Raw genomic sequence first — 57,671 nt, 5'->3', positions numbered from 1 at the left:
CGCTTTTCTTCCGGGTTTCGCCCTGCTCCGCCAACAGCCCGTTCCATTCGGCCAGCATGGCGCGAAGCAGCTCCAGCGAACGTTCCAGCGTATGCTCCAGCCGTTCGGCGAAGGCGAGGAGAAAATCGCTCCCCAGCACGATTTCGCGCAGCTCATGATCGCGCAGCAGCGCCGAATACAGCGCGACGATAAATTCGAAGAAGCGTCTTCGCGCCTCCAGACCGTCCGGATACCGGTGAAGCAGACGAGAATACCATGCCGCCGTATGGGCTTCAATCGACGCCGCATGGCCCCATTTTACCAGATCGATCCATTCTTGAACGGCGTCTTCGCTCCCCGGCTCGTCCGCCTGCTCTCTCTCGATATCTTCATACCATATCCATGTCTCCCGGCCGAGAAAGACGGTCTGATACAACGCGCGCATCGCTTGCTGATAAGCCGCCGGAAGCGACTCGATGCCGGCGGTGAACAGAGCGCTGACCCCTATTACATAGCTTCGCGTTAAAACCGGCAGCCGCCTAAGCAGCGCTGCCGCAGACTCCATCAGCGCCTCGCGGCCGGTACGGCGATTCGCAATAAGCGCATAGCGGTTCTCGCTCATGCGGACGACCGGGAGCGCTGAAAGCTCCTGAGCCTGCTCCCTCACCTGCTCCAGCTGTCTCTCGCGCTCCGCGGACTCGCGGCATAGACCGTCCAGTTGTATCAACAGCAGCCGGTAAGGAGGAAATCCGTCTCCTTCCGCCCCCGCTTCCGACCATTCCCCATACTCGAGAAACAGCTCCTTCAGCGTCGGTCCGGCATAATCTTGCATCAACTCGTACAGCATCTTCTCCATAATTAGCGGATGCTCCAACTTGGCCCGGTGCTCCAGCCGTTCTTGAAACGAACGCCGGCTGCGCTCCGTATCCAGCTGAGACGTGATCCTCCCGATCACTTGAATGAGCTCGTCCGCATTGGTCGGCTTGAGCACGAAGTCCGCCGCCCCCAGCTTTACCGCCTTCTGCGCGTAGGCGAAATCGTCAAAGCCGGTAAGGAACACGATCTTGATCCCGGGCAGCCCCGCCGCGGCCTGCTCCGCTAACTGAATCCCATCCATCGCGGGCATGCGGATATCCGTAAGCACAATATCCGGCTTGGCCGTCAAAATCAGCTCGGCTCCCGTCCGGCCGTCAGATGCTTCGCCGATAATTTCACAGTTCAGCTCCTCCCAGGGAATCGTCAGCTTCAGCCCTTGCAGAACGAGCCATTCATCCTCCACAAGAAACACCTTATACATGTTGATCCTCTCCTGCTGTCCGCATGACGGGAATTTCGACCGTAACGGTCGTTCCTTGTCCTTCTTCGCTCCGAATGTCCAGGCGGTACCTGCCGCCGAAATACAGCTCCAGCCGCTTGCGCAAGTTTTCCAGCCCGATGCCGGTGCTGCGCCCGTCCGGCGCTTCATATTTGCCGCTTAATATCCGCTCCGCCCGCTCCCGGGGCATACCTGCTCCGTCATCGCTCACTTCAAAGCGCACTTTGTCGCCGACGCGCCGACCGCGGATCGACAAATGTCCTTTGCCCGGTTTGACCTCAAGACCGTGCGTCACCGCATTCTCCACGAGCGGCTGAATCAGCAGCTTCAGCGTATACAGCGGCTCAATCTCCTCATCGATCTCCAGCTCGGCTTCGAGCTTATCGCCGTACCGCATTTTTTGAATGACGAGAAAGTTGCGGATCTGCTGCATATCTTCCTTCACTTGAATGAACGGCTGGCCTTTGCGAATGCTGAAGCGCAGCAGCTCGCCCAGCGAAACGACCGTCTGGCTGATGTCGGGCAGCTTGTGGATGCGAGCCATCCAGTTGATGGAGTCGAGCGCATTGTACAGAAAATGCGGGTTGAACTGCGCCTGAATCGCCTTGATCTCCGCCTCCTGCACCATCAGCTGCTTCTTGTACACTTCGTCGATCAACTGCTTGATGCGAAGCAGCATCTTGTTGAAGCTAAGGCCTAGCTGTCCTACCTCATCCCTGTATTTGGACGGAAAAGCGACATCCATATTGCCGTTCTCGACCAAGTACATCAGCGACTTAAGCTTGCGCAGCGGCTTCGTAATCGTCACCGACAGCACGTAGGCGAGCCAGAACGTAACGATCCCGAAGCAGATGATGACGTACAGTGTCAGATTTCTGATGCTGCTGCTTTCCTTGGTCAGCATCTCTATCGGCACTACGCTGACCAGCTTGAAGCCCGTCATCTCCGACGTATCGTAGACGACCATCGCCGGCGGCGCACCGCTAACGCCCTGCAGCTCGAAGAAGCCTTTGCTGCCTGCCAGCACCTGATCGAGATAAGGCTCGTTCAGCTTCGTACCGACGATATGCTTGGACGGGGTGCTGGAGATGACGTAGCCGCCCCGGTCGAGAAGCAGCATTTGCCCTCCCGGCTGCAAATGCGCCTTATTGTATTTATCCGCCAGAGCGTTCTCCATAATATCGACGATCATATAGCCGAGCGGCTGGCTGGTCTCGATCTTCTTCAGCAGCCTGCCGCTGCTTAGAACGATGCCGAAGTCCTCCGTCTTCTTCATGCTGTAGTGGGTATCCCAGACAACATTGCCGCCGGCCAGGCTCATTTTGCGGAACAGCCCCCAGTTGACGTTGTAATCGTCATACTGGCTGGGCAGCAAATTTCCCGTAAAATAGCGATCGCCGTTCTCTCCCAGCAAATAAATCGCAATATTCCAGCTTTTGAAGCCGAGGAACGTTTCAAGCAAATCCTGAATCCGTTTCTCATCCTGATGCTTCTCCGCCAGCGGGCGGTCCGAGCTCTTCGATAGCACGTCCTGAATCTCGCGGTTGCTGTAAATATACATCGTTAATTGTTCGATATCTTTAACAAAATAGTTCAGGCTGTAGTTAACCTGGGACAGGCTTTCCAGAATCGTTTGGCAAACCTGCGTCTGTACGACCTGCGAGGATTTGTAATAGGAAAAGGTTCCTAATATCGACAAGGGAATGATGGCGAGCGGAAGAAAAAATATGATGAGCTTGTTTTGCAGGCTCGTCCCGAGCAGAAAGTGATGAAAGCGTGCCAGCAGCCGGCTTGCCATAACCCGATACCCTCCCGCCGATTAATCGAAGACCGCTTCGCCGGGCTCGCGCACTTGCCGGAACAGCAGCTCGATCTGCGATTCGGTAATTCGGTCGGTCGACAGCTGCGGCAAATCGTCAGGGGCAAAGAACCCGACGTCGCTCGTTTCGATGCTCGCCCGCGCCTGGCCGCCTGTCAATTCGCATTGGATGAAAATTTTGTAGATGTCGTAGGCATGAGGCGGGTGAGGATGCTTATTGCGGTCCAGCACCGCCAGCAGCCTTACCGGAGCGACGTCGTAGCCGGACTCTTCCTTAACCTCCTTCACGACGATTTCCCGCGGCGACAGCCCGATATCCGCCCAGCCTCCCGGCAAAGACCACCCTCCGTCGTTCTTCTCCTGTACCAGTAAAATTTTCCCGTCGCGAATGACGACTCCGCGAATATCCACTTTCGGCGTAGCGTAACCGCTTTCACCGGCAAAAAGATGATTTACCTGCCGAATATCCAGTCCCGAATAAGCAGCCATCATTTCGACGCTGATGGAGCGCAATTCCTCAAACCTCTCCAGATCGAAAGCGTCCCTGGAATAGGCTAACCCGGCCTGGGCAATCGCCTGAATCCGCTTGGCCCAGTCGATGCCTCTTGTATCCTCCGCCATGCTCCATTCCTCCTTCATACTTTGGGTATTATTGTAGAGGCAGATGCGCCAAGCGTCAATCGGGAGGTTCAGGAATCCGCTTGTTGATCCATCCATTTCCTGTTATTCTGGAAAAAATCGCATTCATACGGGAGAGTTATGCATGAAAGATTCGGTAACATTCTGGGGAACGGGAGATTCGATGGGCGTTCCGCGGGTATATTGCTCCTGCGATATATGCGACGAAGCGAGAGGGGCCGGTAGTAACCGGCGGTACCGTTCCTCTATTATGCTGCATGCGGGAGACAGCGAGCTGCTCGTCGACTGCGGGCCGGATTGGCGCGGTCAGATGGAACGCGCGGGCAAGCGTTTCGTAGAGCGGGTGCTGATCACTCACGCGCATTTCGATCATATCGGCGGGCTGCCGGAATGGGCCGACGCCTGCCGCTGGCTGAAGCGCAAAGGCCGGCTCTACGCTCCGCTGGAGGTGCTGCAGACGATCCAGAAGCAGTTTCCCTGGCTGCAAAACCAGCTTCAATTTCACGACTGCGCGGGCGGCCTGCAATGGGAGCATTGGCGCATCCGTCCTTGGCGGGTATGCCATGGCAAGAACGGATACTCTTACGCCTATCGGTTCGAACGGACCGCCGGTCCCTCCTATGCGTTCGTATACTGTCCCGACTCGATACGTCTGAGCGACGAAGAGAAAGCCCCGCTGTTCGGACTGCAGCTGCTCATTTTGGGCACCAATTTTTACAAGGAAGAAGCCGCTCCCGCGACCCGCTCCGTCTACGATATGGTCGAGGCGCTGGAGCTTATAAGCGAAATTTCTCCTGGGCGGGTCATTTTCACTCATATGTCCCACGGGGTGGACCTTGCCCGAAGCTATCCCCTACCATCGTTCGTTTCGCTTGCGCAAACGGGTCTTACGATCGAGCTGGAGCCGTCATAAGGAGCGAGATGGCTTCCGCGGCCGTATAAATTTACGAATATGATGCAACTTTCTTTGCCGGCGCGCCGTCATTCATGCAAGAAGACGAGGCAAAGGGGAAGTCTATGAGGAATCTCGCTGCATTATGTTTGATCATAAGCCTGCTGCTGGCCTGCGCCGCAGCCTGCAGCCGCGACAGCGACCCTGGCTCCCAAACCGCCAAGCGGTATGTTCAATCGCAAGGATATGAAGTAACGAAAGTCCGCGGCCTTGTAGAGAAATATACGCTGGATCGCGCCAAGCTGTACGGAGAAACTTCAACGCTGCCTTATCGGCAGTCATGGGGAGTGCAAACGGCCCGGCCCGAGGATTATTTCGGTCAAGACATATTGATTTATGCCTTCACCGTAAAGGGACATCCGCTGGAAAATATCTACCGTGTAAACACGAACGTTTATATTATGCTGTCCGGCGGCAAGGTAATAGGAGGATATTCGTTTCCCGATGCGACGGGGCTAGCCGGGGCCGTATATTCATTGGACGGCAAAACGCTGGAAGAAGTCACCGGCCTAAGCTTCCGGGAATGGCAAGACCAATGGAAGCGCAAATACGGCGATGGATCATAACGGAGGAGGAGTCCCGGTGCAGGATCAAACCAAGTATATCAAACAATATTCCGACGATTCGTTCTGGCTGAAGATGAAGAAATTCGCCAAAAAAGCGGGCGGCAAAGCCGTATACGCCGCGCTGCTCCTGTTCTATGCGCTGCAAAGCCCGAAGGTGCCGATGAAAGCGAAGGCCGTCATTATGGGGGCGCTCGGCTATTTCATCAGCCCGCTCGATGCGATACCGGACATTACGCCGGGTATCGGCTTCGGAGACGACCTCGGCGTTCTGGTCGGCGCTCTGCTGACCATTGCCATGTATATCGACGCCGACATAAAAGCCAAAGCGCGCAGCAAAGTTACCGCTTGGTTCGGCCCAGATGCCGAAGGCGATCTGACGGCGATCGACGCCAGGCTAGGGAAAGCGGAGGACAAGCCAAGTTAACGGGAGCGTCTCTTCGGCAGAGTTCTGTTCCCTCGATCGTTCAACAATGCAAAACAAGCCTCCCTACCCGCTGAATCAGCGTGCATGGAGACTTGATCGCTTCAGGTGCGGGGACCGGCTCACTCGTCGCCTTTTAGAAAATGAGCGCTTTCGCTATACTTCATCCCATAATCTGCGCACATTATCCAACCCCATCTTCGAACCGGCTATGCAGTCTTCCATTCCCTCGAACTCGACGGATATGTAGCCGTCGTAGCCGGAGCGCTTCACGATGCCGAGCACCTGGCGCATATCGATATCGCCGTGCCCGACGATCGCGCCGCGCAGATGGTTGCCTCCCGCCGTCTGGAACCAGCCCGGACCCGGATTCAGATGAGCCGGACGCCAATAGAAATCTTTCACATGAACCATCGAGGCGTACGGCATATTCTTTTGCACCGCAACGACCGAATTTTCGTCGGCGCACATGAAGTTGCCGATGTCCAGCGTCGTCCGGAAATTCGGGCGGTCGACCGCATGAATCAGCGCCTGAACCCTGTCGCTGGCTTGAATATAGTAGCCGTGGTTTTCCACGCTGGTGACAATGCCGTACTGCGCCGCATAATCGGCAATCTGTCTGCACGCCGAAGCCAGCGGCTCCAGATCCTCCTGGAAGCGGATGATGGAATTATCCTTGCGGGAAGCAACGTCATGGCGCATCCGCTTCACCCCAAGCCCGTGAGCGATATCCACTTCGCGCTTCACGCGCTCGATCTCGCTCTCGTATTGCTCGCGCGTCTCGGTAATAAAATTGGCCCCGATCGCATAATTCGACACCTCGATGCCCGCCGCGGCGGCCTTCTCCCGTATCGCATCGATCAGCTCAGGATTGTCCGTCAGGCTGAAGCCGATAGGCACGATTTCGACATGCTCCCCGCCGTTCTCCGCAATCCAATCGATCCCCCCGAGAATATCCATTTGCTGCGACCGAATCGCGCGTACCAAGCTATATGAGCTTAAACCTAGCTTCATGGCGCATGTTCCTCCCTTACCCCTATCCCGGGCTATTAGTTATCGTATCGGACTTCGCGGCCCGTCTCGGCCGATTCGTAAATGCCGCATAATATTTTCATCAATTCCACGCCGTCTTCCACAGGGCTGATCGGCTCCTTGCCGGCAGCGCAGCTGTCGATAAAGAAGCGGATTTCGTTCTGGAACGCCGCCGTTACGTTAAGCCCCTTCTGGTCGGTTTGCGGCGTAATATTCAGTATCGTGTCGTGCTTCTCGGATACGAGATGCATCGCCGGTTCGAGCTCAAGACCGCCTTTATCGCCGAACAGCTTCACCACGGTTTCGTCCTGCTTGGCATGCAGCGTAAAGCTGACGTCGACCATCAGCGAAGCTCCGTTATCAAAGCGGATAAGCGCATTGGCCATATCCTCGACGGTATTTTGGCTGGCGTCATAATCGGCGGCCTTGTAGAAGGACAAGTTCCGGACGTTCGCCCGGTTGCCCAGCTTCCGGTAGGTGTTGCCGCTGACGGAGACAACCTTCGGCCGGCCCATCAAATACCAGCATATGTCGATGACATGCACCCCGATATCGATAAGCGGACCGCCGCCGGAGCGTTCCTTGTCCGCAAACCATCCGCCCGGGTTGCCTAAGCGGCGAATGCATGAAGCCTTGGCATAATAAATGTCGCCGAGCTCCCCGTTATCGACAAAGCTCTTCATCAGCTGCGCGTTGGCGTCGTAGCGGCGCACGAAACCGACTTGGAGCACCTTGCCGGATTCCCGAACCGCCTGCTGAACGTTCAGCGCTTCTTCTACCGTACGGCATAACGGCTTTTCCACCAATACATGCTTCCCTGCCTGCAGAGCCGCGATGCTGATCTCGGCATGCGTGTTGTTCCAGGTGCAGACGCTAACCGCGTCGACCTTGGGGTCGGCGAGCAGCTTGCGATAATCGTCATACACCTCGGAAGCCCCGTACTTCTCCGCCTTTTCCTGCGCTCTCGCCTGATTCAAATCGCAAATCGCATAAATTTGCACCGCATCGCCGAGCTTTTGATACGCTTGCAAATGCAATTCCGAGATCGAGCCTGCTCCGATAACTCCTACATTTAGCTTGGTCAATTTGAATCCGTCCTCCCTTATGATCGGCTGCTCGCTTGAGCAAATGAATAATGAACTATATAATCAAACTATCATGATTGATTCAAAGAAGGAATGCATGCCATGATCAGTTACATGGATTATAAGATCAGTCGACAACCGATTCGCATCGTCGATCTCAAAGTAGATCAAAGCATCCTGAAAGTAAAATCGCTTCACTTGATTAACGTCGGGCATATTCCCGCCAGAATCCATTACCGGAGTCAAGCGACCTTCACTTACTGGGCTATCGTCTATATTTCCGGGGGCTCGGGAACGTACCGGGTGAACCGCGGCGAGAATCAGACGGTGCGGCAGGGGAGCTTCTTTCTGCTTTATCCGGGGGCTGTGTTCGATTACGGTCCCGGTGAAAACGAGCATTGGGACGAGCATTACTTCACTATCGAAGGAAAGCGCATTCAGGAGTGGCTGAACACATGGCTCACCGAGCCGGATCGGGTTCGCAACACCGAAGAAGAGCAGCTCACGAAGATTAACCGGATTTTCATGCTGATGGAAACCGGCATTCCGAACAATATCGACAGGGCGGCGCTGCTGGTCGAAGCGATGCTGCTGGACTTGATCATGAGCTCTGAAACTCCCCCCAAAATAACGAAAGCCGAAAATGCGCTCGGCCTGATCGAAGCGATTTCGGATTATGTATATCGTCCCTTCGATGCCGGGGAGCTGTGCGAAAGGCAGCATATTTCATTTCCGACTCTGAGGCGGATCGTCAGCAAGTATACCGGTTACCCGCTTAACGAATATGTGCATCGTCTGAAGATGGCCGAGGCGAAGAACATTTTGCTCAATACGGATCAGTCGCTCAAGGAAATCGCCGCGTCCCTCGGTTATCACGACGTGTTTTATTTTTCCCGCCTGTTCAAAAAGTTCGTCGGCGTATCGCCGAAGCTGTTCCGCGGCACCGTATGAGGCGGTACAAAGCGCTGTTCGGTAAAAATCGCGCTAACCGCCCGGACAGCTTCCTTCCGCGAAACGGTTGAAATCGGATTCTTTGGAATTATTTTTTCGCTTTTATGTGGAGAGAATCCGCTTTCAAAGGCGAACGCTTACGCTTTTCCAGATTCAAATGGCCCCTCCGCTCTTTTTTCACCAGGCTTTTAGTTCCCCCCATTATCCTGCCGGTATCCTCTCATGATATTTCCCAAAATGGCACATTCTAATATACGACTCTGTACGCGTAGACGTCTGTTTGCAAGCCCTCATCAATCTCGCTGTAAAGGCAGGTGGCATCAACCAGCTTGCTGCCGCAAAGCGTAACTATTCTTATTATCGACATAAAGGGCGTTTGCCATTGACAAATTCCTCCTTCCTGGAATACTATATGAACATATACTCATATATTCATACGCTCATTTATGGAGGTACATCTATGGAAACATTCGATCGGCCGCAAGGGCCGGATTCAAATGTCCGTTCGCTGGACGAAGAAACCTTATTCATGGTGTCCCAGACGTTCAAAGCGCTGTCGGATACGACGCGCATTCGCATTTTATATTTATTGTCGCAAAAAGAATGCTCGGTTAACGAAATCGCCGAAGAGCTGTCTCTTCTGCAATCGACCGTGTCGCATCAACTGCGCTTTCTGAAAAATCTGCGCCTGGTGAAATTTCGCAGAGCCGGAACTACATTATATTATTCGCATGATGACGAGCACGTGATGGATTTGCTGAGCGAAGCGATTCATCACGCCAGCCACGATTAGCCGGCCGGCTACAGCCGGTTGCCGGATACCAAGCGTGAAATGAGGGGAATACGATGCTGGAATATAGAGTAAAGGGTTTGAGCTGCGCGAACTGCACCCGGGAGATGGAAGAGCAGATTCAGCGGCTGGAGCACGGAGGAAGCGCGACGCTTAACTATAACAGCGGAAAATTGAAGATCGACCCGAAGGTAGCCTTGCCCGAGGTTCAAAAAATATTGCGGTCGGACGGCGCCTCCATCGATTCGGTAGCGCCGCGGTCGATTCGCGCCGGGGCCAAAGGGGTAACCATGCAGCGCGGGCGTGGGGCAAGCGGAACGGCCGAGGCCGCTCTAGGGCAGAGCAAGGAGCAGGTAAGCGCGGCGCTGGAGACCGGCTGCATAGGCTGCGGCGCGGACCACGACCATTCCCGCGGCGAACATCATGGAGCGCATGCCCATGCGGACGGGGAGCGATTATCCGACGATGCCGCTCATGATCATGCTGTGACGCACAGCCATTCGGCCGGACAGACCGCCGCATCGCATCATGCTCGCAAGCATGATCACGAGCATGGCGCGGCGCATGAACACATGCATGATCACGAGCATGGCGACGACGACCACGGGCATGACCATTCCCACGCTCATGGAGGGGCGTCGATTGTAAGGCAGCTCGTCGTTTCCGCGGCGCTGTACGGGGCGGCTTTGCTGCTCGAAGGACGCATTCCCGGCTTCGTCAGCATCCTGCTGTACGTCGCAGCCATCGCGCTTAGCGGATACGGCACGTTCATCAAAGGCTTGAAGCGGCTGGCGCGGCTGCGTTTCAATATGGACACGCTGATGACGATCGCGCTGATCGGCGCCGTCAGCATCGGCGAGTGGAAGGAAGCGACGATGGTCGCGATTTTATTCGGAATCAACGAATTTCTCGAAGGCATCGGCATGGAAAAGGCGCGCCGCTCGATGGAGACGCTGCTGCAGGTCGCTCCGAAGCAGGCGATGCTCGTCGAGAACGGCATAGAACGGCTCGTGCCGATCGAATCGCTGCAAGCGGGAGATACGGTGCTGGTAAGAGCCGGCGAGAAAATTCCGTCGGACGGTTACGTGCTCGAAGGCATCAGCTCCGTCAATGAAGCGGCGATTACAGGTGAATCGCTGCCGCTGGACAAATCGGCAGGAGACCGCGTATTCGGAGGCAGCATCAACCACGACGGGGCGCTGCGCATTCACATTGACAAAGCTTATGAAGATTCGTCCTTGGCGCAAATATTGCACTTGGTGCAGGAAGCTCAGGAAACAAAGACGCCTACCGAGCTGTTTATTAACCGGTTTGCCAAGTATTATACGCCGGCGATTATGATCATCGCCCTGCTCGTCGCTCTCTTCCCTCCACTCTTTTTGAACGGGGACTGGAGGCAGTGGCTCTACCAAGGGCTCGCCGTTCTCATCGTAGGCTGCCCTTGCGCCTTGATTTTGGCATCGCCAATCGCGATTGTCGCCGGTATTACGCGCAATGCGCGGCACGGCATTCTGGTCAAAGGCGGCGTGTTCCTGGAGCAGCTCGGCCGTATCGATACGCTCGCCTTCGATAAGACGGGGACGCTTACCCGCGGCGAGCCGCATGTCGAGCAGACCGTCGTCTATGACCGCGACGAAGAGCGGTTTTACCGGGTGGCGGCGGCGATCGAGCAAGCGTCGTCGCATCCGCTGGCCAAGGCGATTGTGCGCGAGACCGGCAAGCGCGGCGTGCAAGCGTCGGCCCCGGAAGAGGTTACCGCCGCTTCCGGCCTGGGCATTCAAGCTACGCTGGGCGGCGAGCGGTATTGGCTGGGCAACGAAGCCAACATCAGTCACGTCGCTATGCCGGATGAGGTGAAGCGCGACATCGAGCGCTTCAAAGCGAGCGGCCTGACGCTCGTGATCGTCGCCGACAGCCGCTCGGTGCTCGGGCTGTTCGGCATCGCCGACGAGATCCGCCCGGAAAGCGCAAGCGTCGTCGCAGCGCTGCACCGCCGCGGCATCCGCCGCACGGTGATGCTGACGGGCGATCACCCGCAAACGGCGGAGAAGGTTGCCCGCGCCGTCGGCGTCACTTCCTTCGTCGGCGGGCTTCTGCCCGAAGACAAGGTTGCGAAGATCCGCGAGCTGGGCCGCGGCGGTCGCGTGGCCATGGTCGGCGACGGCATTAACGACGCCCCGGCGCTGGCTACAGCCGAGCTCGGCATCGCGATGGGCAAAGGCACCGACAGCGCCATCGAGACCGCCGATATCGTCCTGATGCAGGATCATCTCGGCAAGCTGCCGGAGGCGATCTCGATCGCCCGCCGCACCAACCGTATCATCCGCATTAACATTACGATAGCGATGGGACTTAAGCTGGCGGCGCTGCTGCTGACCATTCCCGGGATGCTGACGCTCTGGTTTGCCATCCTGTCGGATATGGGCGCTACGATTATTATTAGTTTGCTTAGCTTAACCATGCTAATCGAACGAAAAGAAAAGAAATGAAATGAAGCTGCGGCAGGGCCGCCGCCGTTGGCGGCTCCCGATCGGCACAAATACTATAGGGGCGCTTCCGCTCAGCCGTTTTACAGCCGGCGGGAGGCGCCCCTTCTTCTCGTTTCATTGCATTTGCGATTTTGTGTTTTTTCCGCCGGGATGCCGGCCACGGCTATGTTCACTCCATCCATAATATGGTACGATGGGGAAAATCCACTTCAGTAAGGAGCGGATCCTTATGCACCCATCTCTTTTGGCGATCAAACAATCTATGGTTTTTACCGGACAACTGGAGAGAGACATCATCGATCTGCTTACGTTATACAATTGCCCCAGAACGGCGGAACATAGCCTGCGGGTCGGCGACGAAGCCGCAAGATTGGCCGCCCGGTTTAACGGCGATACGGAACACGCCCGCACCGCCGGATTATTGCACGACATCAGCGCCATCATCCCGAACAGCGACCGCATCCGGTTCGCCCGGGAGCTGCATATCGACATTCTTCCCGAAGAATCCGCCTTCCCCATGATCATTCACCAGAAGCTCTCCCGCATTATCGCCCGCGATCTGTTCCAAATTCGCGACCCGTCGATTTTAAACGCTATCGGCTGCCATACGACTCTGCAAGCCGATCCGTCGCCACTGGATTTGATTGTTTTCGTAGCGGACAAAATCGAATGGGATCAGCCCGGAACGCCTCCCTACCTCGATGCGCTGCTCAAGCGGCTCGATGTTTCGCTGGAGAGCGGCGCCTTCGTCTACATCGATTATTTGTGGCGGCAAAAGGAACGCTTGAAAGTCATCCATCCCTGGCTCTCCGACGCCTACCGTCAGCTAAAGGCTAATTTAGCGGATGCGGACTGACGCGAAGGAGCTTTTGTCCTCATGCCCGAAGCAAGAATATGACGAAGAATGGAGATTAAGGCAGGACCAGAGAATGGACGGAACGTTTCCCGTTTCCCGACTTTCCCGCCGTTCTTCGCGACATTCAAATTCTTTATCAATCCCGGCTGGAGGCAAAAAAAGTCCCGTTTCAACTGAATATAAGGTAAGCGATTCAAACGCTGCTTGCGATCAAAGATTATAAAAGGAGATAGTCTATTATGGCCATTATCGTACAGCATAAGGAGTCAAGGAAATCGTACGTGTTAATCGGCACGGGGTACGGCGCTTACAAATCCATGATGCCCGGCGTGCTGGGAGGAAGCATGTTCCCCCGCGAAGAATCGGCTGAAATTCCGACCGCCGCCGTCAGCGACAAATATGGAACGATACATTGGATACTCACCGACCAGCTCCAAGTGGTGGAGATTGACGGACGCCCGGTAGCCGACTATTTTCTGCCGGTTGCCAGCCGCGGCGAAGAATCCGGCAGCCTGTCTGCCGCAGACGAAGAAGATGACAGCTGCCCCGCCTGTGGATTCCGGATCGCGTGCAGCGCCAGAGAGTGCCCTTCCTGCGGGCTTGTTTTCATTCCAGATGAGCAGGAAAGCTAAAGTCTATTAAAGCTATGCGCTTTCCATTACAGCAAAAATAGGCCAACTTTCGTTGGCCTTACGGGCGATGGTTGCATCGCCCGCTTGCTCCTGCCCGAACACCTCGCCGTCAGCTGTGCGTTGCATGGTTTCGCACAACGATCTGCATGCTTAAGCGGACGTATTAGGGACGATGATGACCGGAATTTCAAGAAGGACACTCTGCCCTAACCAATCCGTCGCCCGAATCCGAATGGCCAGCGTAACTTCCTCCGTATTCGAGATCGGAAATTCATTCTCGATAAATAACGGCCCGTCAAAGCTTGCCCTGATCCCGTACTTCTCTCTTAGTTCCTGCCCGTTTTCTATTGTGATTGAAGCTCTGCGGTCGCTTAGATAATCCCATACCAGATAAGGATAAGATTGATTGATCCCATCCTGAAACCGGACTTCATCCGGCGTTCGGATCACTTCCAGAGCAGGCGCCGGGTTGACTTCAACCGGGAAAGACAATACCGTGCTTTTGCCGTGCTCGTTCGTAGCTTTAACGTGCAGAACCGTCGACGTCCGCACATTGTCGGGGAAATATGCCCCCATAATTTGCAATTGATTTCCGTTCACGATATTCGCGTTCACATCGCCTGCGATATTCGGGTCCGGCAGCAGCTCATAGGACAAGGACTGTCCGTTAAAATAGCTGTTTGTCAAATAGATAGTATAAGGCTCTTCCGCCATGCCGTTAGTCACTTCAATCGTTTCCGGCTGCTTGTCGGGCACAGGGGCGTCATAACCGGTAACGAACTTGATGACGAATTCTTTGCTGATGCCATTTGCCGTGTTGGTGCCTCTGATTTTCAATGAAACGTCACGCGCCGATTCATTCAGCACAAGCTGAGCCTGCGCCGTATTCGGCTCTTCAATGACAGGACTGACGGCGGCTCCTTCCAACTGCCCCGCATATTCATACGAATCGGCCTCTATATCGCCAAAAAACACGGCCAGCTCCAAACGGATCGGCGGCTCCTCGGATTGCGGCCATTCGATGGTCATCGAATCGATCGTCCGGACGCTGATATTCAGTGTCGCGCTTTTGCCGTAGCTGTTCACCGCCCGGATCTGGATTACGGCAGGCTCATCCGCCCCTTCCCCGATCCCGGATATCACCAATTTTCCCGACTTGTCGTTAATGGATGCCTCAATGTAATCAGGCATAGCCGCTATGCTATAGGATAGCTCGGATTCGTCATAGAAGTAGTCCGACACATATAATGTCTGGACTTGGGTAATATCTCTCACCCATTCGACGGGCGTCGGAGGATCATACACTTCCGGCGCGGGATAAGAATCCGGGTCCTCAATTACTTGCAGAGGTATCGAAAGCAGGACGAAATTGCCGTACTGGTTGGCCGCTCTAATCTGTACATAGGCAGCCGTTCCCACATAGTCATGCAGAGAGCCTTCCGGCGTTACCGTCAACCTACCGTCCTCCTCGCCAATGACGGCATGCACGTAAGAAGGCGCATCGACGACGCTGTAGCTCAACCGTTCGATCGTCATTGTCTTAAAGTAAGCTGCCATTTCAACGGTCTGCGGCTGCTCCTCCCCGTCTTTCAGCGTCACAGGATCAAGCGGAACCTCCCGGACGATAGGAACGGGATAGTCGATCCCGATAGGGATACTCACCTCGGCGGTTTGCTCGAATCGATCCAGCGCCATCACCCGAATCGCCGGTGCCGCGGGCTGCCGCTCTTCCGGGCTAACCTTTGTAATCGTAAGCTCTCCGCTGCGCCCGTCGATGCTTGCATCGATGAAGCCGGGCATCCCGGAAATCGCATAAGTCAATGACTCCCCATCCTGCTTGAAATAGCCGGCAACAGAGACGGTCTGCCGCTCGGTAACGCCCATCTGCCAAGCGACGGCGTCAGGCGTACCGATTACAACCGGCGGATTTACCGCTTGCACGCGAAGCTCCAGCCGGATCGCTGAGCTATAGCCGTTTGCGTTCATCGCCAGTATCCACAAATATTCCGTTCGCTCCGCATTATCCGGGTAGTTCGCTCCGTACAGCGTCAATACGCCGCTTACAGGATCGATCGCCACATCCATATACTGGGGAATTCCCGTCAAGCTGTAAGTTAACGGCGTGGGGTCGCTGAAGTACGTTGACATCGTTACCGTCTGCGCCGCTCCTTCTTGTCTGTTCACCACTGTCAACGGGCCCGGGGTACCTGTCACTTGCGGCGGCTGCGGAATCGGAGGCTGCTCCGACGCCTGCACGCGAAGCTCCAGCCGGATCGCTGCCCCGAGACCGTTCGCGTTCGTCGCCTGTACCCATATATACTCCGTACGGTCCGCATTGTCCGGGAAATTCGCTCCGTACAGCGTCAATACGCCGCTTACAGGATCGATCGCCACATCCATATACTGGGGAATTCCCGTCAAGCTGTAGGTTAACGGCGTAGGATCGCTGAAATACGTTGACATCGTCAACGTCTGCGGATCGCCCGCTTGTCCGTTCACCAGCGTCAGCGGACCCGGCGCGCCTATTACTAGCGGCGGCTGCGGAATCGGAGGCTGCTCCGACGCCAGGACCTTCACGATCACGTCCGCCGATGCGCTTTGCCCGTAAGGATTCGCTGCCGTAACCTGGAAGCTCGCCGTCATCGTATCGCTAAGGGGCTGCTCCGCCCTGACGGTTAACAGTCCCGTAGCGGAGTCGATGGAAGCCTTCAAATACTCGGGGACGTTATGCAGACTGTAGCTCAACGGCACGCCGGACGGATTGCTGAAATAGGCCGACATCGCTGCCGTCTGCGGCGCATTTTGCCCGCTTTGCAAGATGAATGCTCCCGGGCTGCCTACAGCAACCGGCGGTTCAACCGGATAACGGGCCGCATTGAAAGGCTCGATTCCTTGCAGCAGCGTCGTTACATCCCCCGCTCCCGTCACATTCCCGGAATAATTCGCCATGTACCCCGCTACGTCCGCGATATCGATACGATTATCGCTTCCCGCATCCAGTACGTGAACCTTAAATCGGTTAACGACTTGATCACCGCTTGTGATCGTAATCGTGGAAGCTCCCGCTTCCTTGCCGTTCAAATGAATGTAATTGGGTACAGCCGGCGAATACGTCGCTTCCACGACGCTGCTGGCGGAACTATTGACCTTGAAAGCTTCCATACCGCTTAAATCTATGATTTTCTCCGAGTTTTTGGCTATCACCGTATCTTGAATAGGATAAAGAACCGCAGCCGCAGTAGACGGCGGCGGAGAAGCCAAAACAACGGAAGGTACGGCAAGAGCGGATAACGCCGCCGCAACCGCCATCTGGACCGAACGCTTGGATGCCATGAAATTTCCACCTCAATTAAGTTCCAATTTAATGTAATTATCGTTTATTTTATCATACGAACTATTAAAAAACAGTAGATTCGATTCTTTCATTTTGAAGCCTCTTTTTTTCCTCAACAAAACCTTTAAATCCGCTTAACCTGTACTTTACATCCGCCCGTTATACTGAGTGAGGCAATTGAACATGAGCGCCGCCGTCCGGCTCGCCGCAACGGTTCGAGTGCGATCAAGGTTAGGAGTGAATGATGTATGAGCCTCATGCCCAAAGATCTCGAAGCGCCGTCCGCCGTATGGCCCAAACGCGGCCGTATCGCGAGCGTCCGCAGCCTGCGCCGCGCGCGCCGGAAGGAGAAGGACCATCTGCTCGCCTATTTATTCTTAGCTCCTTCTCTACTGCTGTTCGGCGTATTTCTATTTTACCCGCTGATCCAATCCGTATATTTAAGCTTGCATTTGACGGACCCGAGAGGACGGATCGCCGCCTTCGCGGGGCTGGATAATTTTCGTGAACTGCTGCTGTCGGAAAAATTTTATCAAAGCCTGCAGGTGACTTTGTCCTTCACCCTGCTGACCGTGCCGACGGGGATTATCGTCGCCCTGCTGCTCGCGGCGCTGTCTCACAATAAGCTGCGCGGAATGCGCGTCTTCCAATTCGCGTTCTCGCTGCCCATCGCCATTTCGGTCGGCACCGGCTCCGTCATCTGGATGATGCTGTACCACCCAAGCGTGGGTATCCTGAACTATCTGCTTAGCCTGATCGGCCAAGCTCCGAAGGGTTGGCTGACCGACCCGGCTCTGGCGCTGCTCTCAGTCTCCGCGATGACCGTGTGGATGAATCTCGGCTTCAACTACATCGTACTGCTGAGCGGGCTGCAGGGCGTCCCCGAGGATATTTACGACAGCGCCAAAATCGACGGGGCGGGACCGCTGCGAACCTTCGTCCGGCTCACGCTGCCGCTCATTTCGCCGACGATCTTTTTCGTAACGATCGTATCGATCATCGGCGCTTTCCAAACGTTCGGACAAATGCATATTTTGACTCGGGGCGGACCTATGAATTCGACCGATGTCGTCGTCTATAACATCTATCAGGATGCCTTCGTCAACTTTCGGTTCGGCATCGGGAGCGCACAGGCGTTGGTCCTGTTCGCCATCATTTTGATTCTAACGTTCGTCCAGTTCAAATTTTTCGAAAAGAAGGTGCATTATCAATGACATCGAAGCAGCTTAACGGGATCGTCTACATCCTGCTCATCATCGCTGCGGCGCTGGTACTGTACCCGGTTTTCTTTACCGTCTCCTCCGCTTTCATGACGCCTGCCGAATCGTCGGCCTACCCGCCGAAGTTCGTGCCGGGCAGCCTTTATTGGGATAACTTGATCAAAGTGACGCAGACCGTCCCGATTTTCAAGTTCATCACGAATAGCCTGCTCGTCTCCGCCGCCATTATGCTCGGTCAGATCGTCACCGCGAGTTTGGCCGCCTATGCTTTCGCATATTTGAAATTCGCCGGCAAAAGCGTTCTGTTCGCCGTGTTTCTGTCGACCATGATGATTCCTTGGGAAGTGACGATGATCCCGAACTATTTGACTGTGAAAAGCTGGGGCTGGCTCGACACCTACGAAGGTCTCATCGTTCCGTTTCTTGCCAGCGCCTTCGGGACGTTCCTGCTGCGGCAGTTCTTCATGCAGCTGCCCTCCGAGCTGTTCGAAGCGGCCCGTATCGACGGCTGCGGCCATCTGCGCAGCTTCCTTCGCATCGTGCTGCCGCTGTCCCGCCCTGCCCTCGCGACGCTCGGAGTGTACTCCTTTCTCACCCACTGGAACATGTATTTGTGGCCTCTGCTGATTACGAACGACGAGAAGATGCGCACCGTGCAGATCGGCATCAGCATGCTGCAGTTCGAGGAGATGACATCGTGGAATCTCGTGCTGGCGGGCGTCACCATCGTTATGCTGCCGTCCTTGCTGCTGCTGGTTCTCGGCATCAAACAGCTTGTACGCGGCTTGACCGCAGGAGCATTGAAAGGATAGCGCCATGAATGAATAACATAACCCGAAGCTTGGTGAAAAAGCGCAAGCCGCCAAGCGAAAACCGTCTGTAGAGACGTCGGCGGCCGTCCTTGTCATCCAAGGGAAGACGACGATTGGAACCTTCTGCCGGCCGCAGGACACCTATATATCACCGCACTTCAAAAAAAGGGAGAGAAGAACCAATGAAAAGCTTCACTAAAAAAAGCCTGATTCCGCTTTGTATGGCCGCCGTAATGACCTTATCCGCATGCGGCACGAACGCCGGTCAGCCGGCCGCCGAAGGAAGCGGCAAGGATGCTGCGCAGCCGGCAGCGGGAAGCAAAGCCCAAGAGCCGGTCAAAGTCGTCTGGTGGCACTCGATGAGCGGCGAGCTCGGCAAAGCGGTGGACAAGCTGGTAGCCGACTTCAACGCCTCGCAAAGCAATGTGACCGTCGAGGCCGTATTTCAAGGCACCTACGACGAAAGCTTAAACAAAATGAAAGCGTCCATGGACTCCAAAAGCGGCCCTACGCTGATTCAGGTCTATGAGGTCGGCAGCCGTTTCATGATCGATTCCAAAGCGATCACGCCGATACAGAAATTTATCGATCAAGATAAATACGACTTGTCCCAGCTGGAAGAAAATATATTGAACTACTACAAAATCGACGGCAAGCTGAATGCCATGCCGTTCAATACGTCCAACCCGATTTTGTACTATAACAAAGACATGTTCAAAGCGGCCGGACTTGATCCGGAGAAGCCGCCGGTTACCTTCGACGATGTAGCCCAAGCCGCCAAAGCGTTGACCAAAGACGGCAAAACCGGCGCTTCCTTCGCCATTTACGGCTGGCTGATGGAGCAATTTTTCGCCAATCAAGGCGCAGATCTGCTCAACAATAGCAACGGGCGCAAAGGCATCGCTACCGAATCTCTCGTGAACGGCGAAGCCGGCGTGAAGACGCTGACCTGGTGGAAGCAGCTGGTCGACGATAAAGTCGCGCTGAACCTCGGACGTAAAACCGACGATACGAAAAAAGCGTTCCTCGCCGGACAAATCGGCATGACGCTCGACTCCACAGGCTCGCTGCGCGGAATCGTCGACGGCGCGCAAGGCAAGTTCGAGGTCGGCACCGCCTTCCTGCCTAAACCGGCCGACGCCAAGGACGGCGGAGTGATCGTCGGCGGAGCCAGCCTGTACGTTTTGAACAACCGCAGCGAAGCCGAGCAGCAAGGCGCCTGGCAGTTCATCAAGTTTCTGGCCGAGCCTAAACAGCAGGCGTACTGGCATGTCAACACCGGCTACTTCCCTATAACCAAAAAAGCGTACGACGAGCCGACCGTTAAGGAAAACCTCACCAAGTATCCGCAATTGAAAACGGCCGTCGAACAGCTCCACGCCACGAAGGCGAATACGGCGACCCAAGGCGCGGTCATGGGCGTCTTCCCCGAAGCGCGCCAGTTGACCGAAACGGCGATTGAAGAAGTGCTGAACGGAAAGAAACAGCCGAAGGAAGCGCTGGACGCCGCAGCCAAGGAGATTACGTCCAAGCTTGCCGCTTATAACAAAACGGTGGCTCCGTAAGCGCCGAATCTCCCGCGCTGCTGCAAGGAAACAAAGATGCCCGCCCCACTGCCGAAGGAGCAGCAAGGGGCGGGCTTTTTGGGGCGCCATAGCATTGGTGCATTTTCGGGGTTCCCCGCGAAGTACCTTACACAGCTTCAAAGCCTAAGCCCCGCTTTCCGGGGCTATTTGGCTTAAGCTGCGTTCCCGAGGAGGCTCCGCTTCATCCGCAGCGGACCTGTTAAGCCGTTTTGAATTGGGACAGCAGCTGCTGCAGCTCGTCTGCCATTTCCGAGAGCGATTGCGCCGATGCTTGGACTTCTCCTGTCGTCTCCAGTTGGCCCTCAGCCGATGACGATACGTTCTGCGAGTAAGACGCGTTCTCTTTGGCAATATACGCCACCTGCTGCACAGCCGCCGTTATTTGCTCGGCTCCGGCAGAAATCTCCTCGGACGTTGCCGCCATCTCCTGGATCTGAGAAGCGATATGGGAAGTCGACTGCAGAATTTGACCGAAGTTCTGCTCCGTCTCCTTAACCAGTTCGATACCTGACTGCACTTCCTCCTTCACCTTGCCCATCGCTTCGCCCGATTCGCGAATGCCGGACTGAATTTCGCTCAGCAGCTTGCCGATCTCATCGGACGATTGGCCGGATTGCTCCGCCAGCTTGCGCACTTCCGCCGCAACGACGGCGAAGCCTCTGCCCTGCTCGCCGGCGCGCGCCGCTTCAATCGCGGCGTTCAGCGCCAGTAAGTTCGTCTGATGCGCCACTTCTTGAATCGCCTGCAAAATGCTGCCGATTTGATTCGATTTCGCCTCCAGAAGGCGAACCACCTGATCCGTCTGATGAACCGAATTATGAATCGAGCTCATCTGCTCGACCGTATTCTGTACGAAGGTTTCCCCGCTCTCCGCCTGCTGCTTCGTCCATTCCACGGACTCGGCGATCGACGAAGCGCTCTCCGCCATACGGCTGATGCCGTCTCCCACTTCCTCCATCGACCGGGACGTCTCTTCCATCGTGACCGTCTGCTGATCGGCGCCGTTAACGACATCCTTCACGGTCGTGGCGATCTGCGCTGAAGCTTGCTGCATCTCCTCGTAGCTAGTTTTCAGTTGTGCGGCGGATACGGTCACCAATTGGGAATGCTCATTAATTTTAAGAATCATTTGTCTCATGTGGCCGGTCATCTGTTCGAAGGCTCTGCTCAATTCGCCAATCTCGTCCTGCCGGGACATCGACAAGTTCGTTACGGTCAGATCCCCGTCCGAAATCCGTTTGGCCGCTTCGCTCATCGATTTCAGCGGTTTAGACACATGCCTTGCGATGAGGAAGGACACCGCAAGTCCCAGCACGACGGCGATAATGCTGAGCGAGATTACCCACGTCATGCCGGACTGGTTCGCTTCTTCAAGCTCTGTCGCCCATTCGTCCGCATGATTCTGCAAATTATTGGTGAACACTTCGATGACCATGCTGCACGCCATCAGATGCTTGTCGGCTTCCTGGATCAGCGTCAAGCCTTCGGAACCGTGCTGCTGGGCCGCTCTCAAGATATCGGGGAACAGCTTGGCGTACTGATTCCAGTCGTTAAGAAACATTTTAGCCAGGTTGGCGTCCTTTTCGGTGACAGCCAGATCATCCACCTTTTTGGTCTGTTCATTGATTTGGTCGAAGAGCCCTTTGGCTTTATCCGGCTGCGACAGCACTTCATCCGTTATGCCCATGGAAGCCATATCGTTCGCGGCTTTATCCTGCATATTCAGCTGAATCCGCAGCATCAGGTCGTCAAGCTCCTTCAGGTCATGGTTCAAATTGCCCAATGCGATGACGCTCGGGAGCCCTTTTTCCGTCATTTGCTGCGATTTTTGTCCCATCGTCGTCATCTTCGTCATAGAAGTGCCTCCGATAGCGGATAACAGCAGCAAAATAACGATAAAGCTGGCGAACAGCTTCTTGTACAGCGTAAGCCGCACGTTCAGCCTCCAATTCAACTTCAAACTTTTCTTTACATTCATTCTCCACAGCCTCCGATGTTCGCTAGTTTCTATTTTTATGAAAGCGCCATTTCCTTTCATTGGGTATTTTGGCCCTCTTACTATTTCGACAAATAGTTCGAAATACTTTAGACCTTTGTCGAATTTTTACAATTTTTTTCTGAAAATTGCTCCTGAAACGATCTCGAAACGTATCTTTGTTCCTTTTTTGTTTAAAAATCCCATTAGATGCAAACTATAAATCGACAAAGTCTATTTTCGCAAAATTAGGTGACGTACGATGAGCCCTTCCAATCAGGATCATGAACCGCTAAAGCTCGGCACGCTGCTTGAAGATAACGTACAATTCGTCTTGCAGGCGCTCGGCAACAGCTCCGATATTAAAATTCGCCATATCCGAATCGATCTGGGAGGCACTCCCCTTAACGGAGCTATTCTGCATGTAGACGGCTTATCCAACCTGCATCAAATGCTGCAGTCGCTGTTGACCGATAACACGGCGCCGGATAAGGCTATCCGTTCTTCCGAGCAATTGCTCGAATATTACAAAGTCAGCGTCATTTCCGAAGGCTCGGTAGCCGATGTTACGACGATGCAGGAGCTGCTGGACTCCCTGCTGTCCGGCAACAGCATTCTGCTTGTCGATCATTGCAGCTACGGACTTTCCGTCGGAACGAAGGATCTGAAGGCGCGTTCCGTCGAGGAGCCGAATGTGCAGTCCGTTGTCCGCGGTCCGCGGGAAGGCTTCACGGAGGTGCTGACCTGGAACACGGCCATGATCCGCCGCAAAATCGCGAGCCATCATCTGTGGATCGAGAGCATGAAGATCGGAGAGGTGACCAAAACGGAAACGGCGATCATCTACTTGGATCATCTGGTGAACGAAGATGTGCTCTCCGAGGTGCGCCGCCGGATGTCGGAGATCGATATCGACGGAATTCTGGAAAGCAATTACATCGAAGAATATATTCAGGATAAGCATTTCAGCCCTTTCCCGACCGTCTTCAACACGGAGAGGCCGGATGTCGTCGCTGCCGGGCTGATGGAGGGACGCGTCGCCATTCTGGTGGACGGCACGCCGTTCGCGCTGCTCGTTCCCGCCGTGTTCATCCAATTTTTCCAATCGAGCGAAGATTACTACCAGCGGTCCGACTTCGCCACTTTGATCCGGCTGCTCCGATTTGTGGCATTCGTGCTGGCGATGCTGACGCCGTCCTTCTACATCGCCATATCGACATTTCATCAAGAAATGCTGCCTACCACTCTGCTGTATAATCTCGCCAGCCAGCGCGAAGGCGTGCCGTTTCCCGCTTTCGTCGAGGCGCTCCTCATGGAGCTTACGTTCGAAATATTGCGCGAAGCGAGCGTGCGAATGCCGCGTACCGTCGGGCAGTCCATCTCCATCGTCGGCACGCTGGTTATCGGCCAGGCTGCGGTCGAGGCCGGTCTGGTCAGCGCGGCGATGGTCATCGTCGTCTCGATCACCGCGATATCCAATTTCGTGCTTCCCGCCTTCAATCTGGGCATCGCCGCGAGAATCGTGCGATTCGCGCTGATGCTGCTGGCCGCATCCTTCGGATTGTTCGGCATTTTTGTAGGGCTCATTATGGTCGTGCTGCATCTGTGCAGCCTTTCGTCCTTCGGCATCTCCTATATGGGTCCGCTCGCTCCGTTTCGCCGGTCGGATCAGAAGGACTCCCTGATGCGAGTGACCTTTCCGCGAATGTTTACGCGTCCCAAAATTTTGCATCCGAGAAATTTGATCCGTCAAAAACGGCGGTAAAGAGGGGATAAGCATGAAACGCTTCTTGTCCGTAGGCCTCATCCTGCTGCTGATGACGCTGCCGTTGTCCGGCTGCTGGAGCCGCAAGGAGCTGAACGAGCTGAGCATTATCGTCGGCCTTGGACTCGATAAAACGGATTCGGGGTATAAAGTGATCGCACAGATCGTCAATCCGGGGCAGGTCGTCGTTAAGAAAGGCAGCGGCATCAATTTCAGCCCGGTCATCACTTATGAAGAAGCGGGCAGCACGGTTCCCGAAGCGCTGGCCCGCATGACGGTCAAGGCCCCGCGGCGGCTGTACTTCGCTCACCTGCGGATGCTCGTCATCGGCGAGAAGCTGGCCCGAGCCGGAATCAGCAAGCCGCTCGATTTCATTTCGCGCAACCGGGATATGCGGACCGACTTTTATCTCGTTGTCGCCAAAAATACAAGCGCCTCCGAGCTGCTGCGGATGTACAGCTCCATGGACCCTATACCCGCCAACAATCTGTACACCAAGCTGGAAGCTTCGGACCGGGTATGGGCCGCCACCGGCAAAATTACGCTGGACCGGCTGATCAAGGATCTGTCCAAACAAGGCAAAGATCCGGCCATCACCGGCATCGAGCTTGTCGGCAATCTGAAGGAGGGGGATAAAATCGGCAGCGTCCAGCGAATCGATCCCCCCGTCATTATGCAGTACACCGGCATGGCCGCCTTCAAAGCCGACAAAATGGTCGGCTGGATGGACGAGGGCGATACGAAAGTATGGAACTATCTTCAAAATGCGACGAAACAAACGACCGCCTACACCGCTTGTCCCGGAGGAGACGGGAAGCTTACCATGCAGATCGTGAATTCGCATGCTTCGATTCACCCGAAGCTGCAAGGCGGCAATCCGAGCTTCGATGTGCATATCCGACTCGAATACGATATTTCCGATGTAGAGTGCAGAACGGATTTGCTGGCCCCGTCTTTTCTCGTAGAGGTGAAGAAGCTGCTCGACAAGAAAGTAAAGGACCTTCTGGAGCAATCGATTCGGAAGGCGCAGCGGCAATTCCGCGCCGATATTTACGGCTTTGGCGATAAATTTCACAGCGCTTATCCGAAAGAATGGCATCGGATCAAAAATTGGGACGACCGGTTCGCCGATGCCGAAATTCACGTGTACCCCGAAACTATCGTCAGGAGAATCGGCACCATTCTGCAATCGGTGCAGCATGAAACGGAGGATTGACCGCTTATGTGGCTGCTGGTCGGTATAGTCGGCACGTTGCTCTGGATGGGCTTCATCGAGCTGCCCCATTTGTGGAAAGACCGGAGACGGAAAGATATGTGGGTCACGCTCGTGCTGATGCTGCTTATCTGCGCGGTCGGCATGGCCAAAGCGCTCCATCTCCTCCTTCCGAATCCGCTGGACTGGATTGCCGCCGTCATCGGTCCGTTCGCCAAGGCGGTATATGCATGCTTTGAATGAAAGGTGGGAAGACAAGTGAGCCGATCGGGAGCTATCAGCATCCGCGCCTTCACCGTACTGGTTATTTTTTTCATGGTTGGAACCTCCATTCTTATCGCGCCGGCCGGGCTTGCCGCCGATGCCAAGCAGGACGCCTGGCTCGCCTGTATTGCGGGGGTTCTGTTTAACGCTTTCGTCGTGCTGCTGTACGGATATCTCGGCCGAAAACTGGGGTCCCTGACCTTGGTGGAATATTGCCGTAAGACGCTGGGAACCTGGGCAGGAGGAGCGGTCGCCTTAGGATTCGTAGGTTTTTTTTACTTGCTGGCCGCCCTGATGGTCGGGGATATGGGCTATTTTCTGACGACGCAGACGATTCCGGAAACGCCGATCGAAATTGTCCAAATTTTATTCGCGCTGGCCCTCATCGGTGCCGTTCGCGCCGGGCTCGGCGTATTCACGCGGGCAGCCGAAATTTTTTTCCCGTGGATGATCATTTTATTTCTGATTCTGATTATCCCGGTCATCCCGAAGTTCGAGCTGAGCGGCTTTACCCCGATGCTGGAGTACGGCGTCAAACCGGTAATGAAAGGCGCGTTCAAATTTTACGGACTACAGGAAATGGTCGTCCTGCTGATGATCTATCCTTATGTCGTTCATGAACGCGGGCGGGGAAGGGCGTTCTTTTTCGGGGTGCTTATCGGCGGCTGCTTTCTCATCGTCACGACCGTCGGGAGCATCGCCGTGCTCGGGCCTTCCTTGACGGCCAATCAGTTGTTTCCGGCGTACACGCTGGCCAAAAACATCAATATCGGGCAGTTTCTGCAGCGGGTGGAAGGGATGATGATTTTCATTTGGGTATTGTCGATTTTTCTGAAAATCTCAATCACTCTGCACGCCTCCGTCTTGGGCTTCGGCCAGCTTCTCGGGTTCAAAGATTATCGTCCGCTGACCGTCCCGCTGGCCTTCGGCCTGATCGTTCTGTCGCTCATGTGCTATCCGAATACGCTGTTCATCCAGGAATTTCTGGCCAAAAACTGGTCTCCCTTCAATCTCATCTTCACCTTGTTTCTTCCGCTTCTACTGCTCGCGGTCTCTTGGGTGCGGCGCAAAAGCGCCGACCATCCTCTGTCCCAAAAATAAGGCGATACTTGCCTGAGCGCAGCATAAAGGTCTTAATATGACAACACAGCCCCCGCTGCGGTACGCAGTCGGCGGCTGTGTTTGTTGCGGGCTTTAAAAGGGTGGTGAAAAACACCGACTGCGTATGCGAAAGCATCTTCCGATTGCTGTTGTTCCCGAATTTCTTGAATGATCCGCCCTTGATTGGGTTGAAATTCAGGAACAAAGGCGAACGCTCCGCTTCTACAGATTGCTCTCGCTTACTCCGTCTGTTTTTTCAACGGACACTTTAAAGGCCCCGTTTATGAAAAGGCTCTCCCATATTGACATATTCGACATTGCGAACTTGAACGGACGAGCTGCCTATCGGCGTCGATACCGCACGGTTCTCGTCTCTGGCCGCAAGAAGCAGCTGGAACGCGTAAGGCGCCAGAAAAGAGATCTGGTTCCTGTCCGGATCGGCCTGATGCGGAAACACGATCGTAAACGACTCCTCGTCGGTATCCTCCAAGGTGGCAATACGACTGCCTATAAGTGCTACGGAATGCAAAGTTTCCTCTTCGAAATGAGCGATAATATGCTCAAGTGTCCGGGTATAGTCTTCGACAAACTGCTCGCCTCGCTTCTTCTCCTTCTCGTCGGCAAAATATTGATCGAGAAATTGAAACCGTTCTTCATCGAAGTATACGAGCTGGTTGATCAGCTGCGCCCGGGCCGATGACAACAGACTATGGTTCATAGTATGGATCACCTCCGCTGCGTATGACTTCGCCTTCCGTAAAATAACCGTTAAACGCTTTCATCCAGAATTCCTCCTTTAGCAAATAGGACCTCTCCGAAATGGCAGAAGTCCCTTTAACTATATTAACAGAATGATCCAATATTCCCAAGTCACCCGAATAAAGCGCGCCGAAAACGACGGATCGCAAGGCGGCTTCCCGCATCGCAGGAAAACGCAAGAGCCGTGTCGAAGTGAACTATGCAAAATAAAAAGGCTGAGGGGGAAAAGGCACCAATGATAAAATCCGTTACCGTGCAAGATTTGGTGAACCGCTTTTCGCTGGATGTGCTCGCCGGCGAGAAGGAGCTGCACCGCCAAATTACGAAATCGAAAACGCATCGGCCCGGACTTGAGTTTGTCGGGTACTTCGAATTTTTCTCGCAAGCGCGCGTACAGGTGCTCGGCAGCAAAGAAATCAATTACTTGCACACGCTCAGCGAAGAAGAGCGCAATTTGCGAATCGGCAATATCGTCAAATATCATCCGCCCTGCTTTGTCGTCACCCGCAATTTGGACGGCTTAAAATATTTAATGAAATACTGCGAGGAAGAGGGCATCCCGCTGCTTCGCACGCCGCATCCGACGAATAAATTTCTGGAGCTGATGGATATATTCCTTACCAAATCGCTCGCTCCGGAAATCGCGATTCACGGCGTCTGCGTCAACGTCTCCGGCATCGGCATTTTGCTGCGCGGCAAATCCGGCGTCGGCAAAAGCGAAACTGCGCATACGCTGATCCGCCGCGGGCATCGGCTCGTCGCCGACGATATCGTCGTGCTCAGGAAAACTAGCCCGGAGACGCTCATCGGCACCCATAACGGCAAGAGCAAGGAATTTCTCGCCCTCCGCAGCATCGGGCTGATCAACGTGTCCCGCCTGTACGGCCGCAAAGCGTTCCAGGAAGAAACGCGCATCGTGCTCGATATCGAATTGACGCAATGGGAAAACAATGCGCTCAATAACGAGCTGGAGCTGGAGCCGACATTCACCGATTACATGGATGTCCGCATTCCTCACCTCGAAATTCAGCTGCAGCCGGGACGGGACGTCGCCGGACTCGTCGAGGCGGCGGCGAACAACTGGTACTTGAAGCAGCAAGGCTACAGCGCCGTAGAGGACTTTATGAAGCGGCTTGAGAGCGATCATTGACGCGCTGCCGCGAGAGCAAGATGGCAAAAACGGAAGCCCCCGCCTATCGCATATTGGTAGACGGGGGCTTCCATGTGTTCCGGGAGCGGCGCGCGGCGCTGCGATCATGCCGAGGCGGCGTTCTGCACTCGCCTCGCGGACGGCACTATCGCAGAGGCGCCGGCTAGCGAGCGTCCGGGAGCTCCCGCCCTTCCTCCGGCAGCCCCGGCATCATCACGTCGGGGACTTCGAGAGGGTTCTCGTCCCTCCCATCCTGCACCCGCTCCTCTTCAAGAGGCTGAAGCGCGGGCTCTGCAAGCCACAGCCGGATCAGCTCGTTCAGCTCCCGGGCATTCCTCGTCGGAATCTCGTGCTTTGCCCCCGCAATCAGGTGGAACGCGCAATCGGGCACTCTGGTCTGTATCATTCGGGCATAATGGTGAAAGCTGATATCTTTCTCTCCGTAGACGAGCAGAACCGGGACGCGGATGGAGGTCAGTCTGCCCGTAACGTTAGAGGCGTAGCTGCAATCAAAATATTGTCTCATGCTGCGTATATCGCCGCGCATCGCTCCCTCGTACAGACGGCGGAACGTGCTGCGGCAATCGGCGTTGCCCATGGCGATGGCCGCGGAGAGCAGACGCTTCGCCGACATCTTGCACATCTGGCAAGCCGTCCAAAGGCGGAACTTGTTATACCAGTCGTTGATCTCCGGCATCGCGCTGATCAGAATGGCTCCGGCGAACCGCTCCGGGTACGCGAGCATCGCTTCCAATGCGGCGGAGCCGCCGGTCGAGTAGCCGCATACGTAAGCCTTGGGAATGTTCAGCGCATCCAACAGTCCGACCACATCCGCTGCGATCGCGGCATAGGTGATAGCTCCTTCAGGCTTGGTCAAGCCGTGCCCTCGTACATCGAATGTAATAATCCGAAACCGGTCCCGAAGCTCCCGCTGAAAAACGAATACTTCCCCTGTCAAAAGCGGCGGGTGAATAAAAACGATCGGAACCCCCGTCCCGACCGAATCATAATGCAGCACCGCACCGTTCACTGTTGCCATCGGCATCGTTATGCACCTCATGTTCAGGTTTCTTTATTAACGATAGCCTGCCCATTTTTGCTGCCAGCATACATAATTTGTAAAATCGGACCGGTATTGATTGGCCCGTCCCCAGCAATCCAGCTTAAGTCGCCGCGGAAGCATTGTTGCGCTTCTGAATCGCATGAACTCCCATCACGACAAGAATCAGGCGTTTCGGTTGATGATTCTTCTAATTTCTTTTACGATAACGAAAAGAGATATGTTTCAGCGGCGGCGCACTTTCCGCTTCTCTCACACCGCCCGCGGCTCGGGCAAGCGCCGCTGCCGCTAGTATAAAACAGAGCAATGATTCATTTTATCGCGAGGAGGAGGCCGATCATGTCTGACCGTCATACCGAGGCTTCTATCGAATCGCTTCTGGGCGCACAGTTCGTTCATTCCGCCAACGCAGGCAAAGCGCGCTGCGAGCCGGGCTGGCATTGGCAGCCCATGCGGCCTCTGCCGGATTACGACTTATGGTATGCGATGTCCGGCAAAGGGCAAATGACCGTGAACGGGACGAGCTATCCTATCGGGCAGGGCAGCTGTTTTCTGCTGAGGCCCGATGATCAGGTAGAAGCGACGCAGGACCCGGTCGATCGTCTTAACGTTATTTTTATTCATTTTTCGATTATCGACCCCTTCCGCCAACTGCCGTTCATCCCCGCTATGCTGCCGGAACGCCATACGGTTGTGGCCGATACGCTGCTGTTCGAGATGCTGCTGAACCGCCTGCTGCAATTGGTCCATTCGGACACTCCGTGGCGCGTCGCCGAGTACGACTTGATCATGAAGCAGCTTATGATGCAGCTCCTCCGCTTTCAGCAAACGGACAACGCCTCCATGACAGGCAAGCATCGGCAGCTCGTTGCGAGGGTGATCAGCTACATCCGCGAGGACCCGGGTCGGCGCGTAAGCCACAGGGAAATCGCCGGGCAGGTCGGGCTCTCCCCCGAATACTTGAGCGTCTTGTTCAAAAAATATACCGGAACCTCCATCAAGGAATACATTACGGACGCTCGTCTGGAGCGGTCAATGCATTTGCTGATGGAGACTCCGATGAATGTCTCGCAGGTGGCCGAAGCGCTCGGCTACTCCAACGTCTATTTATTCAGCAAGCAGTTCAAGGAGCATTACGGCTCACCGCCTTCGCAGTTCAAATGGAAGTCCGAGCCTTCGAAGGCGCATGCGCAGCAGGAAGACCAAAAATAGCCGATATCGGCTTAAGTATAAAAAATAGCGCATTCCCCCCATTTTGCATCCGCTCTCGCTAAGCTAATATAAAAGCAAGCAAACGAAGGGAGGAATGGAAGTGAGTTCCAAATCAACGCCGCGCACATTACACTCTTACGAAAATCAAGATGAAGAACAATTGGCGCGTCACATTGCCGATACGCTCTACCGCTACGACTCCGTTGCGTCAGACCGTATTTCGACGCTCGATCAGTTGACCGAGCAGCATGTAAGGCAGTTCTGGGAACGCGGATATCTCGTCGTCGAGCAGGTGTTAAACAACCAGGAAATCGACTCTTCGCTGGAAGCGATCATGGATGTCCTGTTCGGAAGGTCGACAGGCACCAAAATTCAGTTCGTGAAACCCCGCTCCGAGCTTCATACGGAGGAAGAGATCGAGCTTGCCGCCCGCAAGCTGCACGATTACGTAGATCATGAGCCTCGGCTGAGAGCTGTGGCCCATCATCCCGATATTTTGGCGGCAATGGGGAAACTGTTCGGAGAAGCTCCGAAAGTGGCGCAGGATCAGGCGATATTGAAACCGCCTTCCGGCGGCGCCGAGAAGCCTTGGCATCAAGATATGGCTTACGGCAACCTGGCTTACGACAAATCGGTGATCGGCATCTGGATCGCGCTTGATCCCGCCGAGCTGGATAACGGCTGCATGCACGTCATACCTTACTCTCATCGCGACGGGGCCGTCCCGCATTACGCGGTCCGCGATTGGCAGCTGTGCGACGTGGCCGTCGAGGTCGAGCAGGATGTGGCGGTTCCTCTGAAGCCCGGAGGCGCGCTCATTTTCTCGGGATTGCTGCATCACGGAACGCCGCCGAACTTCTCGGCCAAGCGCCGCCGTTCGCTGCAAATCCATTATGCGCCCGAATCCGCCAAAAAGCTGACCCCGCAGGAATATAAGCGGATGTTTACGAACGAGATGACCGGGGCCGAGTGTTAACGAAGCCGCGCCGACTCGCCGCGCCGAAGTACGGCTTACAGTGAAAACGAACGCAAGCCGAAAACCCCGAAGCGGCTTCCCCAGCTTCGGGGTTTTCGTGACGAATGCGTGATGATAAGAACCGGGCCCATCCGGACAACGGAAATCGCGCTGTTACCGAAGCTGTCCTTGAAGGCATGCGATCCGGGTCAGCGGGCGTAAACCGAGCCCGTCTCCGGTTTACAGTTCGACGATGACCCGTCCTCTCATCCGGCCCTTCAATATTTCCGCTGCGTATCCGGGCACCTCGTCCAGCCGGATGCGGCGGGCGATTCGCTCCAGATGACCCGTCGACTTCAGCGCCGCCGCGGTCCGCTCCCACAGCTCGTAGCGAAGCTCGGCCGGGTATTGGACCGAGTCGATGCCGAGCAGGCTGACGCCGCGCAGAATAAACGGATGCACCGTCGCCGGGATCTCCCCGCCGCCGGTCAGGCCGCTCACGGCCACAGCGCCTCCGTAACGGACGGAGGCGAGAATATAAGCGAGCGACCGTCCGCCGACCGGATCGACGGCCGCCGCCCATCGCTGCTTCTCGAGCGGCCGGATCGCCTCCGGGCTCAGCTCGCTGCGCCCGATTATCTCCTGCGCGCCGAGGCTGCGCAGGTAGTCATGCTCCGCGGCCTTGCCCGTGGCAGCCGCGACCCGGTAGCCCTTGGCGGCGAGCAGCGCCACGGCGAAGCTGCCGACACCGCCAGTTGCGCCGGTGACCAGCACAGGGCCATGCTCCGGCCGAAGGCCGTTCTTCTCCAGGCGGTCCACCGACATCGCCGCCGTCAGACCGGCCGTGCCGATCGTCATCGCCTCGTAGGGCTCGAGCCCCGCGGGCAGCGGCACGACCCACTCGGCCGGGACGCGGGCAAGCTCGCTGAGCCCGCCGAAATGCGCGACGCCGAGATCGAATCCGGTGACCAGCACAGCTTGTCCGGCTTGAAACCGTGCGTCGGCCGATTGAACCACGAAGCCGGCCAGATCGATGCCCGGCACATGCGGGTAGCTGCGAACGATCCCTCCGTTCGGAATACAGGCCAGCCCGTCCTTATAGTTGACCCCCGAGAAGGCTACGTGAATCAGCACGTCGCCCGCGGGCAGGTCCTCGATGCGCAGCGTCTTCACGCCGACCTCGAAGCGTTCTCCTTCTTTTTCCACGACCAAAGCTTGAAACGTATCGGATTCGGATTTCCACGACATGCGCTGCCGCCCCTTTCCTCGTCAGTAATCGGCCATAGAAACGCCCGGACGGCACTTTCAGCTTGCTCACCCGCGCCGAAAGGCCGTTATGACCGTCCTGCAAAAGCAAAAACTTTATAGACCAAGCAAGCTCTTATGAACTTTTATGACGACCTTGCGGATTTTTTGATCCTGACCGACGCTGCAGCACGGACGATGAATGTCGCCGGGATAAAATACCGCAAACAACCCCGGCTTAAGCACAAGATCGCTCTCCGCCCCAACCTTGCTGTAAAAAGCGATATCCCTGGTATCAAACGATTCTTCGGAAATAACCGCTTCCTCCGATAAAGGAACGACGCGGATCAGTTCTTCCCCCGAAAGCAGAAGCTGAATATCCGTATAAGTGCGATGCGATTCCGGCCTCTGCCGCTCCCACCCTTGCGTGAGCGGTTCCTGCAGCAAAGCGAACATCAGCTCGCCGTCGATTTCATGCTTGCCGAGCGGCAGCTCACTGAAATCGGTGCTCCGTATATATTGAAGTCCTTTCGTAATGGCCTCCGGATAAACCGTCTGCTCGCGTTCCCACTGCTTCAAATCGCTAAAAATCATTTGCAGCTACCGCCTCTCCCTGGAATGGTGTGGCATATGAACTTAACCTGTGAACAATCCTGATTCATTTCCAGTATACCGTTATCGCGGCAAAAGAAAAAGCGCCCCCGACGCCGTCATGACGCCCAGAAGCGCCATGATTTATGCATATCCCTTCATTGCAAGCGGCCGACCAATTCAGGCAGCTACACACTTTGTTCCTACTTTTGTCAAACGTTTTCTGATTTTTCCGACAATATTCGAGCGAAAGTATGTTATAATGAAATCGTAAACAAAAACTAGCCGCCGCGTTCGGACGGCTTAACATCGACTCCTTCTGGTCGATGCTTGCAATGAAACCGTTCGCTTTGTGCCAACGGTGCAGACGAGAGAGAAACTATCGACCGGCCCATGTCCGGCTTTGCCGGTTTATCGTGACGGCGCGGCCAGTGCTAGGGTGCGGTCAAACCAATTCCTACGGAGGTGGCTGTCATGCTATTCTCTAAAATTCTCGTTCCCTTCGACGGCTCGAACTTATCTCGCAAAGCGCTCTCCAAAGCAGTGGACATCGTACAAGAAACCGCTTCCCGCGAGTCGGGAAAGCCTGTCCTGGAAGTCCTTCATATCGTACAGGACGTATCTTACGCTATGGGTACGACCATTACCGTCGACCCCAAAATCAGCCAGGCCGTCATCGACGAAGCCAAACAAATGGTGCCGTCCGACGTGCAAGCCAGCTTCGCGATCGAATACGGACAGCCGGCGAACACGATTCTAAACTATGCGAATGATAACGGCTTTGATTTTATCATTATGGGCAGCCGCGGGCTTGGAACCATTCGCGAGTTTTTCCTTGGCAGCGTTAGCCATAATGTCGTGCAAAACTCCAAAGTGCCTGTCCTTATCGTAAAATAATTTTGAAACCGAACGCAGCGCGGCATCGTTTGCCGTGCTGCTGTTCTTTGGGAAAACGCCGCTTGTAAGCGGCTGTCGCCCGCAGGCTTCAAGCATTCGGCTGGAGAATAAACCGGCGGCGAGATGGGGACGTTAATCTAACAAAGATTTGAAACGGAAACAACATGTGAAGTTGCGGCACGATTTTTACATACTGAAGGCTTCAACGGCCGATGCGGCAACATATAATGACGAATAAGAGGTGCTTGCTATGTTCTCCAACATTCTTGTCGCTTACGACGGCTCCGACTTGTCCAGAAAAGCGCTGGATACCGCCAAAAGACTGGCCGCGGCCGCGGCGCGGATCGAAATTCTCCATGTGTATCAAGTGCCGCTAATTATCGTAGGGGAGGCCGTAATCACGACCCCCGCCCTGCAGCAGCATTATTATGAGCACGAGCAAAAGATCGATAGTGAAATAAACAGGCTTATTTCCGATTTGCCGTCAGCCAAGTCGATCATTAAGCAAGGCCAGCCCGCCAAGACGATCCTGGAGCACGCCGCCGAGAACGGCAACGATCTGATCGTTATAGGCAGCAGGGGATTGACGGCCATCGACGAGCTGTTCCTCGGCAGCACAAGCCATAACGTCGTTCAACATGCCAAAACTCCGGTGCTGGTTGTAAAGTAATCTTTTACCAAAAATCGCATACAACAAATAGACCGTCCTTCTCAGGATACGGTCTATTTATGCTGCTCCGACGCCGCTCCTATGTTCCTAAGACGTTAGCCGGCCGTCAATGAATAGTCTCTTGATCCAGCAGCAGCAGTTCTTCGGGCTATGCCCCCTGCTCCTCATCCGCCTGCTGCCGATCCCGCCATACTTGCTCCAAAATCACGGCTATCATCGTTCCCAAAATCAAACCGTTGCCAAGCACATAGCGGAATACCGAAGGCATCGTTTCGAACACCGAGGCCGGCAAAATCATCGCTCCGCTGCCAATCAAAAGCGTAATTCCGAGAATGGAGGTTCTTCGCTGATCGAGCGGATTCCTCGTAATGGATTGCAAGCCTACACCGACCAGATTGACGAAAGAAGCCATGACCGACGCATAAGCTACCGGACTGGGCAGCAGCGCCAACAACCGGATCAGCAGCGGCACGAAAGCGACTCCCGCAAGCAGGATGCAAGCGGACAAGTAAGGGCCCATTTTCTTTTGGCCGGTCATCCGGACGAAACCGACCGAGCTCGACAGCGGTACCGTGCCGACCGTAGAAAACGCGCCGGACAGCAGTTGAACGACTCCGCCGACGACTCCGCTCCTATCCGCTTCCCGCCGCTGGGCCGCTGCCTCTCCTCCATCCTTCCGCTCATTCAGCACTTGCTTCATAGCCGCGATGCTCGCAATCGTGTTCGACATTAGAATGAAAGCGATAATAACCGCGGAAATCGCCATACCGCCGTCCCACTTCGGCGCTCCCCAGGCGAACAGCGCCGGCAGTCCGACACCGGCGTCCGCGCTAAGCTCTGTGCTTTTGCCGAGCGCGTAATATGCGATGCAGCCGAGTACGATGCCTATGAATACGGCGTAATTTTTAAGCCAGCCGGTGCCTTTGACGGATAAAACGAGAATAACTATAAACACGCCGAACGATACGATGGACGTCACGGCGTCCAAATGCGGCGCATCTCCGCTCAAACCGAGCATCCCTTGCAAAAAAACGCCGCCAAGCTGCAGCCCCAGCAGCAGCAAGTACACTCCCGTAACAAGCGGGGTGAACAGCTTGATCATCCATCCGGTAAGCCCCGTAACGACGAATAAAATCAATATGATTCCGGCTGCCAGCATCCCCGTCTCCAAAGTCTGAAGCGTGGAATAAGCCCCGCCGGCGCCCGCGCTCTGTTTGGCGATTTCCGCTCCGAGAATGGCGAACACGCCGAGCCATGTCCCCGCAGGCCCATCCGGAATCGGCAGCCGATGGCCGAATACTCCCTGAAGAAAGGACCCTGCTCCCGCAACGAGAAAAGTACGCTGCATCAGCCCGATGACTTCGTTGGCTGGCAAATGATAAATTTGTCCGATGACGATCGGAAGCGTGACCGAATTGGCCAGTAAAAATACGAGCCATTGCAGAGCTCCGACTCCGTCGTTCCAGATTTGACGCTTCTGTTCCAATCTTAACATCTCCATTTTTGCTGTAATCATAATTTATATTTCAGTCACATCTAGGCTTTCCTGCCCCGTCAGCATATTTATGAAAGCGAGCAGCGTCTGCGACATCCATTTCTTCGGATGCAAGAGCAGCCGCAGTTGGAAGCGGATTTCCGGATGCTCGAACGGGATCATCGCCAAGCTGCCCCGCCGCAGCTCTTCCTCTACCGCAATCTGCGGCAGGAGCGCTATGCCGAGGCCGTTCATGACGCAATGCTTGATCGCCTCCAAGCTTCCGAGCTCGAAGCCGATCCGGTACGCGATCCCGCTCTCCTTAAGCACTTTCTCGAAGGTGCTGCGATACAGGCAGCTGCCCTCCGAGACGATAAGCTCGCAGCCCTCCAGATCGCCGAGCGCCGCCGCCGTTATGCCCGTCAGCGGGTGGCCGGGCGGAGCGACCAGCACGAGCGGCTCCTCGCGCACCGTGATGCAGCGGAGCGCCGGATCGGCCTGACTGCGGGTGCGCTCAAGCAGCAGGGCGACGTCATACTCGCCCTCCTTGACTTTGGCGACCAGCGCCGCCTCGCTGTCCGGCAGCAGTTGAATGCCGAGGCCGGGATACCGCTGCCTCAACTGCTGCAAATACGGCGGCAAATAGTACGCCGCCAGCGAATCGATAGTGCCGATCGCAATGGCGCCGCTCACCTGGTTCGCAATCGCTTCCTTCGATTGGTCGTACAGCCCCAGCATCTGCACGGCCAGCTTGAGCAGCGCCTCGCCCGGCGGTGTCAAGCGAAGCTGCTTGCCGTAGCGCTCGAACAGAGGGACGCCGTATTCCCTCTCCAGCTTCTGGATCTGCATCGTAACGCTCGATTGAGCGTAGCCCAGCTCTTCTGCGGCGCGGGTGAAGCTTGCGCGCTTCGCCACCTCGCGGAACGTGCGAAAGTAGGTTAGATCCATACGGCAGCGCCTCCATTATCAAAATTTTCGATGATAACTATCACTTATTATAGCTAACACTGATAATGAAATCCATGCTACAGTGAAAATATCAAGTGAAACGGATCGTGACGGCAAATGCGGAAAAGCTCGCCGAACCTGTTTCCAGGCTGGTCAGACGAAAGGCGCTGCAGCCGCAACCATCGAAGGAGGGCGTCCTTATGTTAACCGAACAACAGCTCAAAGGCATTTATGTCCCTGTCATTACCCCGTTTCATCCTAATGGAGAAGTAGATCTGGAGTCATTCCGCAAGCTCGCGGATCGGCTTATCGCGGACGGAATTCACGGTCTTGTCGTCAACGGTACGACGGGCGAGTCCCCGACGATCACCGGGCTGGAGCTTGAAGCTTTAACTTCGGAAGCCAAGTCGGCGATTGGAGCCTCGCGCCTGCCGCTTGTGCTGGGCACGGGAACGAACGATACGGCCTCTACCGTCAAAAAGACGGAGCAAGCCGGTTTACTGGGAGCGGACGCCGCTCTGGTCGTAGTGCCTTACTATAACAAGCCTTCGCAGCAAGGGATTATTGAGCATTTTCGGCGGGTCGCCGAGACGGGAGTACCCGTAATTCTATATGAAATTCCGGGAAGGACGGGCGTCGCCCTGGAGGTGGATACGGTTCGCGCCATTCTGGAGATGGACGGCGTCATCGGCTTGAAGGATAGCTCGGGCGGCATCCAACTCGTGTCGGAGCTGTCCCGCTGCGGATCGAAGCCGGTGCTGTGCGGCGAGGACGCTTACTTCTACGCGTCGCTCTGCTGCGGAGCCAAAGGCGGCATGCTCGCGTCCGCCCATATGGAAACCGCGCGGTTCGTGGATATCTACAACCGCTTCGTCGCTGGCCTCGCGGGCGAGGCCAAGATGGAATACGACGAACTGCTGCCGCTGATCCGGCTGCTGTTCGCCGAGCCGAACCCCGCTCCGCTCAAATGGCTTCTCGCGGAGCAGGGCGAAATCGCCAGCGGCACGCTTCGCTTGCCGCTGACGACGATCGGCGCGAAGCTGCAGCAGCAGCTTCAGCCTTACGCCGGAGCATGACGGGCGGGATCTTCCCGCCGCGGCTCCGGCCTCAAGGCGCCGGCTAGTCGCGGCGCCCGCCCTTCGGGAGGACCCAGAACCGGTCCTCCCGGCTTAACACCTCGACGGGCGATTCGAAGAAGCTCGACAAGTTCCGCTCGGTCAGCACCTCGCTGACCTGCCCGGAGGCGAATACCTCGCCCCGGCGCAGCAGCAGAGCATGGCGGAACATCGGCAAAATCTCCTCCGTATGATGCGTAACATAAAGCAATGTCGGCGCATCGGGCGATTGGGCCAGCTGGTCGATCGCTTCGAGCAGCGCTTCCCGCGAGAACAAATCGAGGCCGTTGCATGGCTCGTCCAGAATAAGCAGCTTCGGCGAGCTCATCAGCGCCCGTGCGATCAATATTTTTTGTTTCTCACCCTGGGAACAGGTCTGATACTGCCTTCCCCGCAAATGAATGCAGCGCATCTGCTCCATTAACCCGTAAGCGCGGTCCCAATCCTCTTCCCCGGGCTTTTCATACAACCCGATAGTCGCATATTTGCCGCTGACGACGATTTGCTCCACCTTGTCCGTTCCATACAATTTCTCCTGCAAAGACAAGCTCACCCAGCCGATGGACATGCGCAGCTCGCGCAAATCCACAGTGCCGAAGGGATGCCCCAGCACCGACACTTTACCGGTCGTCGGCCAAATATAACCGTTAACAATATTAAGCATCGTCGTCTTGCCCGAGCCGTTGAGCCCGAGTATCGCCCAGTGCTCTCTCGGACGAACCTGCCAGCTAATATCCCTTAACAGCTCGTTTTGTTCTCTCCGATACGTGATGTTTTGCAAATCGATTACATATTCCATGCGGCTTCCCTCTCCCTCTTGTTATCCGATCATCTGATGTTTTCTAGCATACCACAATGCATCTTTTACGGCTACCCCCAATCTTGTCATCTATCGCTTCCGGACCGTTCGAAAACTATGGATGACCTGCGTCTCCCGCTCGGCCGCAGCCAGATCTCTTCGAAGGTCGAACACAGACGCTTTAATCAGCTCAAAACAAAAGGCGTCCCTTCCTTCGGGTCGCCTTTTGTTCGCATCGGGATGTTCGGTTACAGCAGCGAGATAACAAGCAAATTGTAGAGCACTAACGGCAAAATAACGTCATTGTAAACAGGCGACGGGCCGCCCCATGGCCCCCATGGGCCGAAAAATCCGCGGGCGTTCGGATTCGGAACGCGCAAGTACAGATGGTCGTTGTCCATATGGGCGATGGTTCCTTCATGAACCTGACCGTCCACCGTTTGGACGCGAATAGGCCGGTTCGAGGATTTGCGGCCCGCGTCGTACAGTTGCTCCCGCGTGCGTTTCACCGATTGCACGAAAGCGGGATCGGCTTGGTACAGCGTTTGCTGCGGCTGAATGAATTGGCTGCTCATGTGACATCCCTCCGAATTCATTGTCTCGCAACATCCTATGCGCTTGCCCGCCATAGTATGCTCTTGACCATCGGCCTAGTTGCTTTTTTTAATCAAGTCCGGCTGTCCGCCGAAGCTCATATGAAGTGCGCGGTTGACGATATGCCGGGCAAAACGCCTGAGGCGCCTCCAGGCCGATTCCATAGAAAGTTAGTTACATGGAGCGATAATATTCGCCGAGCTGCCCCGTCAACTCAACCAGCTTGTCCTTAAGAAACGCGGGGGCGATAATCCGGATCGATCTCCCGTAGGAAAGCAGCAGATGGGGAATATAAGCTGCCGCCGCCCCCTCCTCCACCCGAAAATGCGCCTCGGTTGCCGACCTCTCCGCCAGCCCATGTCCCAAGTACCAATGCGCGCACAAGTCGTTAATCGCCTGCTCCAAGCCCGCAATGTGCAGCGGGATCAGCCGGTCCGGACGCTCCTTATCCGGCAAAAGCGCGCTTAGGAAAAAGTCTCTCGCCGAAAACGCGGGCGGGCGAATCTGGCGTCCGTGCGGGTCAAAGCGCGGATGCGGTCGACGCGGAAGCTGCGGACATCCCCGCGCAAATGGCAAAAGCCGACGATATACCATTTTCCTTTCCAATACACGAGACCGTAAGGATCGACTCGCCGCTGCTCGGCGGCAAGCATGCTCGTTTTCGCATACTGTATCTCCATCGTACAGCCTTCCGCCACGGAGCTCTCCAGCTCCTGAAGGCAGGGCTCCCGGGAGCGGTCCGCGGGAGGCTGAATGACATCGAAGCCGATCAAATGCTTGTTGATTTCCTGCAGCTGCTCTTCGCTCGTATACATTTTGAGCTTGCCGACCGCCTTCTGCAGCGCCTCGCCAAAAGGATACCCCGATTCCTGCGCGAAGACGGCCGCGTGAATGAGCGCTTTCTGTTCCGTCATGTCAAAAAACAACGGCGCCTCGTTGAACTGGCCCAGCAAGCTGCAACCCCCGTTATGCCCGGAATCCGCAATGATCGGGACGCCGCTGGCGCACAGCGCATCGATATATCGGTACACCGTTCGGATATGAATCTCCAGCTCCTCCGCCAGCTGCTTGGCCGTTACCCGTTTGCGATCCTTCAGCAGCCATAAAATCGCCAGCATATTATCCGCCTTGGACATCGTCTGTACCCTTCCCCTTCCCGGCAAGCTGCGAGCGCGCCGATTTCATTTTATTTCCATTTGTCCGCCGATTCAATCTCTTCCTGCTGCACCCGCGCAAAAAAGCTTTGCACGAACTCCCGGAAACTTCGCGCCGCCATCGAATGATAGCGGTCCTCCTTCCAGGCCAGACCGATCGGCCGACGGCAGACCGGCTCTGCGATTCGCAGCGGCATGACGGAAGTATGATCCCAGAAACGCAAATTCAGCATCGTGCTGAACGAGATGCCGAGCCCCGCCTTCACCAGGCTGCGCACGGAGGCCGGCTCGTCGATTTCGTAGGCGATGTCCGGCTGAATGCCCGCCCGTTCGAAATAGGCGTCGGTCCAATCGCGCAAGTTGTTGCCGCTCTTCAGGTTGATGAAGGTTTCGCCGGCGAGCTCGTCCAAGCGAACGGAAGACCGCCCGGCCAGCGGATGCTCGTAGGGAACGATAAGAATGATTTCATCGTACATGAGCGTCTGCCACCGGATGCCGGGATATTCGATAGGCATGGAGGCGATGCACAGGTCCAGCTCGCCGCTGTGAAGCCGCTCGACCATCGTCTGCAGCGAATGCTGATGGACGCGGAATTTTACCTGCGGGTGCTCGGCTCCGAACGCCTTGAGCAGGTCGCCCAATATTTGCGTAGCCATGACGCCCAAAGAGATATGCCCGCGCTCCATCCCCGCCAAGTCTTTGACCTCCCTCAGCCCGTCCTCGATGTCCGCCAAGGCGCGGTCGATATGCTTCAGAAACGCCCGGCCGAACGGGTTCAGCTTAATTTGGCGTCCTTGGCGGTCGAACAGCGGAACTCCCGCCTCGCTCTCCAAGCGGGCGATCGTCTGGCTCAATGCGGGCTGGGCAACGGCAAGCTCCTTGGCTGCCCGCGTCATATGCTCCTGCCTTGCTACTGCTTGGAAATATTTTAATTGCAGCAGTTCCATCGTTCATCGTCCTTCTTCCGGCAATTATCGTCTAACGAAGCCAATCCATTGATAAGTTTAAGCTTATGAATTTATATTAAAATTAATATTTTTTTATATGGAAAATCAAGCGTAGTATAGAAATGTCATGAACAAAATATCGTGAACAAAGCGTACAGTTAGGCGGTTTACTGAATAATGAATGATAAAGTTACGATTCCCGTATGGGCGCTAGGCTCGTTTCTTGTCGTTATGAATACGACGATGTTCAACGTTTCGCTGCCGGATATTATTAAAGAGCTGCATATTACAGCCGCTCAAGGTTCTTGGATCGTCTCCGGCTACTCGATCGTATTTGCGTTGTCGACGATTATTTTCAGCCGGCTGTCCGATTTTATCGCAATCCGCAAGCTTTGGACGATAGGGATTTCACTGCTCGTCGCAGGCTCCGTCATCGGCTTCTTTTCGGACAGCTTCGGGCTCATCCTGTTCGCCCGGCTGTTTCAAGCGACCGGCGCCGGGGCGTCTCCCGGCCTAGGGATGGTGCTGGCCAGCCGCTATGTGCCCTACGAACGGAGGGGCAGAGCGATCTCGATGATGGCCTCGGGCAGCGCGCTGGCGTTCGGCCTTGGCCCCGTTATCGGAGGAGCCATTACTCAGTATATGGGATGGCATGAACTATTTCTGGTCACCTGCCTCGTGCTGCTTCTGGTGCCTTTTTTATTAAGGCTCATTCCGAAGGAGACGCTGCCCCGGGTGCGCTTCGATTATGCCGGCGCGGCTCTTATCGTCATTACGGCATCCAGCTTCTTGGTTGCGGTCACACAGCTTTCCGTGCCGGTGCTCGCGATCAGTCTGCTGGCATTGGCGGTAACGCTGGTCCATCTGCATCGCGCGGAGAAGCCCTTCATCCCTCCGGCGCTGCTGCGCAACGCGTCTTACCGGAAGCTGGTAGCGGTCGCATTTATCGCCTTTGTGCTGAACTTGTCCATGCTGTTTTTAATGCCGTTAATTTATTCGAACGTGTTCCGTATGGGGGCGGCCTCGATCGGCCTGCTTATATTTCCCGGGGCATTCCTGTCCGCTTGCCTTATGAAGCTCGTCGGGCGCTGGATCGACCGTCACGGCAATTTTCGCTTTCTGATCGCAGGACATTTGCTGCTCGCCGTCTCCATGCTGATTATCGCCATGTGGCTTCATGTGTCGGCCGTCGCTACGCTGGTAGCCTACATCGTCTTTGCGCCGTCGCTCTCCGCGGTAACTTCGGCGCTGTCCAACGAGGTATCGCGCATTTTGCCTAAGGAGCTGATCGGCTCGGGGATGGGGCTTACCCAGCTGTCTCAATATTTGGGAGGCTCCTTTGCGGTCGCCGCCTGCGGGCTGCTGCTCGTATGGCAAAAGGATCTCTCGCCCGCCGACGCTTTCCAGCATATTTATTTCATTCTGATCGCTATGTTATTCATATCGTTAATGATGCTGGCGTCTTATAGAAAAGCGGACCGTCCCGCGAAAGATCGCGCAACTGCCGCCGCGGAGTAAGCAAGGAAGCGGCTGTTCGCAAAAAAAGGACCTCATGCCCGTCTCGCAGCGGGGATTTGAGGTCCTTTTTTTCACGTCTTGCTTGCGCCGTTAACCGATCGACTGCTTGATCTGCTTGCTTCGCAGCTGGCCGCAGGCGGCGTCGATATCCGTGCCGTGCTCCAGTCTGACGCTGCAGCTGACGCCCTGCTTTTTCAGCGTATCGTAGAACGCCGTGATGGATTCCTGTTCGCTTCGCTGATACTGGCTGTGCTCGTCGACCGGATTGTACGGAATCAAGTTCACATTGGCCAGCGGGCGTCTGTGCCCGACCAGCTCGGCCAGCTCCAGCGCGTGCTCCGTGCGGTCGTTAACGTCTTTAAGTAAAATGTATTCAAGCGTAATTCTCCGCTTCGTTTTCTCCAAATAATAATCGATCGCCTGCATTAATTGGTTCAGCGGAATGGCCCGGTTGATTTTCATAATTCTCGTACGCAGCTCGTCATTCGGCGCGTGCAAGGAAATCGCCAGATTGACGTTCAAGTCGGAATCGGCGAATTCGATAATTTTGCCGGCAAGACCGCTGGTCGACACCGTAATATGTCTCGCGCCTATAGCAAGCCCTTTGTGGTCTTTAACGACATTAATGAAGTCCGTCATGTTCACGAAATTGTCGAACGGCTCGCCGATGCCCATAACGACGATATGGCTCACTTTTTCCCCTCGGCCGGCTTGGTCCAGGTGCAGCTGCACCTTCATAATCTGCCCGACGATTTCCCCTGCCGACAAATCGCGGCTCTTCGCCAAGAGCCCGCTCGCACAAAAGCTGCAGCCGATGTTGCAGCCCACCTGCGTCGTTACGCAAACCGATAATCCGAATTTATGTCTCATCAGCACGGTCTCGATCAGGTTGCCGTCCGTAAGCTTGAACAGAAACTTGATCGTGCCGTCGGCCGATTCCTGTCTCAAATGCTCGGTCAAAACGGAAATCGCAAAATGCTCGCTCAGCAGCCGAACACATTCGGGATGAACGTCGGTCATCTCCGCGAAATCCGTAACCCGCTTTCTGTAGAGCCAATCCCACACCTGCGCGGCGCGGAACTTTTTATGCCCGCGCTCGCCCAGCCACGCAATCAGCTGATTTAACGTTAATCCATAGACGGATGATTTATTCATATGAAAATCCTCTTTTCGGCTCTATGAGTTCAGTCCTATTATTGTCCCAAAAATAGTGCGCTAAAACAAGAGGATACGCGCAGTTATTTCACATCCAATATTGTCTAAACCGCTCACAAGGGAATCAGCCCCGAACGCCCGCCGCTTCCGCGAGGCCGGCGATCGCCCGCTCCCAGCGCAGCTTCATCTCTTCCCGGACGGCGCTGTCTGCAAGCTTCTCCTGATGAAAGCTGACGGTCGTCCCCGTGCTGGCGGATAAAAGGCGAATCTGCACGGTCGACGGCTGCTCCCAGCCCTTTCTCTGCCAAGTCATTCGCAGCTGCTCTTGAGGCTTAACGACCCTTACCTCTCCGGAGCTTCCGTCCGAAGTGCCGTACAGCTGCCCCTTCTCCAGCTTCAGCTCGTCGATATCGCCCAGCCAGAGCTTCAAGCCGTCCGGCGACATCAGCCGCTCCCATGCTTCCTCCTTTGTGATCGGCAGCGTCCTTCGAACCCCGATTTGAAATCCCGCATCTTTGGTCTTCCCTACCAGCTTGTCCATCGTCCTTCCTCCCATTCATACCTTAATTCTCGTCATCGGCCTCAACTGCCTATTCGTCTTGAAACCAGTATACACCGAGGAGGTGCGCGGGGAAACATGAACAAATCCCCCAAAAGCCATCCATGCCGCCGACGCGGCACCACAGACAATGGAAATGGGGTACCAAGAGTAATTTCCAGGGTAGTGACGTGATGCTCTGAAGCTTATTCCGTCCGCATCCAGCCTAAGCTGGATCGGCGTCTAACCCTTCCTCTGGGATCGTTCTATGGGTAGACTTTACTTTCGGGGGAGAACCCGGATATCCACAGGATATGGCTGCGCATCATTTCCTAAACAATGAAAAAAGCCGCCCGTCAAGGCAGCCCTCCGCTGTAACTGTATTCAAGTGCTCATCCATCTTCCGTCTATAGAAGGCATCGTCTAAGCATGCATCCCGGGCCCGGCTTGCACGCTCAGCTTCTGTCCCGCTTCGAGCCGCACCTCGTAGCACCCCTCGCCCCATGCCGACGGCGTTACCCCCGCCGTATCGCCGGACCAAGCATAGCTCTGGAAATGATACGGAAGCTTCAGCACGACGGACGTGCCGCGCTCGGCAGCCAGCTGCGCGGCGAACATCCCTTCCGGCATGTTCCACTCGAAGGATACCGTCCCGGTGCAAAACCGCAGATCGGCCGCTTTGCCCTTCTTCCACTTTCCGGGGAGCGCGGGCAGCAGCTTCACGAATTTCGGCGATACGTAAAGCAGCATCTCTTGCACGGCGTTCACCCAGCCCATGTTCGCATCCATCTGAATCGGGGCCTCCGCCATATTCATGCAGACCCCCATGTTCCGCCAATCGTTATGCAGCGTGAAAAAATTGCTCAGCAAGCAGGCGCGGGACAAAATATCCAAACATTCCAGCGCCTTGTCGCCGTCGCCGAGGCGCGCATAGATCGCCGCCATATGCACGAGCGACCAGCCGCTCTGCGCGCCGATCAGCCGCTTCTTCACCGCCGTCTCGAAAGCCCCGAACTTCTCCGGCTGCTCCTCCCGGGTAAATTCCTGGCCGGGGAATATCGGGTAAATATGCGACAAATGGCGGTGATCGTACCGATCGTCGAACCTCTCGTGCATCCATTCCCTAACGGCTCCGTCCGCATTGACCTGGTAAGGCGGGATGCGTCTTAGCATCTCCTCCCACTGCCCCGTCTCCTGCGCATATATCCCGGCCTCCCGGCTCCCTTCCACCAAATGCGTCAGCAGCTCTTTCAAGATGGCGAAGTCCATCGTCGCGTTAATCGTCGTCGGCATAGGATGCGCGAGCGGCCTGCCGTCCGTAGGCATAAAGTTTTGCGGCGTATTTTCCGGGGAAACGGACGGGTAGTACCGGTAGAAGCCGTCATCGCCCACGACAAGAAAATCTTCGTAGAACAGCGCCGTCTCCCTCATGAACGGCAGCACCTTGTGCACGAGAAATTCGCGGTCCCCGGTGTATAAGTAGTACTCGTAATAATGCCGCGCCAGCCAGCCTGCGGCCCCGGTCCAGTTCATAATGACCGGCACGATCTGATTCGGCACGCCAATCCCAGGAGTCGAGCCCGCGGGAATGTAGACGCCGCGGCAGCCGTACAGTTTCCGCGCATTATCGCGGAAATCGTCCATCATGCCGTCGTAATACCGGATCAGTGCCGGCATCAGCTCGGTCAAGCCTCCGGCGGGCGCGTGCCAATACATCATCTGGACATTTTCATTGGCCATATTATGACACCAGACGAGCCGGTAATCGCCGCCCCACAAGCCGTACAATCCGAACGGGTAGCCTTCGGCATGAGTGCCGCAGATGAACAGGTAGCGGCCGTAAGCCCACATTTTCTGCACAAGCTCCGTCGGCGCCTCCCCGTCATAGGCTTCGAGCAGCAGCTCTTCATTCGTCCGCTCGCCCGCTCCGTCTCCGAGCTGCACGGCGGCTGAGTGAAACAGCCGTCCGTGCATTTGCGCATGCGCGGCCAGCAGCTGTTCGTAATTCGCAGCGACGGCAGCCAGCTCGCTGTGCAGCCGGCTCCATTCCCGCTGCCGCTCGCCCTTTACAAACACCTTGGCCACGACCAGCAGCTTGGACGCGGCGCGGAACCGGATCGAACCCGGAAGTGCTTCCGTCTCTCCTTCTCCGGCGATCACACGCAGCACGACGCCGAAATCCGTTCCGTCATCGTTGCGGGCGGCATAATAGAGATAACCGTCCTTCGCTATCCGCTCGACGGTCTCCTCGATCTCCCTGCATTTCTCGGCAAGCCGGGGATTGTCGGTCGGATGAAACGCCAGCTGAAGCTCGCCCTGCAGCTGCGCCGCGTCCGTTCCGATCTCGTATACGATAGCATCGTCGCTGCGGGAGACGAACAAGCGGCGCTCATAGGCGGCGTCTCCGTCCTGCCACGACACCGTCACTTCGCCGGTTTCCATATCGAGAACTCTCCGATACCGCTTGAACGCCTGCTCGCAAGGCATAAGCAGCTTCAGATCGGCCGCCGGAAAGCGGGCCGCCAGACGCGTATCGTAGCCATGGTCCTTGAGCGCGTTGGTCAAATTCCAGCTGGCTTCCAAATACTTTTCTTCGTCCATCAGCCTTCTCGTTTCGGCGAGCGTGTGACTCACATCCGGCACCGGGTCCTTTTGCCCCCAATGCCACAGATCTTCATGGGTGATCATTACCGTCTCCTCTTTGACTCCGCCGTAGACGGACACTCCGATCTTCCCGTTGCCGGACGGCATTCCTTCTCTCCACATATTTTTCCACCAGGATGCCGGATATTTCATGACGAGCCGATTAGCTCCGCTCTTCTTTCCCCTATCTGATCGTACATCTGTTTGGGCCATTGCCGCATCTCTCCTTTTACCGTCCATCAATTGCCCTTCCTCTTAAAAGCGCATGTACCTCGATTATAGGCCGGAAAACATGCGGCTGTCTTTGTACAGAATAGTTTCCTTTGTCCTATTTTCCAATCTAATAAGAGTTACCGGGTAAGGCGAAACGACGAAAGAAGGAGCTGCGAGCCGCATGCCTGTTCCCGTATACCGTTTTCAAGTCGACTATTTGACGCGATATTGCGAATTTAATCCGCAGCTGCTGTTTGTCCAGAAATACATGTTCGCTCCCGGCGAACAGTGCCCTTCGCGCACATGCTGCGCCAATGCCGTCGTACTCATCGTCACGGAGCTTGCCGGAAAGTACGGGTTTTCGTCGATTCATTATTTTTCCACAGCGTTCAAGCGCAGCGCCGGCATGTCCCCTTTCGAATACCGCGAACAGTACTGTTCCCCGCCGAAACCCCAAAAAGCCGGCTTCCCCGAAGGAAACCGGCTCTTACCGTGCTTGCGGACAGCTGGCCTCGCCTGAACGCTTAAGACAGCAGCTTATCCTTCGTCTCCTTGCCGAAGACGACGATGAAGACCGCAGCGAGAATCAGCGACAGCATACTGAAAAACATCGTCATCGGCAGTCCCATCCCTCCCCAGACGGCTGCGAACAGCAGCGGAGAGAAAGCCGAGGTAACGCGGGTAATCGCCGTCGCCCAGCCGAAGCCGGTCACCCTGAGCAGCGTCGGATAGCTCTCCGGGATATACACGTACAGAATGGCTAACGCGATCGACTCGAACATATCATAGATACCGAGCAGAACGAAGCTGGAGGTCGGAGCATCCAGAGCAAATGCAAAGGCGTACAGCGCTATGCCCATAAAGACGAAGCTTAAGGCGACCGACCATTTCCGTCCGACCTTGTCGACCAAGTAAATGCTGAACAGCACGCCGATCAGACCGACAAGCGTTATATAGGAGGTGAACAGGAAGGCCGCCGTCGTTTGATATCCGCTTGCGATCAAAATTTTCGGCAGCCACAGGATGACGCCGTAATAGACGAACAATACGCTCGCATAGGCGTACCAGACCATGAAGGTCGTGCCCGGGCTGTGCTTCCATACTTTAATAAGCGAAGAGAAAATCCCCTTGATGACGCTGCCGCTTTGCTTATCGGTATCCTCCTGCGCGGAGAACAGCTGGCTTGCGTCGATCGAAGCGCCGTGAACTTCCCGCAAAATCCGGTTAGCCTCTTCCACCTTGCCCTTGCGATACAAATAAAGCGGAGATTCGGGAACCTTCACCCGAACGAGAAAAATGAGCAGTACCGGCACGCCGGCCGCGATAAAGATCAGGCGAAAATCCTGATACTTGCTGAGCCAGGCGGATACGAAGCCGACAGCCGTCGCGCCGCCGACCCAGAACACGCCGAGGATCGTCATCAGCTTGCCGCGCCATTTCGGAGGCATGAATTCGGACAGCATCGCCATATCTACCGGCAAACAGCCGCCAAGTCCGATTCCGGCAATAATCCGGAATAGGAACAGCAGCGGTACGTTCGGCGCCGCCGCGCACAGCAGCGAGAAGACGGAATAGAGCAGCACCGTGCCCATGAACGCCTTTTTCCTGCCGATCAAATCCCCCAAGCTGCCGAATAGAAAACCGCCCACCGCCATCCCGAGAAAACCCGCCGTTGCAAACCAAGCGAGCGCATCCTTCTCCAGATGCCATTGCTGGGAAATGAGCGGAATGACATAGGACGGGAGCAGAATATCGAATGCATCGAAAAAATAGCCTAAAGCCCCGACGATGTAAATCCAGATGTGCTTCTTGTTCAGCGGAATGTCAGGCAGCGAAGCCAGCCCTGTGTTCCCGTGTCCTGTTGCGGATGATGTTGCCGCTTGGCTCATTGCGGATTGCCCCTCTCATAATGGAAGTATCTGCTTTATCCCGTTTCCCTTTGCCGAAACGAGAACTTGTTATTATGGTCAAGTGTAAGGAAGGCTCACATTAAAGTCAATGTCCGTTATTCGTCTTTAAATAACAAGCGTTTTCATTTTTTTGAAAGCGGGTGCATTATTTTTCCATGTGCCATTGATGTCAGCTTATCTATTTAAAGACATATAATAGTCCTGTCTTTTAATGAATATCTCCTATACAATAAATCCATCAAGACCATTCCGCATGTTGAAAGGAGCTATTCCCATGAATACGACATTAAATAAGCGATTGGACACGTTGGAACAATTGGAGGCGCAGCTCGCCGAGCCTTCGGAGGAGCTGATCCGCGATATCGCTGCGCTGGACGGAGATATTTTGCTGCTCGGTATCGGAGGCAAAATGGGCCCGAGCATGGGCCGGCTCGCCGTGAACGCGGTTAAGCGGGCAGGCGTCGACAAGCAAGTCATCGGAGCTTCGCGCTTCTCGGACTCCGGGCTGCGCGAAGAACTGGAGGCGGCAGGCGTCACGACGATCCGGGTCGATCTGCTGAACGACCAGGAGCTGCAGGCGCTCCCCGATGTTAAAAATGTCGTGTTCCTGGCCGGCAACAAGTTCGGAACGACCGGCAACGAGCATTTTACCTGGGTTATGAACTCCTACCTGCCGGGACGCGTGGCGGAGAAATATAAAAACTCGCGTATCGTCGTATTCTCGACCGGCAACGTGTATCCGCTCACTCCTGTCGGTCAAGGAGGAGCCGGCGAGGAAACGCCGACAGGGCCGAACGGCGAATACGGTCAATCCTGCCTGGGCCGGGAACGTGTCTTCGAGCATTTCTCCCATAAATACGGCACACCCGCAACCATTTTCCGGCTGAATTACGCAATTGATCTGAGATACGGGGTTTTGGTGGAAATCGCCAAAGCGGTGTACGAAGGGCGGCCGATCGATCTGACGATGGGTCACGCCAACTGCATATGGCAGGGCGACGCCAACGAATGGGCGCTGCGATCGCTGAACGTCGCCGGAACGCCGCCGACCGTGCTGAATATTTCCGGGCCGGAGACGATTTCCTTGCGCTGGGCTGCCGAGAAGTTCGGGGAAGCCTTCGGCAAAGCGCCGGTATTCACCGGGGAAGAAGCGCCGACCGCCCTGCTCAGCAACTGCTCCAAGGCGCATCAGCTGTTCGGCTATCCGAAGGTGACCTTGCGCCAGATGATGGACTGGATCGCCGGCTGGATCGGCACCGGCGGGCAGACGTGGAATAAACCGACCCATTTCCAGGAGAGAGAGGGGAAATTCTGATGAGCGCAACTCCACAGCTATCGCCGGAATTGACGCGCGCGCTCCATGAAGGGCTGGCCATTCCCGCCCACCCGCTCGCTTTGAATGCCGAGCGTCGGCTCGACGAGAAGTATCAGCGGGCGCTGACCCGCTATTATGTCGACTCGGGAGCCGGCGGCGTTGCGGTCGGCGTCCATTCGACCCAATTCGAGATCCGGCTGCCGGAGATCGGCTTGTTCGAGACTGTGCTGCGGCTGGCTTCCGAGGAGGTCGACCGGCGCAAGCCGGACCGTCCGTTCCTGAAGGTGGCCGGCATCTGCGGGCCGACGGAGCAGGCGGAAGCCGAGGCGCATATCGCCGCGGGGCTAGGCTATCATGCCGGTCTGCTCAGCATGGGCGGATTGAAAGGCTGGTCCGAGGAGAAGCTGCTCAAGCGGACCGAAGCGGTCGCGAAGATCATTCCCGTATTCGGCTTCTATCTTCAGCCTTCCGTAGGCGGCACCGTGCTCAGCTACGATTTCTGGAGACGGTTCGCCGACATTCCCGGCGTGATCGCCATCAAGATGGCTCCGTTCAACCGCTACCAGACGATCGATGTCGTACGCGCCGTCTGCTCGTCCGACCGTTGCAGCGAGATCGCCCTCTATACCGGCAACGACGACAATATCGTGAACGATCTGCTCACTGCGTACCGGTTCAATATCAACGGAACGCCGGTGGAAAAGCGCATCGTCGGCGGCCTGCTCGGCCATTGGGCGGTATGGACCCGCAAGGCGGTCGAGCTGCTGGAGGAGATCAAGCGGGTCAGAGATAACGAGGCGCTGGACCGCCGCTGGCTGACGCGCAATATCGAAATCACCGACTGCAATGCGGCCTTCTTCGATCCGGCGCATCATTTCGAAGGATGCATTCCGGGCATTCATGAGGTGCTGCGGCGGCAAGGTCTGCTGCCGGGACGCTGGTGCCTGAATCCGGCGGAAGAGCTGTCGGAAGGACAAATGGAGGAAATCAGCCGGGTTTACCGGGATTATCCTCATCTGAACGACGACGCGTTCGTCGCCGCCCATTTGTCCGAATGGCTCTCCGAGTAGCACCGCGGGAGGGTTCGGGCGATGCGGTTCAAAGACGTATTCTCTATCATCGGGCCGGCTATGGTCGGTCCATCCAGCTCCCATACCGCCGGGGCGGTACGGCTGGGGCGCGTCGCCAGGCAGCTGCTGGGCTGCCGTCCGGATCGGGCGGAGGTGACCTTCTACGGCTCGTTCGCCCAAACCTATCTCGGTCACGGCACGGATCTGGCGATCGTCGGCGGTCTGCTTGATTACGACACCGACGATTTGCGCATCGCTCATTCGCTGTCCCATGCAAAAGCGGCGGGCATCCGCGTCGAACTGCGGCAGGGAGCCGGGCCGGCGCCGGCCGCGCATCCGAATACGGCGCGAATCCGCTGCTTCGCCCCCTCCCCTTCCCCCTCTCCCGATGGTTCACAGACAGCCGCGGCCATGATCGACATGACCGGCATGTCCGTAGGAGGAGGCACTATTGAGATCGCTCGGGTAGACGGCTTTCCCGTCCGGTTCTCGGCGGTTTATTTCACTTTGGTGCTGTGGCATTCCGACAGGCAGGGCTTGATCGCCGATGCCGCCGGTCTGCTCCATCGCCATAACGTGAACATATGCTCTATGGAGACCGGCCGCAAGGAACGCGGCGGCGACGCCTTGACGGTATTCGAGACCGACGCTCCCGTCCCGGACAGCCTGCTGCTCGGGATGAGGGCGCTGGCAGGCGTTCGGAACATGCGGGTTGTGAATCTGGCTGACAAGACGGGAGAGTGATGAAGATGAGATTTCAAACGCTGCAAGAGCTGGCCGGGCTCTGCAAACAGGAAGGCGTCACGATCGGCGAGCTGATGCTCGCTGAACAATGCCGGGAATCCGGCCGGACCCGGGAACTGGAACTCCAGAAGATGGCCGACTACTATCTTATTATGAAGCAAGCCGTCAGCGAAGGGCTGAAGGAAGACCATCCGTCGCGCAGCGGCTTGACCGGCAAAGATGCCCGTCAGGTGCACGCTTATGTGCAGCGCGAGGCGGAAGCAACGCTGGCGGGCGCGCCGGCCGCGGCGGCGATGGCTTACGCGCTCGCCGTATCCGAGGTCAACGCGTCGATGGGGCGCATCGTCGCGACGCCTACGGCCGGCTCGTGCGGCATCATTCCCGGCTCCTTCGTCAGCTCCCAGACCCGCTTCGGCTGGTCTGACGAGCACATGACGATGGGCCTGTTCTGCGCCGGGGCGATCGGTTACGTGATCGCCAACCGCTCCTTCGTCTCCGGCGCCGAGGGCGGCTGCCAGGCCGAAGTCGGCTCCGCCATCGCCATGGCCGCCGGAGCGCTCGCCGAGCTGCGGGGCGGCACGCCGGCCCAGGCGGTGCACGCCGCCGGGCTCGCGCTGAAGAACACGCTCGGCCTCATCTGCGATCCGGTCGGCGGCCTCGTCGAGATCCCTTGCATCGTGCGCAACGGATTCGGCGCGGTGAATGCGCTCGCCGCCGCCGACATGGCGCTGGCCGGCGTCCGCAGCGCGATTCCGGCCGATGAGGTTGTCGATGCGATGCGCGAGGTCGGCGCCGCGATGCCGGAGAAGCACCGCGAGACGGCTCAAGGCGGTTTGGCGGCGACGCCGACCGGCCGCCGCATTATGGATGAGCTGTATCGCCGAAATTCAAGCAGTTAAGGAGTGAATATCGTGACATCATTGCCGCTTCAATCTCTGCTCGCGCGCAGCGAAGTGCTGAAGAACGACTGGATCGCCTTCCGCCGCGATCTGCATCAGTACCCGGAGCTCAGCCACCGGGAGAGCCGCACGGCCGAGAAGGTCGCATCGTTTCTCCGCGGACTCGGTCTGCAGCCGCAGACCGGCGTCGGAGGCCACGGCGTCGTGGCCGAGCTGCAAGGCGCTGAGCCCGGTCCCGTCATCGCCCTGAGGGCGGATATGGACGCGCTGCCGATTGCCGAGGAGACCGGGCTCCCCTACGCCTCGCGGGAGCCCGGCGTCATGCACGCTTGCGGCCATGACGCTCACACGGCGATCCTGCTCGGAGCGGCGCAGCTGCTTGCCGAGCGGCGGCAGGAGCTAAGCGGCGCGATCCGCTTTATATTTCAAGGCGCGGAAGAAACGAACGCCGGGGCTAAAGCGATGGTTCAGGCGGGCGTACTGAACGGAATCGAAGAAATCTACGGGCTCCATAACCTCCCTACCCTGCCTGTCGGCATGATTGCCACGGGCAGCGGGCCGTTCATGGGCTCGGTCGATCGCGTGGAGATTATGCTGGAGGGCCAAGGCGGTCACGGGGCGATTCCGGACCGCTGTCACGACCCGATCGTCGCGGCGTCCGCCGTCGTCATGGGGCTGCAGACGGCCGTCAGCCGGGAGATTTCTCCCTTCGAGCCGGCCGTTATAACGATAGGCAGCTTCCAGGCGGGAGAAGCGAACAATGTGATTCCGCAGTATGCCAAGCTGACCGGCACCGTGCGCACGTTCTCTTCCTCGCTGCAGCGGACGATGAAAGAGCGCATCGAGCGGCTTGCGGGCCAGATCGGCGGCGCTTACCGCTGCCGCGTTCAAGTCGCCTATATCCCGCATGTAGCCGTACTTGTCAACGATCCGCGTTGTGTTTATCATATAGAGCAGACGGCCGATGTGCTTATCGGCAAGGAGCGGCGTACGGCGGCGTCTCCGACGTTGGCGGGAGAGGACTTCTCAGTGTACCTGGAGCACCGGCCCGGCTGCTTTTTCTGGCTCGGATCGGGCCCCCGGGAAGGCGCGGAGCAGGCGTACGGCCTGCATCATCCGAAGTTCGCCATCGAGGAAAACTGCATTCCGCTCGGAGCGGCCCTGCTCGCTTCCGCCGCTTGGCAGAGAGGCTCGAACATTTCGACTTGATGGGGGCGGCAGCTCATGTGGAGCCAACCTAAAGAAGCATACAATCAAGGCATTTCCATCGGCGTGATCGGACCGGAGGAGGCTGTGGACGATCTGCTGCAAGCGCTGCAGCGGTTTCCGTCCTTTCGTCCGGAACCGAGAGTGTACCGGAACGAGGAAGAAGCGCCGGCGCTGGCGCTGGAATTGATGGACCAAGTGGAGGTGCTGCTGTTCACCGGGCCGATTCCGCACCGGATCGCCATGGACAAGCTGCAGTTTTCTATTCCGGTCCATTTTGTGCCATTAACCGGCACCGGTTTATACCGCGCGCTCTTTCTGCTGGAAAAACGATTCGGCTTGACGACGCTATCCGTCGATACGATGTCCAAGAAGCAGGTCGAGCGCACCTTCAAGGAGCTTAGCGAATTAAACGTACAGGTCGTTTACTATAACGGGCTTCATCCGTATTCGCGGGAGGAGCTCGTCCGCTTTCACCTGCACCACTACCGGAGCGGATCATGCCAAGCGGTACTGACGGCGGTCAAGTCGGTATCCGAGGAGCTGACGCAGCTCGGCGTGCCGAACGAGTGGGTGATCCCGACGGAGCAGGATATGATCGTCTCGCTCGAACGCGCCCTGCTCTCTACCGAAACAAGACGAAGCAACGAGTCGCAGATCGTCGTCGGGATGGTTCATCTGGACGAGTCGGGAGCCGTCGTCAACGCGCGGTTCACCGAGCATGATTTTCAGAAAATGAAGCTCGACATCCAGAAGATGCTGCTCACCTTTGTCGAGACGCTGGACGGGCATCTGACCCATCTGGGCGGAGGCGAATATTTGATCATCACGACGCGCGGAAGCTTCGAGAGGGTAACCGGCGGGTATAAATATATCGCGCTGGCGGGCGAAGCCGAGAAAATGTTCGGCATCACCTTCAGCATCGGCTTCGGCTTCGGACGTTCCGCCGGCGAGGCCGGAACTCACGCTCGCCAGGCGCTCCGTCAGGCGAAGGAGGCCGGAGGCAATCACTGCTTCATCGTGCGCGAGGACAACGGCATCATCGGCCCGCTGGAGATGTCGCAGCCGCTGGAATACGACGCTTCCCTGATCGATCCCGATCTGATTCAGCAAATGGAGGCGAGCGGCATGACCCTCGCTTACTTAAGCAAAATCGTTGCGCAAGTGGCCAAAAAGCGCCAGTTCGATTATACGGCGCAGGAGCTTTCGATGATTCTCGGCGTCACCGTGCGGAGCACGCACCGTTTTTTGCTGCAGTGGCTTGATGCGGGACTGGTCGAAATTGTCGGCGAGGAGAAGGGAAAGGCCAAGGGGCGACCAAAGCAAATATACCGCTTGTCGTTTATGCGCGACGCTCACGGGCGGCAATAATCCGTTGAGAACCGATGCCCCCTTTGGCCATTGGAAAAGGAACCCCAACGCCCGCCCAGCTGTTCAGCTAGAGCTTTTGTCCGAAGAAGAGTCCGGTCCGCAGTTTGCAGTTCGCGGCCGGGCTCTTCTTTATTTCCATCCTTGCGATCGGCCTTTGGCCCGAGCTCCGTCCTGCCAAAGCGCGCTCGAACAGTCCCGGAAGGGAGCTTCAGGAGGTGTAGCTTCAGGAGGTGTAGCTTCAGGAGGTGTAGCTTCAGGAGGCGTAGCCTCCGGAACCGAGCATCGAATCGTTTCTAAATGTAACGGACACCGGGGAGCTTAATTCGTCGCAAACAAACGTTTTTTAAACGTAACGGTCGTCATCGCGCTTAGATAGCTCCGAACTGCTTCTTAAGGAGGCTTTGCCAACAAATAGCTACAGCTGCGTCCGTTAGAAATTCAAAATGGCCGATATGGTTTATATAACGGCCGCTGTGTCCGTCCCTCGTAATTAGGGGATAATCTCACGAATGCTCACTCATTCGCAGGATTTCTATTGTATTGGATGTCGGTGAAGTTTGGATTGTAGGGATTCTGGCCCATCTCATTGGCTAATCGGCATGCAGGAACAGAGGCAGCGTTCATAACGCTTCCAGTTTTACCCTATTGTGCACTACTCCACTTTGCCTCTGGAGGTTCACCCTCCCATGACTCAACGGGTCTTCGCCCTTACATTCCTTCGTT

Annotated in this window: 49 protein-coding genes and 1 pseudogene (1 of these 50 running past the window's edge); 29 read left to right on the top strand and 21 right to left on the bottom strand. The window is 56.2% G+C overall.

Annotation, left to right across the window (positions count from 1 at the left end; translation table 11 throughout):
* The 3 genes in view from N0M98_RS18020 to N0M98_RS18010 are tightly spaced (at most 21 nt apart) and all read right to left on the bottom strand, a layout consistent with a single transcriptional unit that may run on beyond the window.
* Positions 1-1,276, bottom strand: the 5' portion of a protein-coding gene (locus N0M98_RS18020) for a helix-turn-helix domain-containing protein (protein WP_259618737.1). 329 nt of this gene lie to the left of the window's left edge; 1,276 of the gene's 1,605 nt are visible here — the first part of the coding sequence; the start codon lies at positions 1,274-1,276; the stop codon falls past the left edge of the window.
* A complete protein-coding gene (locus tag N0M98_RS18015; RefSeq protein ID WP_259618736.1) occupies positions 1,269-3,092 on the bottom strand; it encodes a cache domain-containing sensor histidine kinase in 1,824 nt (607 codons plus the stop codon). The genes N0M98_RS18020 and N0M98_RS18015 overlap by 8 nt, the downstream gene beginning before the upstream one ends.
* Positions 3,093-3,113: 21 nt before the next feature.
* A complete protein-coding gene (locus tag N0M98_RS18010; protein ID WP_249860794.1) occupies positions 3,114-3,734 on the bottom strand; it encodes an NUDIX hydrolase in 621 nt (206 codons plus the stop codon).
* A gap of 142 nt (positions 3,735-3,876) precedes the next feature.
* Between N0M98_RS18010 and N0M98_RS18005 the strand changes: the two genes are divergently transcribed.
* From N0M98_RS18005 to N0M98_RS17995, 3 genes are all read left to right on the top strand, one after another.
* Positions 3,877-4,665: an MBL fold metallo-hydrolase gene (locus N0M98_RS18005; RefSeq protein WP_249860793.1), complete on the top strand. Its 789-nt coding sequence runs from the start codon at positions 3,877-3,879 to the stop codon at positions 4,663-4,665.
* Between the two features lie 104 nt (positions 4,666-4,769).
* Positions 4,770-5,270, top strand: a complete 501-nt coding sequence (locus N0M98_RS18000) for a hypothetical protein (protein WP_259618735.1) — start codon at positions 4,770-4,772, stop codon at positions 5,268-5,270.
* Positions 5,271-5,286: 16 nt separating this feature from the next.
* Complete coding sequence (locus tag N0M98_RS17995) at positions 5,287-5,694, top strand: YkvA family protein (RefSeq protein ID WP_310943947.1); 408 nt, start codon at positions 5,287-5,289, stop codon at positions 5,692-5,694.
* A 153-nt stretch (positions 5,695-5,847) separates the two neighbouring features.
* Here the strand turns inward: N0M98_RS17995 and N0M98_RS17990 are convergent, their stop codons facing one another.
* The gene (locus N0M98_RS17990) at positions 5,848-6,705 is read right to left on the bottom strand and encodes a sugar phosphate isomerase/epimerase family protein (RefSeq protein ID WP_259618734.1); all 858 of its coding nucleotides are present in this window, start codon (positions 6,703-6,705) and stop codon (positions 5,848-5,850) included.
* 35 nt (positions 6,706-6,740) lie between these two features.
* Positions 6,741-7,808, bottom strand: coding sequence for a Gfo/Idh/MocA family protein (locus tag N0M98_RS17985; protein WP_249860789.1), 1,068 nt, complete (start codon positions 7,806-7,808; stop codon positions 6,741-6,743).
* A gap of 102 nt (positions 7,809-7,910) precedes the next feature.
* Here N0M98_RS17985 and N0M98_RS17980 point away from each other — a divergent pair, with 102 nt between their 5' ends.
* The 5 genes from N0M98_RS17980 to N0M98_RS17960 all read left to right on the top strand — a co-directional run bounded on the left by N0M98_RS17980 (position 7,911) and on the right by N0M98_RS17960 (position 13,526).
* Positions 7,911-8,759, top strand: a complete 849-nt coding sequence (locus N0M98_RS17980) for a helix-turn-helix transcriptional regulator (RefSeq protein WP_259618733.1) — start codon at positions 7,911-7,913, stop codon at positions 8,757-8,759.
* Positions 8,760-9,219: 460 nt separating this feature from the next.
* The gene (locus N0M98_RS17975; RefSeq protein WP_249860787.1) at positions 9,220-9,552 is read left to right on the top strand and encodes an ArsR/SmtB family transcription factor; all 333 of its coding nucleotides are present in this window, start codon (positions 9,220-9,222) and stop codon (positions 9,550-9,552) included.
* A gap of 53 nt (positions 9,553-9,605) precedes the next feature.
* Entirely contained in the window at positions 9,606-12,038 is a 2,433-nt protein-coding gene (locus N0M98_RS17970) for a heavy metal translocating P-type ATPase (RefSeq protein ID WP_259618732.1), read from the top strand.
* Between the two features lie 229 nt (positions 12,039-12,267).
* Positions 12,268-12,894: a bis(5'-nucleosyl)-tetraphosphatase (symmetrical) YqeK gene (gene yqeK / locus N0M98_RS17965; protein WP_249860785.1), complete on the top strand. Its 627-nt coding sequence runs from the start codon at positions 12,268-12,270 to the stop codon at positions 12,892-12,894.
* A 239-nt stretch (positions 12,895-13,133) separates the two neighbouring features.
* Entirely contained in the window at positions 13,134-13,526 is a 393-nt protein-coding gene (locus tag N0M98_RS17960; protein WP_249860784.1) for a hypothetical protein, read from the top strand.
* Between the two features lie 150 nt (positions 13,527-13,676).
* Here N0M98_RS17960 and N0M98_RS17955 read toward each other — a convergent pair whose 3' ends face one another.
* The gene (locus N0M98_RS17955; RefSeq protein ID WP_259618731.1) at positions 13,677-16,859 is read right to left on the bottom strand and encodes a hypothetical protein; all 3,183 of its coding nucleotides are present in this window, start codon (positions 16,857-16,859) and stop codon (positions 13,677-13,679) included.
* Between the two features lie 258 nt (positions 16,860-17,117).
* On the opposite strand from N0M98_RS17955, the gene N0M98_RS17950 reads away from it, so the two are divergent.
* From N0M98_RS17950 to N0M98_RS17940, 3 genes are all read left to right on the top strand, one after another.
* The gene (locus N0M98_RS17950; protein ID WP_375295501.1) at positions 17,118-18,074 is read left to right on the top strand and encodes a carbohydrate ABC transporter permease; all 957 of its coding nucleotides are present in this window, start codon (positions 17,118-17,120) and stop codon (positions 18,072-18,074) included.
* The gene (locus N0M98_RS17945; RefSeq protein ID WP_249860781.1) at positions 18,071-18,892 is read left to right on the top strand and encodes a carbohydrate ABC transporter permease; all 822 of its coding nucleotides are present in this window, start codon (positions 18,071-18,073) and stop codon (positions 18,890-18,892) included. The genes N0M98_RS17950 and N0M98_RS17945 overlap by 4 nt, the downstream gene beginning before the upstream one ends.
* Before the next feature lie 182 nt (positions 18,893-19,074).
* On the top strand, positions 19,075-20,457 hold the full coding sequence (locus N0M98_RS17940; protein ID WP_249860780.1) for an ABC transporter substrate-binding protein: 1,383 nt from the start codon (positions 19,075-19,077) through the stop codon (positions 20,455-20,457).
* 220 nt (positions 20,458-20,677) lie between these two features.
* Here N0M98_RS17940 and N0M98_RS17935 read toward each other — a convergent pair whose 3' ends face one another.
* A complete protein-coding gene (locus N0M98_RS17935) occupies positions 20,678-22,456 on the bottom strand; it encodes a methyl-accepting chemotaxis protein (RefSeq protein ID WP_259618730.1) in 1,779 nt (592 codons plus the stop codon).
* A 259-nt stretch (positions 22,457-22,715) separates the two neighbouring features.
* Here N0M98_RS17935 and N0M98_RS17930 point away from each other — a divergent pair, with 259 nt between their 5' ends.
* From N0M98_RS17930 to N0M98_RS17915, 4 genes are read left to right on the top strand one after another with little or no spacing between them, the layout of a single operon-like run.
* On the top strand, positions 22,716-24,218 hold the full coding sequence (locus N0M98_RS17930; RefSeq protein WP_259618729.1) for a spore germination protein: 1,503 nt from the start codon (positions 22,716-22,718) through the stop codon (positions 24,216-24,218).
* A 13-nt stretch (positions 24,219-24,231) separates the two neighbouring features.
* On the top strand, positions 24,232-25,434 hold the full coding sequence (locus tag N0M98_RS17925) for a Ger(x)C family spore germination protein (RefSeq protein WP_249860777.1): 1,203 nt from the start codon (positions 24,232-24,234) through the stop codon (positions 25,432-25,434).
* A 6-nt stretch (positions 25,435-25,440) separates the two neighbouring features.
* Positions 25,441-25,674, top strand: a complete 234-nt coding sequence (locus N0M98_RS17920) for a hypothetical protein (RefSeq protein WP_259618728.1) — start codon at positions 25,441-25,443, stop codon at positions 25,672-25,674.
* Positions 25,675-25,689: 15 nt separating this feature from the next.
* Positions 25,690-26,796 carry a GerAB/ArcD/ProY family transporter gene (locus N0M98_RS17915; RefSeq protein ID WP_259618727.1) on the top strand — a complete coding sequence of 369 codons (1,107 nt, stop codon included), beginning with the start codon at positions 25,690-25,692 and terminating at the stop codon, positions 26,794-26,796.
* Positions 26,797-27,064: 268 nt separating this feature from the next.
* Here N0M98_RS17915 and N0M98_RS17910 read toward each other — a convergent pair whose 3' ends face one another.
* Positions 27,065-27,514, bottom strand: coding sequence for a GreA/GreB family elongation factor (locus tag N0M98_RS17910; protein ID WP_249860774.1), 450 nt, complete (start codon positions 27,512-27,514; stop codon positions 27,065-27,067).
* Positions 27,515-27,793: 279 nt separating this feature from the next.
* Between N0M98_RS17910 and hprK the strand changes: the two genes are divergently transcribed.
* Positions 27,794-28,705: an HPr(Ser) kinase/phosphatase gene (gene hprK / locus N0M98_RS17905; protein WP_249866402.1), complete on the top strand. Its 912-nt coding sequence runs from the start codon at positions 27,794-27,796 to the stop codon at positions 28,703-28,705.
* Between the two features lie 163 nt (positions 28,706-28,868).
* Here the strand turns inward: hprK and N0M98_RS17900 are convergent, their stop codons facing one another.
* Positions 28,869-29,750 carry an alpha/beta fold hydrolase gene (locus N0M98_RS17900; protein WP_259618726.1) on the bottom strand — a complete coding sequence of 294 codons (882 nt, stop codon included), beginning with the start codon at positions 29,748-29,750 and terminating at the stop codon, positions 28,869-28,871.
* Between the two features lie 354 nt (positions 29,751-30,104).
* On the opposite strand from N0M98_RS17900, the gene N0M98_RS17895 reads away from it, so the two are divergent.
* Positions 30,105-30,977: a helix-turn-helix domain-containing protein gene (locus N0M98_RS17895; RefSeq protein WP_249860770.1), complete on the top strand. Its 873-nt coding sequence runs from the start codon at positions 30,105-30,107 to the stop codon at positions 30,975-30,977.
* Positions 30,978-31,077: 100 nt separating this feature from the next.
* Positions 31,078-31,953, top strand: a complete 876-nt coding sequence (locus tag N0M98_RS17890; protein ID WP_259618725.1) for a phytanoyl-CoA dioxygenase family protein — start codon at positions 31,078-31,080, stop codon at positions 31,951-31,953.
* Positions 31,954-32,172: 219 nt separating this feature from the next.
* On the opposite strand, the gene N0M98_RS17885 is transcribed toward N0M98_RS17890, so the two are convergent.
* The gene (locus tag N0M98_RS17885; RefSeq protein WP_259618724.1) at positions 32,173-33,180 is read right to left on the bottom strand and encodes an acrylyl-CoA reductase family protein; all 1,008 of its coding nucleotides are present in this window, start codon (positions 33,178-33,180) and stop codon (positions 32,173-32,175) included.
* A 114-nt stretch (positions 33,181-33,294) separates the two neighbouring features.
* Complete coding sequence (locus N0M98_RS17880) at positions 33,295-33,771, bottom strand: NanQ anomerase/TabA/YiaL family protein (RefSeq protein WP_259618723.1); 477 nt, start codon at positions 33,769-33,771, stop codon at positions 33,295-33,297.
* Between the two features lie 471 nt (positions 33,772-34,242).
* Here N0M98_RS17880 and N0M98_RS17875 point away from each other — a divergent pair, with 471 nt between their 5' ends.
* Both N0M98_RS17875 and N0M98_RS17870 read left to right on the top strand, forming a co-directional pair.
* A complete protein-coding gene (locus N0M98_RS17875; protein WP_259618722.1) occupies positions 34,243-34,665 on the top strand; it encodes a universal stress protein in 423 nt (140 codons plus the stop codon).
* A 250-nt stretch (positions 34,666-34,915) separates the two neighbouring features.
* The gene (locus N0M98_RS17870) at positions 34,916-35,335 is read left to right on the top strand and encodes a universal stress protein (RefSeq protein ID WP_259618721.1); all 420 of its coding nucleotides are present in this window, start codon (positions 34,916-34,918) and stop codon (positions 35,333-35,335) included.
* Between the two features lie 148 nt (positions 35,336-35,483).
* Here the strand turns inward: N0M98_RS17870 and N0M98_RS17865 are convergent, their stop codons facing one another.
* Positions 35,484-36,821, bottom strand: a complete 1,338-nt coding sequence (locus tag N0M98_RS17865) for a purine/pyrimidine permease (RefSeq protein WP_259618720.1) — start codon at positions 36,819-36,821, stop codon at positions 35,484-35,486.
* A 33-nt stretch (positions 36,822-36,854) separates the two neighbouring features.
* On the bottom strand, positions 36,855-37,757 hold the full coding sequence (locus tag N0M98_RS17860; RefSeq protein WP_259618719.1) for a LysR family transcriptional regulator: 903 nt from the start codon (positions 37,755-37,757) through the stop codon (positions 36,855-36,857).
* Between the two features lie 200 nt (positions 37,758-37,957).
* Between N0M98_RS17860 and dapA the strand changes: the two genes are divergently transcribed.
* On the top strand, positions 37,958-38,833 hold the full coding sequence (gene dapA, locus N0M98_RS17855; RefSeq protein ID WP_259618718.1) for a 4-hydroxy-tetrahydrodipicolinate synthase: 876 nt from the start codon (positions 37,958-37,960) through the stop codon (positions 38,831-38,833).
* Between the two features lie 43 nt (positions 38,834-38,876).
* Here dapA and N0M98_RS17850 read toward each other — a convergent pair whose 3' ends face one another.
* The 4 genes and pseudogenes from N0M98_RS17850 to N0M98_RS17835 form a co-directional block, all read right to left on the bottom strand.
* Complete coding sequence (locus N0M98_RS17850) at positions 38,877-39,671, bottom strand: ABC transporter ATP-binding protein (protein WP_249860761.1); 795 nt, start codon at positions 39,669-39,671, stop codon at positions 38,877-38,879.
* Positions 39,672-39,919: 248 nt separating this feature from the next.
* A complete protein-coding gene (locus N0M98_RS17845; RefSeq protein ID WP_249860760.1) occupies positions 39,920-40,246 on the bottom strand; it encodes a hypothetical protein in 327 nt (108 codons plus the stop codon).
* A 193-nt stretch (positions 40,247-40,439) separates the two neighbouring features.
* Positions 40,440-41,401, bottom strand: a pseudogene (locus N0M98_RS17840) (helix-turn-helix transcriptional regulator).
* 50 nt (positions 41,402-41,451) lie between these two features.
* Positions 41,452-42,366: a LysR family transcriptional regulator gene (locus tag N0M98_RS17835; protein ID WP_249860759.1), complete on the bottom strand. Its 915-nt coding sequence runs from the start codon at positions 42,364-42,366 to the stop codon at positions 41,452-41,454.
* Positions 42,367-42,543: 177 nt separating this feature from the next.
* Between N0M98_RS17835 and N0M98_RS17830 the strand changes: the two genes are divergently transcribed.
* Positions 42,544-43,884 (top strand): MFS transporter, encoded by a 1,341-nt coding sequence (locus N0M98_RS17830; RefSeq protein WP_259618717.1) that lies wholly within the window; start codon positions 42,544-42,546, stop codon positions 43,882-43,884.
* Between the two features lie 90 nt (positions 43,885-43,974).
* Here the strand turns inward: N0M98_RS17830 and rlmN are convergent, their stop codons facing one another.
* From rlmN to N0M98_RS17815, 3 genes are all read right to left on the bottom strand, one after another.
* A complete protein-coding gene (gene rlmN, locus N0M98_RS17825; RefSeq protein ID WP_259618716.1) occupies positions 43,975-45,039 on the bottom strand; it encodes a dual-specificity RNA methyltransferase RlmN in 1,065 nt (354 codons plus the stop codon).
* A 124-nt stretch (positions 45,040-45,163) separates the two neighbouring features.
* Positions 45,164-45,580: an SRPBCC family protein gene (locus N0M98_RS17820; RefSeq protein ID WP_259618715.1), complete on the bottom strand. Its 417-nt coding sequence runs from the start codon at positions 45,578-45,580 to the stop codon at positions 45,164-45,166.
* Between the two features lie 420 nt (positions 45,581-46,000).
* Entirely contained in the window at positions 46,001-48,433 is a 2,433-nt protein-coding gene (locus N0M98_RS17815) for a glycosyl hydrolase family 95 catalytic domain-containing protein (protein WP_259618714.1), read from the bottom strand.
* 181 nt (positions 48,434-48,614) lie between these two features.
* Here N0M98_RS17815 and N0M98_RS17810 point away from each other — a divergent pair, with 181 nt between their 5' ends.
* Positions 48,615-48,953 (top strand): AraC family transcriptional regulator, encoded by a 339-nt coding sequence (locus N0M98_RS17810; protein WP_249860754.1) that lies wholly within the window; start codon positions 48,615-48,617, stop codon positions 48,951-48,953.
* Between the two features lie 4 nt (positions 48,954-48,957).
* Here N0M98_RS17810 and N0M98_RS17805 read toward each other — a convergent pair whose 3' ends face one another.
* Positions 48,958-50,322 carry an MFS transporter gene (locus tag N0M98_RS17805; protein WP_249860753.1) on the bottom strand — a complete coding sequence of 455 codons (1,365 nt, stop codon included), beginning with the start codon at positions 50,320-50,322 and terminating at the stop codon, positions 48,958-48,960.
* A gap of 319 nt (positions 50,323-50,641) precedes the next feature.
* On the opposite strand from N0M98_RS17805, the gene N0M98_RS17800 reads away from it, so the two are divergent.
* From N0M98_RS17800 to N0M98_RS17775, 6 genes are read left to right on the top strand one after another with little or no spacing between them, the layout of a single operon-like run.
* Positions 50,642-51,658 (top strand): NAD-dependent epimerase/dehydratase family protein, encoded by a 1,017-nt coding sequence (locus N0M98_RS17800; RefSeq protein WP_249866401.1) that lies wholly within the window; start codon positions 50,642-50,644, stop codon positions 51,656-51,658.
* Positions 51,658-52,728, top strand: coding sequence for a dihydrodipicolinate synthase family protein (locus tag N0M98_RS17795; protein WP_259618713.1), 1,071 nt, complete (start codon positions 51,658-51,660; stop codon positions 52,726-52,728). Before N0M98_RS17800 ends, N0M98_RS17795 begins: the two co-directional genes overlap by 1 nt.
* Before the next feature lie 21 nt (positions 52,729-52,749).
* On the top strand, positions 52,750-53,472 hold the full coding sequence (gene sdaAB, locus N0M98_RS17790; RefSeq protein WP_259618712.1) for an L-serine ammonia-lyase, iron-sulfur-dependent subunit beta: 723 nt from the start codon (positions 52,750-52,752) through the stop codon (positions 53,470-53,472).
* A 5-nt stretch (positions 53,473-53,477) separates the two neighbouring features.
* Positions 53,478-54,371, top strand: coding sequence for an L-serine ammonia-lyase, iron-sulfur-dependent, subunit alpha (gene sdaAA, locus N0M98_RS17785; protein ID WP_259618711.1), 894 nt, complete (start codon positions 53,478-53,480; stop codon positions 54,369-54,371).
* A gap of 12 nt (positions 54,372-54,383) precedes the next feature.
* Complete coding sequence (locus N0M98_RS17780; RefSeq protein WP_249860749.1) at positions 54,384-55,580, top strand: M20 metallopeptidase family protein; 1,197 nt, start codon at positions 54,384-54,386, stop codon at positions 55,578-55,580.
* A 15-nt stretch (positions 55,581-55,595) separates the two neighbouring features.
* Complete coding sequence (locus tag N0M98_RS17775) at positions 55,596-56,948, top strand: GGDEF domain-containing protein (RefSeq protein ID WP_259618710.1); 1,353 nt, start codon at positions 55,596-55,598, stop codon at positions 56,946-56,948.
* Positions 56,949-57,671: the final 723 nt, after the last annotated feature.

The organism is Paenibacillus doosanensis, from assembly GCF_025060755.1.
GTDB classification, from domain to species: Bacteria; Bacillota; Bacilli; order Paenibacillales; family NBRC-103111; genus Paenibacillus_S; species Paenibacillus_S doosanensis.
Note: the sequence above shows the minus strand (reverse complement) of the source record. Positions and strands in the feature narration are given on the sequence as shown.

What these genes read in the sequence shown, in the direction of transcription:
- N0M98_RS18015 (WP_259618736.1), bottom strand. Translation starts at nt 3,092, where the DNA reads ATGGCAAGCCGGCTGCTGGCACGCTTTCATCACTTTCTGCTCGGGACG.
- N0M98_RS18010 (WP_249860794.1), bottom strand. Translation starts at nt 3,734, where the DNA reads ATGGCGGAGGATACAAGAGGCATCGACTGGGCCAAGCGGATTCAGGCG.
- N0M98_RS18005 (WP_249860793.1), top strand. Translation starts at nt 3,877, where the DNA reads ATGAAAGATTCGGTAACATTCTGGGGAACGGGAGATTCGATGGGCGTT.
- N0M98_RS18000 (WP_259618735.1), top strand. Translation starts at nt 4,770, where the DNA reads ATGAGGAATCTCGCTGCATTATGTTTGATCATAAGCCTGCTGCTGGCC.
- N0M98_RS17990 (WP_259618734.1), bottom strand. Translation starts at nt 6,705, where the DNA reads ATGAAGCTAGGTTTAAGCTCATATAGCTTGGTACGCGCGATTCGGTCG.
- N0M98_RS17980 (WP_259618733.1), top strand. Translation starts at nt 7,911, where the DNA reads ATGATCAGTTACATGGATTATAAGATCAGTCGACAACCGATTCGCATC.
- N0M98_RS17975 (WP_249860787.1), top strand. Translation starts at nt 9,220, where the DNA reads ATGGAAACATTCGATCGGCCGCAAGGGCCGGATTCAAATGTCCGTTCG.
- N0M98_RS17970 (WP_259618732.1), top strand. Translation starts at nt 9,606, where the DNA reads ATGCTGGAATATAGAGTAAAGGGTTTGAGCTGCGCGAACTGCACCCGG.
- yqeK (WP_249860785.1), top strand. Translation starts at nt 12,268, where the DNA reads ATGCACCCATCTCTTTTGGCGATCAAACAATCTATGGTTTTTACCGGA.
- N0M98_RS17960 (WP_249860784.1), top strand. Translation starts at nt 13,134, where the DNA reads ATGGCCATTATCGTACAGCATAAGGAGTCAAGGAAATCGTACGTGTTA.
- N0M98_RS17955 (WP_259618731.1), bottom strand. Translation starts at nt 16,859, where the DNA reads ATGGCATCCAAGCGTTCGGTCCAGATGGCGGTTGCGGCGGCGTTATCC.
- N0M98_RS17950 (WP_375295501.1), top strand. Translation starts at nt 17,118, where the DNA reads ATGCCCAAAGATCTCGAAGCGCCGTCCGCCGTATGGCCCAAACGCGGC.
- N0M98_RS17945 (WP_249860781.1), top strand. Translation starts at nt 18,071, where the DNA reads ATGACATCGAAGCAGCTTAACGGGATCGTCTACATCCTGCTCATCATC.
- N0M98_RS17940 (WP_249860780.1), top strand. Translation starts at nt 19,075, where the DNA reads ATGAAAAGCTTCACTAAAAAAAGCCTGATTCCGCTTTGTATGGCCGCC.
- N0M98_RS17935 (WP_259618730.1), bottom strand. Translation starts at nt 22,456, where the DNA reads ATGAATGTAAAGAAAAGTTTGAAGTTGAATTGGAGGCTGAACGTGCGG.
- N0M98_RS17930 (WP_259618729.1), top strand. Translation starts at nt 22,716, where the DNA reads ATGAGCCCTTCCAATCAGGATCATGAACCGCTAAAGCTCGGCACGCTG.
- N0M98_RS17925 (WP_249860777.1), top strand. Translation starts at nt 24,232, where the DNA reads ATGAAACGCTTCTTGTCCGTAGGCCTCATCCTGCTGCTGATGACGCTG.
- N0M98_RS17920 (WP_259618728.1), top strand. Translation starts at nt 25,441, where the DNA reads ATGTGGCTGCTGGTCGGTATAGTCGGCACGTTGCTCTGGATGGGCTTC.
- N0M98_RS17910 (WP_249860774.1), bottom strand. Translation starts at nt 27,514, where the DNA reads ATGAACCATAGTCTGTTGTCATCGGCCCGGGCGCAGCTGATCAACCAG.
- N0M98_RS17900 (WP_259618726.1), bottom strand. Translation starts at nt 29,750, where the DNA reads ATGCCGATGGCAACAGTGAACGGTGCGGTGCTGCATTATGATTCGGTC.
- N0M98_RS17895 (WP_249860770.1), top strand. Translation starts at nt 30,105, where the DNA reads ATGTCTGACCGTCATACCGAGGCTTCTATCGAATCGCTTCTGGGCGCA.
- N0M98_RS17885 (WP_259618724.1), bottom strand. Translation starts at nt 33,180, where the DNA reads ATGTCGTGGAAATCCGAATCCGATACGTTTCAAGCTTTGGTCGTGGAA.
- N0M98_RS17880 (WP_259618723.1), bottom strand. Translation starts at nt 33,771, where the DNA reads ATGATTTTTAGCGATTTGAAGCAGTGGGAACGCGAGCAGACGGTTTAT.
- N0M98_RS17875 (WP_259618722.1), top strand. Translation starts at nt 34,243, where the DNA reads ATGCTATTCTCTAAAATTCTCGTTCCCTTCGACGGCTCGAACTTATCT.
- N0M98_RS17870 (WP_259618721.1), top strand. Translation starts at nt 34,916, where the DNA reads ATGTTCTCCAACATTCTTGTCGCTTACGACGGCTCCGACTTGTCCAGA.
- N0M98_RS17860 (WP_259618719.1), bottom strand. Translation starts at nt 37,757, where the DNA reads ATGGATCTAACCTACTTTCGCACGTTCCGCGAGGTGGCGAAGCGCGCA.
- dapA (WP_259618718.1), top strand. Translation starts at nt 37,958, where the DNA reads ATGTTAACCGAACAACAGCTCAAAGGCATTTATGTCCCTGTCATTACC.
- N0M98_RS17850 (WP_249860761.1), bottom strand. Translation starts at nt 39,671, where the DNA reads ATGGAATATGTAATCGATTTGCAAAACATCACGTATCGGAGAGAACAA.
- N0M98_RS17845 (WP_249860760.1), bottom strand. Translation starts at nt 40,246, where the DNA reads ATGAGCAGCCAATTCATTCAGCCGCAGCAAACGCTGTACCAAGCCGAT.
- N0M98_RS17835 (WP_249860759.1), bottom strand. Translation starts at nt 42,366, where the DNA reads ATGGAACTGCTGCAATTAAAATATTTCCAAGCAGTAGCAAGGCAGGAG.
- N0M98_RS17830 (WP_259618717.1), top strand. Translation starts at nt 42,544, where the DNA reads ATGAATGATAAAGTTACGATTCCCGTATGGGCGCTAGGCTCGTTTCTT.
- rlmN (WP_259618716.1), bottom strand. Translation starts at nt 45,039, where the DNA reads ATGAATAAATCATCCGTCTATGGATTAACGTTAAATCAGCTGATTGCG.
- N0M98_RS17820 (WP_259618715.1), bottom strand. Translation starts at nt 45,580, where the DNA reads ATGGACAAGCTGGTAGGGAAGACCAAAGATGCGGGATTTCAAATCGGG.
- N0M98_RS17815 (WP_259618714.1), bottom strand. Translation starts at nt 48,433, where the DNA reads ATGGCCCAAACAGATGTACGATCAGATAGGGGAAAGAAGAGCGGAGCT.
- N0M98_RS17810 (WP_249860754.1), top strand. Translation starts at nt 48,615, where the DNA reads ATGCCTGTTCCCGTATACCGTTTTCAAGTCGACTATTTGACGCGATAT.
- N0M98_RS17805 (WP_249860753.1), bottom strand. Translation starts at nt 50,322, where the DNA reads ATGAGCCAAGCGGCAACATCATCCGCAACAGGACACGGGAACACAGGG.
- N0M98_RS17795 (WP_259618713.1), top strand. Translation starts at nt 51,658, where the DNA reads ATGAGCGCAACTCCACAGCTATCGCCGGAATTGACGCGCGCGCTCCAT.
- sdaAB (WP_259618712.1), top strand. Translation starts at nt 52,750, where the DNA reads ATGCGGTTCAAAGACGTATTCTCTATCATCGGGCCGGCTATGGTCGGT.
- sdaAA (WP_259618711.1), top strand. Translation starts at nt 53,478, where the DNA reads ATGAGATTTCAAACGCTGCAAGAGCTGGCCGGGCTCTGCAAACAGGAA.
- N0M98_RS17775 (WP_259618710.1), top strand. Translation starts at nt 55,596, where the DNA reads ATGTGGAGCCAACCTAAAGAAGCATACAATCAAGGCATTTCCATCGGC.